The 56324-nt window shown below is 58.6% G+C and carries 59 protein-coding genes (2 of these 59 only partly in view); 21 read left to right on the top strand and 38 right to left on the bottom strand.

Annotation, left to right across the window (positions count from 1 at the left end; all coding sequences use genetic code 11):
- The 3 genes in view from B4F27_RS03450 to B4F27_RS03440 are tightly spaced (at most 4 nt apart) and all read left to right on the top strand, a layout consistent with a single transcriptional unit that may run on beyond the window.
- On the top strand, nucleotides 1–956 hold the 3' portion of the coding sequence (locus tag B4F27_RS03450; RefSeq protein ID WP_286758871.1) for a di-heme oxidoredictase family protein. Its footprint begins 541 nt before the window's first position; 956 of the gene's 1497 nt are visible here — the last part of the coding sequence; the start codon falls outside the window, past its left edge; it ends in the stop codon at nucleotides 954–956.
- A 1-nt stretch (nucleotide 957) separates the two neighbouring features.
- A complete protein-coding gene (locus B4F27_RS03445) occupies nucleotides 958–1974 on the top strand; it encodes an imelysin family protein (protein ID WP_286758870.1) in 1017 nt (338 codons plus the stop codon).
- Between the two features lie 4 nt (nucleotides 1975–1978).
- Nucleotides 1979–3028, top strand: a complete 1050-nt coding sequence (locus B4F27_RS03440) for a DUF1513 domain-containing protein (RefSeq protein ID WP_286758869.1) — start codon at nucleotides 1979–1981, stop codon at nucleotides 3026–3028.
- 301 nt (nucleotides 3029–3329) lie between these two features.
- Here the strand turns inward: B4F27_RS03440 and B4F27_RS03435 are convergent, their stop codons facing one another.
- Complete coding sequence (locus B4F27_RS03435; RefSeq protein WP_286758868.1) at nucleotides 3330–4295, bottom strand: hypothetical protein; 966 nt, start codon at nucleotides 4293–4295, stop codon at nucleotides 3330–3332.
- A gap of 458 nt (nucleotides 4296–4753) precedes the next feature.
- Between B4F27_RS03435 and B4F27_RS03430 the strand changes: the two genes are divergently transcribed.
- Nucleotides 4754–8020 (top strand): ATP-binding protein, encoded by a 3267-nt coding sequence (locus B4F27_RS03430; RefSeq protein WP_286758867.1) that lies wholly within the window; start codon nucleotides 4754–4756, stop codon nucleotides 8018–8020.
- Between the two features lie 11 nt (nucleotides 8021–8031).
- Here B4F27_RS03430 and B4F27_RS03425 read toward each other — a convergent pair whose 3' ends face one another.
- Both B4F27_RS03425 and motA read right to left on the bottom strand, forming a co-directional pair.
- The gene (locus tag B4F27_RS03425) at nucleotides 8032–8460 is read right to left on the bottom strand and encodes a flagellar motor protein (RefSeq protein WP_286758866.1); all 429 of its coding nucleotides are present in this window, start codon (nucleotides 8458–8460) and stop codon (nucleotides 8032–8034) included.
- Between the two features lie 3 nt (nucleotides 8461–8463).
- Nucleotides 8464–9333 carry a flagellar motor stator protein MotA gene (motA, locus tag B4F27_RS03420; protein ID WP_005849072.1) on the bottom strand — a complete coding sequence of 290 codons (870 nt, stop codon included), beginning with the start codon at nucleotides 9331–9333 and terminating at the stop codon, nucleotides 8464–8466.
- A 159-nt stretch (nucleotides 9334–9492) separates the two neighbouring features.
- Here motA and B4F27_RS03415 point away from each other — a divergent pair, with 159 nt between their 5' ends.
- Complete coding sequence (locus B4F27_RS03415) at nucleotides 9493–10044, top strand: flagellar motor protein (protein ID WP_286758865.1); 552 nt, start codon at nucleotides 9493–9495, stop codon at nucleotides 10042–10044.
- On the opposite strand, the gene B4F27_RS03410 is transcribed toward B4F27_RS03415, so the two are convergent.
- The 3 genes from B4F27_RS03410 to B4F27_RS03400 form a co-directional block, all read right to left on the bottom strand.
- Nucleotides 10045–11229 (bottom strand): flagellar motor protein MotB, encoded by a 1185-nt coding sequence (locus B4F27_RS03410; RefSeq protein WP_037942066.1) that lies wholly within the window; start codon nucleotides 11227–11229, stop codon nucleotides 10045–10047.
- Between the two features lie 138 nt (nucleotides 11230–11367).
- Entirely contained in the window at nucleotides 11368–11943 is a 576-nt protein-coding gene (locus tag B4F27_RS03405) for a MucR family transcriptional regulator (protein ID WP_286758864.1), read from the bottom strand.
- An 81-nt stretch (nucleotides 11944–12024) separates the two neighbouring features.
- Nucleotides 12025–12267 (bottom strand): hypothetical protein, encoded by a 243-nt coding sequence (locus B4F27_RS03400; protein ID WP_074636846.1) that lies wholly within the window; start codon nucleotides 12265–12267, stop codon nucleotides 12025–12027.
- A 297-nt stretch (nucleotides 12268–12564) separates the two neighbouring features.
- Between B4F27_RS03400 and B4F27_RS03395 the strand changes: the two genes are divergently transcribed.
- The 5 genes from B4F27_RS03395 (at nucleotide 12565) to B4F27_RS03375 (ending at nucleotide 15877) form a co-directional block, all read left to right on the top strand.
- Nucleotides 12565–13245: a winged helix-turn-helix domain-containing protein gene (locus tag B4F27_RS03395; protein WP_286758863.1), complete on the top strand. Its 681-nt coding sequence runs from the start codon at nucleotides 12565–12567 to the stop codon at nucleotides 13243–13245.
- A 352-nt stretch (nucleotides 13246–13597) separates the two neighbouring features.
- Nucleotides 13598–14053: a hypothetical protein gene (locus B4F27_RS03390; protein ID WP_286758862.1), complete on the top strand. Its 456-nt coding sequence runs from the start codon at nucleotides 13598–13600 to the stop codon at nucleotides 14051–14053.
- A 163-nt stretch (nucleotides 14054–14216) separates the two neighbouring features.
- Nucleotides 14217–14618, top strand: coding sequence for a flagellar biosynthesis regulator FlaF (flaF, locus tag B4F27_RS03385; protein ID WP_286758861.1), 402 nt, complete (start codon nucleotides 14217–14219; stop codon nucleotides 14616–14618).
- Between the two features lie 5 nt (nucleotides 14619–14623).
- Nucleotides 14624–15043, top strand: coding sequence for a flagellar biosynthesis repressor FlbT (locus B4F27_RS03380; RefSeq protein WP_286758860.1), 420 nt, complete (start codon nucleotides 14624–14626; stop codon nucleotides 15041–15043).
- Nucleotides 15044–15052: 9 nt separating this feature from the next.
- Nucleotides 15053–15877, top strand: a complete 825-nt coding sequence (locus B4F27_RS03375) for a DUF1217 domain-containing protein (protein ID WP_286758859.1) — start codon at nucleotides 15053–15055, stop codon at nucleotides 15875–15877.
- On the opposite strand, the gene B4F27_RS03370 is transcribed toward B4F27_RS03375, so the two are convergent.
- From B4F27_RS03370 to fliF, 5 genes are all read right to left on the bottom strand, one after another.
- The gene (locus B4F27_RS03370; RefSeq protein WP_286758858.1) at nucleotides 15878–16909 is read right to left on the bottom strand and encodes a flagellar motor switch protein FliG; all 1032 of its coding nucleotides are present in this window, start codon (nucleotides 16907–16909) and stop codon (nucleotides 15878–15880) included.
- Between the two features lie 90 nt (nucleotides 16910–16999).
- Complete coding sequence (gene fliP / locus B4F27_RS03365; protein ID WP_286758857.1) at nucleotides 17000–17824, bottom strand: flagellar type III secretion system pore protein FliP; 825 nt, start codon at nucleotides 17822–17824, stop codon at nucleotides 17000–17002.
- Nucleotides 17824–18168 (bottom strand): flagellar motor switch protein FliN, encoded by a 345-nt coding sequence (gene fliN / locus B4F27_RS03360; protein WP_064216629.1) that lies wholly within the window; start codon nucleotides 18166–18168, stop codon nucleotides 17824–17826. Before fliN ends, fliP begins: the two co-directional genes overlap by 1 nt.
- A complete protein-coding gene (locus B4F27_RS03355) occupies nucleotides 18168–18809 on the bottom strand; it encodes a flagellar motor switch protein FliH (RefSeq protein WP_286758856.1) in 642 nt (213 codons plus the stop codon). The genes fliN and B4F27_RS03355 overlap by 1 nt, the downstream gene beginning before the upstream one ends.
- Nucleotides 18806–20500, bottom strand: coding sequence for a flagellar basal-body MS-ring/collar protein FliF (gene fliF / locus B4F27_RS03350; RefSeq protein WP_180829511.1), 1695 nt, complete (start codon nucleotides 20498–20500; stop codon nucleotides 18806–18808). The genes B4F27_RS03355 and fliF overlap by 4 nt, the downstream gene beginning before the upstream one ends.
- 135 nt (nucleotides 20501–20635) lie before the next feature.
- Here fliF and B4F27_RS03345 point away from each other — a divergent pair, with 135 nt between their 5' ends.
- From B4F27_RS03345 to B4F27_RS03330, 4 genes are read left to right on the top strand one after another with little or no spacing between them, the layout of a single operon-like run.
- A complete protein-coding gene (locus B4F27_RS03345; protein WP_278375735.1) occupies nucleotides 20636–21274 on the top strand; it encodes a flagellar basal body-associated FliL family protein in 639 nt (212 codons plus the stop codon).
- Between the two features lie 9 nt (nucleotides 21275–21283).
- Entirely contained in the window at nucleotides 21284–22240 is a 957-nt protein-coding gene (locus B4F27_RS03340) for a flagellar motor switch protein FliM (protein ID WP_005849047.1), read from the top strand.
- On the top strand, nucleotides 22221–22595 hold the full coding sequence (locus B4F27_RS03335; RefSeq protein WP_005849045.1) for a hypothetical protein: 375 nt from the start codon (nucleotides 22221–22223) through the stop codon (nucleotides 22593–22595). Before B4F27_RS03340 ends, B4F27_RS03335 begins: the two co-directional genes overlap by 20 nt.
- Nucleotides 22596–22598: 3 nt before the next feature.
- Entirely contained in the window at nucleotides 22599–23261 is a 663-nt protein-coding gene (locus tag B4F27_RS03330) for a MotE family protein (RefSeq protein WP_005849044.1), read from the top strand.
- On the opposite strand, the gene B4F27_RS03325 is transcribed toward B4F27_RS03330, so the two are convergent.
- From B4F27_RS03325 to B4F27_RS03290, 8 genes are read right to left on the bottom strand one after another with little or no spacing between them, the layout of a single operon-like run.
- A complete protein-coding gene (locus tag B4F27_RS03325; protein ID WP_005849043.1) occupies nucleotides 23258–24385 on the bottom strand; it encodes an EscU/YscU/HrcU family type III secretion system export apparatus switch protein in 1128 nt (375 codons plus the stop codon). The two genes, B4F27_RS03330 and B4F27_RS03325, sit on opposite strands and share 4 nt — an antisense overlap.
- A 2-nt stretch (nucleotides 24386–24387) precedes the next feature.
- Entirely contained in the window at nucleotides 24388–25143 is a 756-nt protein-coding gene (locus tag B4F27_RS03320) for a flagellar biosynthetic protein FliR (RefSeq protein WP_005849041.1), read from the bottom strand.
- 6 nt (nucleotides 25144–25149) lie between these two features.
- The gene (gene flhA / locus B4F27_RS03315; RefSeq protein ID WP_286758855.1) at nucleotides 25150–27240 is read right to left on the bottom strand and encodes a flagellar biosynthesis protein FlhA; all 2091 of its coding nucleotides are present in this window, start codon (nucleotides 27238–27240) and stop codon (nucleotides 25150–25152) included.
- Nucleotides 27241–27242: 2 nt separating this feature from the next.
- A complete protein-coding gene (locus tag B4F27_RS03310; protein ID WP_286758854.1) occupies nucleotides 27243–28049 on the bottom strand; it encodes a lytic transglycosylase domain-containing protein in 807 nt (268 codons plus the stop codon).
- A 1-nt stretch (nucleotide 28050) separates the two neighbouring features.
- Entirely contained in the window at nucleotides 28051–28320 is a 270-nt protein-coding gene (locus B4F27_RS03305; RefSeq protein ID WP_005849035.1) for a flagellar biosynthetic protein FliQ, read from the bottom strand.
- Nucleotides 28321–28359: 39 nt separating this feature from the next.
- On the bottom strand, nucleotides 28360–28677 hold the full coding sequence (locus B4F27_RS03300) for a flagellar hook-basal body complex protein FliE (RefSeq protein ID WP_005849033.1): 318 nt from the start codon (nucleotides 28675–28677) through the stop codon (nucleotides 28360–28362).
- Nucleotides 28678–28686: 9 nt separating this feature from the next.
- Nucleotides 28687–29097: a flagellar basal body rod protein FlgC gene (gene flgC, locus B4F27_RS03295; RefSeq protein WP_074636865.1), complete on the bottom strand. Its 411-nt coding sequence runs from the start codon at nucleotides 29095–29097 to the stop codon at nucleotides 28687–28689.
- A gap of 14 nt (nucleotides 29098–29111) precedes the next feature.
- Entirely contained in the window at nucleotides 29112–29465 is a 354-nt protein-coding gene (locus B4F27_RS03290) for a flagellar basal body protein (protein ID WP_005849029.1), read from the bottom strand.
- A 62-nt stretch (nucleotides 29466–29527) separates the two neighbouring features.
- Between B4F27_RS03290 and B4F27_RS03285 the strand changes: the two genes are divergently transcribed.
- The gene (locus B4F27_RS03285) at nucleotides 29528–30919 is read left to right on the top strand and encodes a FliI/YscN family ATPase (RefSeq protein ID WP_286758853.1); all 1392 of its coding nucleotides are present in this window, start codon (nucleotides 29528–29530) and stop codon (nucleotides 30917–30919) included.
- Between the two features lie 99 nt (nucleotides 30920–31018).
- Here B4F27_RS03285 and B4F27_RS03280 read toward each other — a convergent pair whose 3' ends face one another.
- From B4F27_RS03280 to B4F27_RS03265, 4 genes are all read right to left on the bottom strand, one after another.
- A complete protein-coding gene (locus B4F27_RS03280; RefSeq protein ID WP_074636868.1) occupies nucleotides 31019–31864 on the bottom strand; it encodes a flagellin in 846 nt (281 codons plus the stop codon).
- 131 nt (nucleotides 31865–31995) lie between these two features.
- Nucleotides 31996–32487 carry a flagellar biosynthesis protein FlgI gene (locus tag B4F27_RS03275; RefSeq protein ID WP_286758852.1) on the bottom strand — a complete coding sequence of 164 codons (492 nt, stop codon included), beginning with the start codon at nucleotides 32485–32487 and terminating at the stop codon, nucleotides 31996–31998.
- Nucleotides 32484–32786 carry a hypothetical protein gene (locus tag B4F27_RS03270; protein WP_286758851.1) on the bottom strand — a complete coding sequence of 101 codons (303 nt, stop codon included), beginning with the start codon at nucleotides 32784–32786 and terminating at the stop codon, nucleotides 32484–32486. The genes B4F27_RS03275 and B4F27_RS03270 overlap by 4 nt, the downstream gene beginning before the upstream one ends.
- On the bottom strand, nucleotides 32786–33943 hold the full coding sequence (locus B4F27_RS03265; RefSeq protein ID WP_009824349.1) for a flagellar basal body P-ring protein FlgI: 1158 nt from the start codon (nucleotides 33941–33943) through the stop codon (nucleotides 32786–32788). The genes B4F27_RS03270 and B4F27_RS03265 overlap by 1 nt, the downstream gene beginning before the upstream one ends.
- 174 nt (nucleotides 33944–34117) lie before the next feature.
- Here B4F27_RS03265 and B4F27_RS03260 point away from each other — a divergent pair, with 174 nt between their 5' ends.
- The gene (locus B4F27_RS03260) at nucleotides 34118–34822 is read left to right on the top strand and encodes a response regulator transcription factor (RefSeq protein WP_286758850.1); all 705 of its coding nucleotides are present in this window, start codon (nucleotides 34118–34120) and stop codon (nucleotides 34820–34822) included.
- On the opposite strand, the gene B4F27_RS03255 is transcribed toward B4F27_RS03260, so the two are convergent.
- From B4F27_RS03255 to B4F27_RS03240, 4 genes are all read right to left on the bottom strand, one after another.
- Nucleotides 34823–35902: a flagellin gene (locus B4F27_RS03255; protein WP_286758849.1), complete on the bottom strand. Its 1080-nt coding sequence runs from the start codon at nucleotides 35900–35902 to the stop codon at nucleotides 34823–34825.
- A 10-nt stretch (nucleotides 35903–35912) separates the two neighbouring features.
- Nucleotides 35913–37331 carry a flagellar hook-associated protein FlgK gene (gene flgK / locus B4F27_RS03250; RefSeq protein ID WP_286758848.1) on the bottom strand — a complete coding sequence of 473 codons (1419 nt, stop codon included), beginning with the start codon at nucleotides 37329–37331 and terminating at the stop codon, nucleotides 35913–35915.
- Between the two features lie 26 nt (nucleotides 37332–37357).
- A complete protein-coding gene (locus B4F27_RS03245) occupies nucleotides 37358–38659 on the bottom strand; it encodes a flagellar hook protein FlgE (RefSeq protein WP_005849017.1) in 1302 nt (433 codons plus the stop codon).
- A 129-nt stretch (nucleotides 38660–38788) separates the two neighbouring features.
- Nucleotides 38789–40606 (bottom strand): tetratricopeptide repeat protein, encoded by a 1818-nt coding sequence (locus B4F27_RS03240; protein WP_286758847.1) that lies wholly within the window; start codon nucleotides 40604–40606, stop codon nucleotides 38789–38791.
- Between the two features lie 118 nt (nucleotides 40607–40724).
- Here B4F27_RS03240 and B4F27_RS03235 point away from each other — a divergent pair, with 118 nt between their 5' ends.
- The 5 genes from B4F27_RS03235 to B4F27_RS03215 are packed head-to-tail and all read left to right on the top strand — an operon-like array spanning nucleotide 40725 to nucleotide 44163.
- On the top strand, nucleotides 40725–41456 hold the full coding sequence (locus B4F27_RS03235) for a flagellar hook-basal body complex protein (RefSeq protein WP_240790865.1): 732 nt from the start codon (nucleotides 40725–40727) through the stop codon (nucleotides 41454–41456).
- A gap of 21 nt (nucleotides 41457–41477) precedes the next feature.
- Entirely contained in the window at nucleotides 41478–42263 is a 786-nt protein-coding gene (gene flgG, locus B4F27_RS03230; RefSeq protein WP_074636879.1) for a flagellar basal-body rod protein FlgG, read from the top strand.
- Nucleotides 42264–42275: 12 nt separating this feature from the next.
- A complete protein-coding gene (gene flgA, locus B4F27_RS03225; RefSeq protein ID WP_064216618.1) occupies nucleotides 42276–42959 on the top strand; it encodes a flagellar basal body P-ring formation chaperone FlgA in 684 nt (227 codons plus the stop codon).
- A complete protein-coding gene (locus B4F27_RS03220; protein ID WP_005849010.1) occupies nucleotides 42956–43693 on the top strand; it encodes a flagellar basal body L-ring protein FlgH in 738 nt (245 codons plus the stop codon). The genes flgA and B4F27_RS03220 overlap by 4 nt, the downstream gene beginning before the upstream one ends.
- Nucleotides 43694–43707: 14 nt before the next feature.
- Nucleotides 43708–44163: a hypothetical protein gene (locus tag B4F27_RS03215; protein ID WP_005849008.1), complete on the top strand. Its 456-nt coding sequence runs from the start codon at nucleotides 43708–43710 to the stop codon at nucleotides 44161–44163.
- A gap of 9 nt (nucleotides 44164–44172) precedes the next feature.
- On the opposite strand, the gene B4F27_RS03210 is transcribed toward B4F27_RS03215, so the two are convergent.
- The 11 genes from B4F27_RS03210 to B4F27_RS03160 all read right to left on the bottom strand — a co-directional run.
- Entirely contained in the window at nucleotides 44173–44844 is a 672-nt protein-coding gene (locus B4F27_RS03210; RefSeq protein WP_286758846.1) for a flagellar hook assembly protein FlgD, read from the bottom strand.
- A gap of 13 nt (nucleotides 44845–44857) precedes the next feature.
- Nucleotides 44858–46315, bottom strand: coding sequence for a flagellar hook-length control protein FliK (locus B4F27_RS03205; protein WP_286758845.1), 1458 nt, complete (start codon nucleotides 46313–46315; stop codon nucleotides 44858–44860).
- A 1-nt stretch (nucleotide 46316) separates the two neighbouring features.
- Nucleotides 46317–46988: a sigma-70 family RNA polymerase sigma factor gene (locus B4F27_RS03200; protein WP_005849004.1), complete on the bottom strand. Its 672-nt coding sequence runs from the start codon at nucleotides 46986–46988 to the stop codon at nucleotides 46317–46319.
- Between the two features lie 126 nt (nucleotides 46989–47114).
- Nucleotides 47115–48398, bottom strand: coding sequence for a TRAP transporter large permease (locus B4F27_RS03195; RefSeq protein WP_009824360.1), 1284 nt, complete (start codon nucleotides 48396–48398; stop codon nucleotides 47115–47117).
- The gene (locus tag B4F27_RS03190; protein WP_286758844.1) at nucleotides 48391–48912 is read right to left on the bottom strand and encodes a TRAP transporter small permease; all 522 of its coding nucleotides are present in this window, start codon (nucleotides 48910–48912) and stop codon (nucleotides 48391–48393) included. Before B4F27_RS03190 ends, B4F27_RS03195 begins: the two co-directional genes overlap by 8 nt.
- A gap of 52 nt (nucleotides 48913–48964) precedes the next feature.
- Nucleotides 48965–49945: a TRAP transporter substrate-binding protein gene (locus B4F27_RS03185; protein ID WP_286758843.1), complete on the bottom strand. Its 981-nt coding sequence runs from the start codon at nucleotides 49943–49945 to the stop codon at nucleotides 48965–48967.
- 87 nt (nucleotides 49946–50032) lie between these two features.
- On the bottom strand, nucleotides 50033–50914 hold the full coding sequence (locus B4F27_RS03180) for an NAD(P)-dependent oxidoreductase (protein ID WP_286758842.1): 882 nt from the start codon (nucleotides 50912–50914) through the stop codon (nucleotides 50033–50035).
- Between the two features lie 30 nt (nucleotides 50915–50944).
- Nucleotides 50945–52432, bottom strand: coding sequence for an aldehyde dehydrogenase family protein (locus tag B4F27_RS03175; RefSeq protein ID WP_286758841.1), 1488 nt, complete (start codon nucleotides 52430–52432; stop codon nucleotides 50945–50947).
- A gap of 220 nt (nucleotides 52433–52652) precedes the next feature.
- Nucleotides 52653–53933: a surface lipoprotein assembly modifier gene (locus B4F27_RS03170; protein ID WP_005848995.1), complete on the bottom strand. Its 1281-nt coding sequence runs from the start codon at nucleotides 53931–53933 to the stop codon at nucleotides 52653–52655.
- Nucleotides 53934–54097: 164 nt separating this feature from the next.
- Complete coding sequence (locus B4F27_RS03165) at nucleotides 54098–55090, bottom strand: transferrin-binding protein-like solute binding protein (protein ID WP_254655097.1); 993 nt, start codon at nucleotides 55088–55090, stop codon at nucleotides 54098–54100.
- A gap of 193 nt (nucleotides 55091–55283) precedes the next feature.
- Nucleotides 55284–56324 carry the 3' portion of a cytochrome P450 gene (locus tag B4F27_RS03160; RefSeq protein WP_286758840.1) on the bottom strand. It continues 3822 nt past the right edge of the window, so 1041 of the gene's 4863 nt are visible here — the last part of the coding sequence; its start codon lies off the right edge, out of view; its stop codon occupies nucleotides 55284–55286.

Genomic DNA, 56324 nt, shown 5'->3' with positions numbered 1-56324 from the left:
ATCGTGCCGAGTACCGCTTGCAGATCGATTATACCGAAGTCCCCGTGACCCTGTCGGGCGGGCAGGTCGTGTCCTTGCGGCAACCGACATACACCGCGGCTGATCTTGGCTATGGTCCGCTGCACCCCGACGCGATGCTGTCGCCCCGTGTGACGCCGCAGATGATCGGGCTTGGGCTTCTCGAAGCGATCCCTGCCGCGGATATTCTGGCGCTGGCAGACCCTAATGACGCGGATAGTGACGGTATTTCGGGCCGCGCCAATATCGTCTGGTCGCAGGAATACAACATGCCGATGCTGGGCCGTTTCGGGCTCAAGGCCGGGATGCCCACGATCCGCGAACAATCCGCGGGGGCCTTTGCGGGCGATATCGGCATCTCTAACCCGATCTTCGGCGATCCGTTTGGCGATTGTTCGATCATTCAGGATGCCTGCGTAAACGCGCCTCATGGGGCCGGTGACGTGCGCGGGTTCGAGATTGACGCCGAAGGGCTGGATCTGGTCACCTTCTACAGCCGCAACCTTGCCGTGCCCGCCCGGCGAGACGCGGACACACCCGAGGTGCTGCGCGGCAAACAGGTGTTCCATGAAACGGGCTGCGCCGACTGCCACCAGCCCAGCTTTGTCACCCATCGTCTGAAGGACCAGCCAGAGCAAAGCTTTCAGCTGATCTGGCCCTATACCGATATGCTGCTGCATGACATGGGCGAAGGTTTGGCCGATCACCGGCCCGAGGCCCGCGCCACGGGCACCGAATGGCGCACTGCGCCGCTGTGGGGGATTGGGATGACCGAAACCGTATCGGGACACACGCAATTCCTGCACGACGGGCGCGCGCGGTCACTGCTGGAAGCCGTGCTTTGGCATGGCGGAGAGGCCGAGCCCGCCAAGAACCGCGTCATTGACATGCCACCCGCAGACCGTGATGCTTTGATCCACTATCTGGAAAGTTTATAACATGAAAAAACTGGTCCTCGCCCTTGGTCTTTTATGCGCACCATTGGGTGCTGCGGCCGAGGTGACCCCTGCCATATTGCGCGATGTGGTCGATCATCACATCCTGCCCCGCTATACCACACTGGCAGAGCGTACGGACGCACTGGCCGCCGTGGCCCAGCAGAATTGCGCCCCCGATGACGCCGCGTTGCGCGATGCCTACCACGATGCCTTTGATGCGTGGATCGCGGTGAGCCATCTGCGTTTTGGCCCGTCCGAGACCGACAACCGCGCCTTTGCGCTGGCCTTCTGGCCCGACAGCCGTGGGGCCACACCCAAAACGCTCGCGGGGCTGATCACGGATGCCGATCCCGTGGGCCGTGACCCGCAGGCCTATGCCGATGTCTCCATCGCGGGGCGCGGTTTTTATGCGCTCGAATTCCTGCTGTATGACGATCAGATCAGCACGATGGGCGATGCCGGCTATCGCTGCGCTTTGGTGCAGACGGTAACTGCCGATATCGCCACGCAGTCCCAAGCCATTCTGGACGGCTGGACCTCTGGCTATGCCGAAGCCGTTGCCACCCCCGCCGAAGGAGGCCCCTACCGCAGCACCGAGGAAGCGGCGCAAGAGCTTTTCAAGGCGCTGAACCTCGGGTTGGAGTTTACCGCCGACACCCGCATCGGACGCCCCATGGGCAGCTTTGACCGCCCGCGCCCCAATCGGGCAGAGACGCGACGATCGGGGCGGTCTTTGCGCAATGTCGTGGTCGCGCTCACCTCTCTGCAGGATCTGGCGGAGCGGTTGGCGGCGGATGACGTGGCCGTGGTGGCCGCCTTTGACGACCGGTTTGACGAGGCGCTGGCAATCGCTGCCGACCTGGACGACCCTGTGTTCGCTGGAACGGCCAAGCCGCAATCCCGTCTGCGTGTAGAGGTGTTGCAGCAGTCTGTTGCCGCGATCCGCGATGTGGCCCGCCAAGATCTGGGCCCGCATTTGGGCGTCGCTTCGGGCTTTAACGCATTAGACGGAGATTGATCCCATGACCAACCGCCGCCATTTCATTGCAGGGATGCTGGCATCAGGATTGGTGCCCGCCCCTACTTGGGCCGATGCAGGTGGGCCGGCCTATCTTGCCGCTGCCGGTCTGCGCGATGGCAGCTTTGTGCTCTGCGGCATCGACGCGGCGCTTGAGGTGGTATTCGAAATCCCCCTGCCCGGTCGCGGCCACGCGGCGGCGGCGCATCCATCCAGGCCGCAAGCTGTCGCCTTTGCACGGCGCCCCGGCAATTTCGCACTGGTGATCGACTGCATGTCGGGGCGGGTCAAGGCCACGCTGCACGCGCCCGAGGGGCGGCATTTCTACGGGCACGGGGCTTTTTCCGCCGACGGGAGCCTGCTTTACACGACCGAAAATGACTATGCCAACGGCATCGGGCGCATTGGTGTCTGGGACGTGGCGCTTGGCTATGTACGCGTCGATGAATTTGCCAGCGGCGGAGTCGGCCCCCATGACATAAAACGTCTGCCCGGTGGCGACACGCTGGTCGTGGCGAACGGCGGGATTGATACGCATCCCGATTCAGGGCGCGCCAAGTTGAATATCCCCACCATGCGGCCCAACCTCACCTACATCAACGACCGTCGTATTCTAGAGCAGATAGAACTGCCCCATGACATGCACCGCAACTCGATCCGGCATCTGGCCGTAGGGTCCGACGGGCGTGTCGCTTTCGGGATGCAATGGCAAGGCGACGGCGATGCCCCCGCGCTTGTCGGGCTGCATCAGCAAGGAGAGACACCGCTCTTGCTGGACGGTGCCGAAGATATGCACGGGTACATCGGCAGTATTGCCCTGTCGGACGACGGGTCCGAGATTGCCGTAACCTCGCCCCGTGCCGGTTTGGTGCAGGTATTTGACGCGGCAACCGCGTCAAATACCCGTAGTATCGCGCTTACCGATGTCTGCGGTGTTGCAGCGGCACCGGGTGATTTTATCGTGACCAGCGGTACCGGTATCGTTCAGCGCCTCTCTGGCAGGTTGAGCCCTGAGAAACCACTGATGTGGGACAATCACCTCGTCCGGCTTTAGGCCCTGGTGGGGCGGTTTGATGTCGCCGGCTTACATCTTCGAAAACGCAAAAAGCCCCCGTGGCCGGCACCTTGGCCGGTCCACAGGGCAAAGTAGTAAGGGCCGGAGCAGGCCCGAAAATCGATTAAGCTGATGAACTCTGCCCCGCGGAAATTCGCGCGTTGAGGGTTCACGAAAAAGGGAAAGCGCCGCATTCGATGCCCGTCTGCTGTTAAATCCTTTCAAATCATATCGGGTCGAACACGGTGCTTTCTCGGGCCCTGGCAGCGGCGAGGCATGCCGCCTTGACAGGGCAAACCAGTTAACTTTGACGCATACCTCCTTTCGTTGCCGGGCTTTTGCCCCACAAAAGGGCATCTATTGTTGTGGCTCCCATGTGGTCTGCCATCGCGCCGACCACCGTCTCGTTCACGCCGCTCAGGAAGTTCACAAGTTCCGTCAGCGTCAGCTCTTCGAGCAGCAGCTTGAGCGTGCCCGCACCGACATTGTGCAGCAGCTCGTCCAGTTCTTCCGCCTCGAGCACATTCAACAGACGCGTCGCGGCAGGGGTGTCGAGGTTTGCAAGCAATACCGCAGCGCTGCCGACGCCAAAGGCGCGGTCGAATTCATCGGTGCCAAGGGCGGTCACAAAGGCGTCGATCTCGGCCGAGGTCGCGTTGTTCAGCGCGTCGGCCAGTTTGAAGGCTGTCTGCCCTTCGGCAGAAAAATCAAACACAGCGTCGATCAGATCTTCGGCCTGGACAGCGGCACCAACAAAGACCGCGCGGGCCCCGTTTTCCATCGTGATGATGACGTCACCGTCGCGCACATCGCGGGACCCGGTCAGGCACATGGCAGCGCGCAGATCGGCGCGGGAAGAAAACTGACCCAGGAAGGTGATCGCATCGCCGCGGGCGACGTCAAAATTATTGACGACGATATGCGTGTCGGAGGGTACCACGATAAAGTCAGGCGTGGCGATGGTCATTGTCTCCTGGGTCAGGTCGGGTTGTGCAGCCTGGGGCGTGGCCCAGACGTCCTGCACATGAGAGAAGCCAGCGTTGATCTGGATGGCCTGCGTCGGGTCCGCATCTGTCGGCATGACATAGCGGGCGCAGCGCATCCGGTCCGCCGCGAGTTTAAGCGCGGTGCTGTCGGCCGTGATGTCCAAGACGGTGTCGGACATGTTTCCCGAAACATGGATGCCAAGTACTGCACCCAAAACCGCCTCGCGCAGGGAGGAGTTGTTGGCGATCTGGGCCAGTTCTAGGAATGTTGCGTTTGCCATCGTCTTCACCTTGGATTTGTTGCAGCCTGTGTTTGGTGGCTGTTAAGATGAAATTAACGCTAAATCCCAAGGCCGTCGCGGGCCTAGGCGGGTAGTCCAAAACAGCTTGTGGCTATGGCGCTATCCCAAAGGATAGATACCTGCTGCTGCACTGGCACTATTCACCCTGCCCTGCAGGCAGAAACGGAGTTTACCATTGCCAAAAAAGCCCGCCCCGCCTAGCCTTTTCGCAACTGCAAAAAGCGCCCGATCAACGAGGCGCAGCAAAAAACGCAGTTAGAGCAGTAGTGAAAGGACAGCACCAGACGACATCCAAGTTGCCATGCTCCGCAGCATATGCCGCGGGGGCGCAATGGAATCGATCGCTTTGGATGCTTTTACAAGTGGTTTGACGTTGTGATGTTTGATAGCAGGAGGCGGGCTTTGACTATGCTTTCCGGTCTCCGCAAAGCGACGAGATGAACCAGAAAGAGAATATGGCGGGCGCTAAAATCGTGAAACAGGCATGGGGCAAGCTGCGTCAAACGCTTTTGGGTGCCGCTATCGCCCTGATCGGTGCATTGCAACCGGCGGCTGGTCAGCAGGCCGACACGATGGATGCGCCCCGTGACATCACCATCGGTATTCTCGCGTCCGAAGGGATCACCCGCGCGCTGGACAGCTGGTTGCCAATGGCCGCCGCGCTGAACACCGCCGCACAGGGCGCAGAACTGAACTACCGTTTCAAGATCGCGCCTTACACCGACGCCACAATGATCAATAAAATCTCGCAAGGCGCGCTGGATTTCTTCCTTGTCGATCCCGCGGCCTTTGTCGTGGCAGAGGTCGAAAGCAACGCCCGCCCGCTGCTCTCTGTCGCCCAGATGTGGGAGGGACAGGTCTATGATAAAACCAGCGTCGTCGTCTTCACCACCGCTAACAGCGATATTCGCGCCATCCCGGATATCGCGGGTCGCAGCATCATGGGGGTGTCGGCCGATGAAATGACCGGCTGGAAGCTCGCGCTGCAAGAGTTTCGCAAGTACCGGCTGGATATCGACGATATCGCGTCCCGCGCGCTGTTCTCGGGCGGGAACCAACGCGAGGTCGTCTATGCCGTGCAAGCCGGTCTGGTGGATGTCGGCGTCGTGCGCGCCGGTGTGCTCGAAGCGCTGGCCCGCGACGGCGTGATCGATATGAACGATTTCCGCCCCGTGTCCCCTGTCGATCATCCAGGCTATCCGTTCTGGGCCAGTACCATGTTGTATCCCGATTGGGTGCTGGGGACGATCCCCGGTGTGCCGCAGGCGGCGTTAACCATTCTTGTCGACACCCTGCTGGGTCAGGATACCGGCAGCCCAGAGGCGATTGCCGCCGGTGGCACCGTCTGGCTGCCCCCGCAAAATTATCAATCGGTGCACGAGCTGCTGATCTCTTTGCGCGCACGCCCCTACGAGAATTACCTGCAGCGTTCCGCCTTGCGCATTGCATCAACCTACAAGTGGCTGGTGTTGGGCACGCTGCTGCTGATCGTGTTTTCGCTGTTGTTCCTGATTTTCCAACTGCGCGAAAACGCGCGACAGGCCCATGCCCGCAAGGATGTGCTGAAGTCGGAAGTTCGGTCCAAGCAATTTTATCGCAACGCGGTAGAGGCCCATACCGTGTTCTGCATGCTGAACCAGAACGGCGCGATCACCCATGTGAACGACCAGTTTGTCCAGGCCAGCGGCCGGTCCCGCGAGGCGCTGATCAGCACGCCGTTGGTTGATGTCATGGATGCCGGCAATCGCGGTGTGCTGACGGGCGATGTCTTGCCCGCCATGATGTCGGGCACCCCGTGGAAAGGCACCATCGTTCTGCATAAAACCGACGGCAAGGCGGTCTGGCTGCAATGTAGCTTTATTCCGATCACCGACGGCGAAAAACAGCTGCGCGAGATCGCGATTGTCGCTTCGGATATGACCAAGACCCGCGAAGGCGTGTCAGAGGCGCGGTTCAACAACACATTGGAACTGTTGCAGGACCATGTTGTTGTCTTCCAGCCGCAAACCTATGCGGTGATGTATGCCAATGCATCGGTCGCACGACACCTGATGCGACATGATGAAAGCGACGACTGGCGCGGCAAGAGCCTGTCCGACCTGATTGGCAAACGGGATTATGACAGTCTGCGCGAACGCTGCGCCGGCCTTATCAAAGGGCCAGAGCGGCGCGTCACCTGGGAGGTCGAGGCGAAATCAGGCATCACCTACGACATCAGCCTTGAATATGTCTGCCCCGCCCAGGACGAACCGCGGTTCATCGCGATTTACCGCGATGTGTCGCAGCGCAAGGTGGCCGAAAAAGCAAAGACCGAATTCCTGTCCACCGTCAGCCATGAATTGCGCACGCCGCTAACCTCTATCAAAGGGGCCTTGGGGCTTGTGCTGTCAGGTGCCACGGGGCAGTTGCCTGACAAGATGAAGGGGCTCATCACCATCGCCGCCTCAAGCTGTGACCGGCTGATCCTGCTGATCAACAGTATTCTGGATATGGAGAAAATCGAAACCGGCACGCTTGATTTCCGGATGAAGACGCTGAACCTGTCCGAGACGCTGAATACGGCGCTGGTGCCGAACCAGCTTTATGCCGAACGCGCAGGCGTATCACTGCGCCGTGTCGATACGCCCGATGACGATGTATTGCTTACCTATGGCGACTCCAAACGCTTGGTGCAGGTGCTGGATAACCTCTTGTCCAACGCGGTGAAGTTTTCGGAACACGGCGGGGAGATCCTGATCGCCCTGCACGCGGTCGGGGATCAGCTGCGCATTTCGATCCGCGACTTCGGCACCGGCATTCAGGCTGCCGCGCAGGCGTCGGTGTTTGAAAAATTCACCCAAGGCGACAGTTCTGACAGCCGGTCCAAGGGGGGCACGGGGCTGGGGTTGACCATCGCCAAAGTCATCATCGATCACCATCAGGGGCAGATTACATTCTTCAGCCGCGAAGACGTGGGGACAGAAATTATCATCTCCCTCCCCCGTCTCGCGCAGGAGGACGCGCCAGCACCCGATACGCCCGTGCAAGTCGCCCCGCCAACGGCCTTTTCTGCCGCATTGGAGCAACAGGCCCGCAAGACGCCGTCTGTCATCAAAAAGACCGCCGCGGAACATCTGGTGCAACAGATCACGCGTGCGGGATACGGGCCGGAGTTCGAGCTTGGCAAAGCCGACGTCGGACGTCTGGCCGCAGGTGTCGAAATCGTCGGCGCGCCGTTGCTGAATAAATGGATCACCCAGAACGAACGCGACACGCTTTCGCAGTTGATCGGCGCGGGCGCGATTGCGGATGCGGCGGTCTGTGTGATCGAAGCTGCCTCGGACACGGATCACAGCGCGGCGGGCAGCGCATCCACCGCTGTGGCTCAGCTGCGGGCATGGTTCGCCACCTGTGCCGAACCCATCGGCAATCCCGCACAACCGCTGACCATCGCGGCGGTCGATCACCCGGATGTTGCCAGCTGGCTTGAAACCGAAAGTATCGTGACCTTTGACGATACTGTGGATCTCGCAAAATCAGTCGCGACATCTCAGGCGGATGTCGTGCTGACCTTTGCCATCAACGACGGGTCGGCCAGCGTCATGGCGGTGCCAACCTCGCAAGGTTTGATGCCCTCAGGCTGGCCGGTCTGCGTGCTTGTCATCCGGAATGTAGAGAACAAGAATTCGCTGGGTGTGGTATCAAAATTCAGCAGTGGGCGCTAAGGCAAAGAGCGTTACCGACGCTGCAATGCAAACAGCGCGCGGGACGCATCGTCTAGTGCGGCCTGTTCTGCCCTGTCGGCATCGGCTTTCGCCTCGGTTTGCGCTTTCGACAGCACAGTTTGCGTGGTCTTAAGCGCGCGGAACTGCGCAAAAAGCGCATCCTCTAGCGTGTCGATCTGCCCTGACAGCGCATCCCCCTCCGCCGCCAAGCCACGTTGTTGCCGGTCAACCGAGGATAGGTAGGCGGGCAAATAGGCTTGGGTTTCCAAGGTGCTGCCCGTATGTTCAGCAATCGCCCGCTGGGTCAGCGCCGCACTTTGTTCCGTCAGCGATGTTTGCTGTGCCCGCAGACCCGAAAGCTGTGCCCCGATCGCATCCAGCTCGTGTTGCCGGATGGTGTTGATCAGCTTAAGCGCAGCGATCTGACGGCGTCCGGCCATGGGTTATGCGGCCTCTGGCATCTGTTTGCGGGCCTCTTCCATCTCGTAAAAGCTGGGCTGCAGGCTGGTCGGAATGTTACCGCGCCCGATCTCGGTGCAGATCGCGGGCGAATGGCCATGCAGGATCGCGATAAAGATGTCGCGGATCACGGCGTAATAAATGCCGTCTTGCTCTTCGATGGCTTGCAGACGGTTGGCGACCGGAGAGACGAAAAGATAGGCAAGGAAAACCCCAAGGAATGTCCCGACCAACGCGCCGCCGATCATCGCCCCCAGAACCGCAGGCGGCTTGTCGATCGACGACATCGTCTTGATCACACCCAAAACCGCCGCAACAATCCCGATGGCGGGTAGCGCGTCGGAGACAGTGGTCAGCCCGTGGGGGGCCACCAAAGCTTCGTGGTGGTGCTTTTTCAGCTTGCGGTTAATGACATCTTCCGCCTGATACGGGTCATCGAACTGCATCGCCAGCATACGGAAACTATCGGTGATCAGATCAATGGCAAAGTGGTCTTTCTGCAACTTGGGATACTGCGAAAAGATCGAACTTTCTTGCGGGTTTTCAATATGTTCATCCAGCGCGAGCATGCCATTTTGCTGGTACTTGCGGGCCAACGTATACATGAGATTCAGCAGGTCCACATAGTCGCCCGAATTCCACTTGGGGCCCTTGAATGCCTTGACCAGCGCGCGCCCTGCCCCCGCGATATTGGCAAAGGAGTTCGCCGCAATAAACGAGCCAAGCGCGGCACCGCCGATCATCATACCTTCGAACGGTAGCGCGTGGGTGATGATGCCCATGTCGCCGCCAGAGAGCATATACCCCCCAAAGACCATGCCCATCACGACCACGAAGCCCAGAATAATCGTCATTTGTTTTCCACTTGCAAGTTTCCAAGCACTTTAGGCATTTTCATTGAAATCTCAAGAACAGTTCATCTTCTTCCAAGTTTAAAAATTTCTCGTTCAAGACCAATTGCTATCTTTCCATGGTGTGACTAAGGTAAACCTCAGAATAAGCTGGAGAGTGCCGTGATCTCGGATGTTGAAACCACAATGATTGTCCTGATTGATGCGGACGATGTGAAATTCGCATTCTCGGGCTGGCCGGATCACATTTGCCTCGCGGCGTGCCTGTCCAGCTTTGGGACCTGCAGCATGATCGTGTTTCGCCGCGATGAACGCCACTTGATGCCGGATCGTTTGGTCAAGCTGCTGAAGCTGCGCCGCGAAAACACCTGCTTTGTCCCCGAGGTCGACGGCTTCAAGACCAAGCAATTCCTATATTCCGACGAACGCCGCTTGATGGCGCTGGTCGCATCGGACCCGGTGGTGCTGGAAGAAGCGGTCGATTACGCCGTGAACTACAACTACGCGCTGGAAGAAGGGCTGGACCCTGCCAAGATGCTCGGCCTCGATATCCCGACTTCCGACCCCGTGGTCGCTGCACCGCGCGGCACGATGGTGAATGAAGAAGCAAACCCCATACTGCCAGAGTTCCTGCGCCGCTCGGTCGAACGATCCCGCCGGCCGATCTTTGCCAGCCGACGGGTCCCCACCTTGGGCGAATTGATCAGAGCCTGATCACCGCAGCGCGTTGCGCAGGTTCAAGAATACATCATCCTTCAAAGGTGCCGCCACAGGCTCGACGTTCTGTGCGACCCGTTGCACCTCGCCGCTGTTTTGTGGTGCTACGGGCGCAGGGATCGACGCCTTATATAGCTTCTCGCCGGTCTCGGCTGGCGGTGTCGCCGCATCAATCTGCGTCGGGGCTACGTCATCGCCGGCATAGTCCTCGACCTTCTGATATTGAACCGACACCGTGATCCGACGGTTAGACGCGTCGGTCGGATTTTCGGGCACCAGCGGCGCGGTATCGGCAAGGCCCGACACGCGGATGATACGATCACGTGCGACGCCCGAGGCTTCGAAAACACGGCGCGTGGCGTTGGCACGGTCCGAGGACAGATCCCAGTTGTCGTATTTCTGGCTATTGGCAAAGCGGACAGCATCGGTGTGCCCTGACAGCGTGATTTTATTCGGCAGGCGCGCCAAAGACTTACCCAAATTCGCGAGCAGCTGATCTGTAGCACCCTGCATTTCGGCGCGGCCACTATAGAACATCGGTTGCCCTTCCTGATCGATGATCTGGATCTGCAAGCCTTCGGGTGTTTGCTGGAAAATCAGGTTTTTCTTCAGCGGATCAAGGTCGGGATTCTCCTGCATCGCCTGCAAGATATCCTGCTCCAGCTTTTTGAACTTTTCATTGTCCAATGCGTGCACATTATCAATGGTCGCATCGCCAGCCGATTTTGACCCGTCGGATGCGGTTTGCGACGCGCTGGCAACATTGGCCGCGGCGGGGTTTTCATGGGCACCGTCTTCGGAGCCGATCTGCGTCTCATCTGGCACCGACGTCGCGGTTTCGTCGCGGATTTCCCACTTGGCCGAGGCCGGATCGTCGATTTTCCCAAGCTCGCTGCCACGGGCCACAATTGCCCCATTCGAGGCGGTCAATGTACCGGGTGGCCCCAAGGTCGCGCCGTCCAACACACCACTGCCGCCGGGCAGGGTCGCATTGGTAAAGTATTCGGCAATCCCGCGTAGCTTTTGCTCGTCCGCGCTCGAGAGAATCCACATCAGCAGAAAGAACGCCATCATCGCGGTCATGAAATCAGCATAGGCGACCTTCCAGCCGCCACCGTGATGTCCACCGCCTTCGATAACTTCTACTTTTTTAAATACGCGCGGCTGTGTCGTCGCTGCCATATGTCCTGCCTCTATTCTCGCGACCACGGGGGCCGGTTCGGCAGACGTGCTTCTGCACCGACTGCCTCAGAGACATGTATCGAGGGGGATTAGGTGCTCCGCAGGACAAAACGGTGGCAAAGGAAAGGCATTTGAACTTTACAGCTGCGACCCAAGATTTGCCTGCACCGCCTCGTCGCGGGCATAGCGACCAAGGCCGGCTTTCTTTGCATAATCCGCTTTGCGCAAAGAATAGTTCGGTGCGACGAGGGGATGATCGTCATCAAGATTGAACTTGATCCGGTATTCGCTCTCGCTCAACCCGTGCTCTGCGCGCAGGTGACGCTTGAGCATGGTAAAGGATCGGCCGCAGCACAGGCAGGTGACGGAATCATCGGTAAAAGACTCGGCAACCGGCACCGCGGGAATGGCGGTTTCAGTCGTAAACTGCGCTGCTACCTTGCTGATTTCAGCCTTGGCGGCTGCGGGCTGGAGCCCGGCGAGTGCGGCGGGAAGCGCCTGCGACAACGCCAGAATGTCTTGCACGGTTGCGGATTCACGGCCAGCGAATGCGGTAATCACGCGAATTGCGGCCTCGGAAACGGGGGGATCTGTAAACTCTGTCACTTTCGTATGCGCCTTTACTACGTCGGTGCGGGATGAAGCCTCGTGAACAAATCTTGGAAACTCTACTAGAATACCAAGATTGTCCGCCAACCTCACAAAAATTGTCAATGTCTCTTAAGTATAGGTTGGCCCGCCGCAAGGAATGGCGAAAGGACAACAGCTTATGAACTCAAGATAAACTGCGGTGGATTAATTCAACCGGTGGCGGGCGGGATGCAAGCTCGGCAGGTCAGATGTGGCAAAACCTTGCCGTTTCTGACCACTCTCAGCGACTGCGGACAGAACACCCGACTTGGCCACAATTTCTGCCGCGTGAAGGATCACCGCGCGCATGTTTTCATCCTGCACCGCCTCGTCGCGCAAATGGACCAGCCGTTTGGCCGCCGCGAGCGCACGCCGTTTTGGCGCAACAATTTCAAGTATGTCTGCCATTTTCTAGCGCCTATTCTTGAGGTTCTCTCAGACGCGTTCTGCAGTCTGCAAGGATATACATAGCGTGGAAGGTTAAAGAATAGTGAACGTATGGCTTTTTCATGACAAACAGGCCCAATTATTGCCGCATAACTCTGACTTTGATTTCGCCCACGGGTTCGTGCAACAAAGGGATAATCCAATTCATCGCTCCCTTTCCTAGTATATGGCCGTTTTCATCGTGTCCTTTCCGCGTCTCGCCGCAATGCTATCCTTTTCCGAACATCCATCGGTCAACCCATTGGGGCAGCGCGATAAATGACCAAGATCCTACTCGTCTCTACGTCACCTTCGGTGCGCAACGCCCTGAACTATTTATTTACGGTTATCCTAAAATTTGACTTTGAATGTATAGACTTTGACGCCTGCGAACATTGGCTACACAACAGCGAAAGCGTTAACGCCATTTTCGTCGATATGACCGAAGCGAACAGCAACCCGGCCCCGCTGATCAGCACGCTCACCACCCACGCGCAGCCCGGAGTCGTGCTCGCGATACAAGAGCTGAAAGGGGTATGGGGTGCCGATGCGTTTGAAGCGGGTGCGATCGATGTCCTCACATGGCCCTGCAATCTGCGCGAGCTGTCTTTACGACTGAACCGACGCCTACCAACCCCTACGCCGTCAGTTGAACAACCTCACGATGTGAGCTGGGATGTCGAAGCGTATATCGCTCTGCGCGCCGGATTAACGACGGCGGAAGCTCAGATCATGCGGGTATTATTCGCGCAGGACGGGCAAATCGTGACCCGCGATGCGCTTAGTCTCGCCGTAGAATCTCGGCCGTGGCGATATGGTGATCGGAAATTTGATGTCCATGTCGCGAAAATCCGTAAGAAATTTGCGGACACATTCGATGAACGTATTTCCGTCGAAACGGTACGGTCCAGTGGCTACATGCTGCGCACGGGCGGGCTGAATGCATTCGATCCGACGTAACGGGGCCTGTACCTGCATCGTGAGAGAATCGCACCTTTCCGCACTCACACTTACCGCACATTCTCAACACATTTATTGTAAATTCGCATACAGGTGAACATGCAGCCATATTTTGCCCCGCCCACCAATACTTGTGCTGTGGATAACATTTCGCCCCATATTTGGTTCCCAAAAATATGGGTGATCGGGGGAATTTTGCCGAAATTACCGCAAGTGTCAGCGCAAAACCGCTGCGCTGATCGTTGTTGAAATTCAAGATCCGCTTGCGAAGTTTAACAAATCCGGAATTCAAAAAACCGTGTTGGGAAGATACCTTGGGGTTGCACACGCGACACTTGGGGAAGTTTTAACTATGCGTTCTGATTTGATGGGGCACATCTGGGGCGGTCGGCTGGAATTTTGCGCCGATCCTTGCAACACGCCCTTGGGCCGCATCCTGTCGTCACTGCTGGCGTCGCCGATCACCCGTTTCACCGTCGCCGTAGAGGACGTTGATCTGACCCCCTTCGCAATCTACGCCGGAGAAGAGATCATTTCCGGCGCTTCCTTGGCCGATGTTCTAGATCAAGAGTTTGGCCTTGATCTAGAAGATGACGCCATCGTTTTGATCGAACCCTGCGCACAACCAGCCCTGGCACCTGCGTGCCCCGTTCAACTTGGCCACCACATCGGCCATATCATCGTTTCCCTCGCCCAGTCCGAGCGTGACGGCACCGCCCCTGACGGCTTGCTTTCCGCTGATAATATCGCCCACAGCTTTCACCGTGAAATGCTGCGTGCGGTCATTCCGGGCCAGCACATTCATTAACACTGCGGCCCCCCGAAAACCCCGCTACAGTGTGACATGCAAAGCATGATTTAACAACAACTGCTGAAAATTATCCTTGCTTTCAAGAAATTGAGGATTTTTTAATTCTCCCTTAACTCTGCCACCCTATAGTTGAACCGAGGCAGAATAAAAAGGCAGTGAAATGAGTGTAACCGCGTATAAGCGGACCATCTCGCACACCGAAGATCCGCGCCAGATTGAGCGTCGGATTTTGGCGAGCGTGACATCCAAACTTGAAAACAAATTCGAAGCATTTGACGGTGCGTCGGAAAAATCTCAAAAGCTTCAGATGCTTGCAGATGGCCTGCGAGACACCCTATGGGAGAACCAGCGCGTTTGGCTCACGTTCAAGGCCGATTTGGCCGAGAAGGATAACGGGCTGACGGCCGATTTGCGCGCTGCGCTGATCTCGCTTTCCCTCTGGGTGGAAAACCACACCAAAGCGGTCCTGTCCGGGTCTAAAAATGTGAAGCCTTTGATTGATATTAACCGCAGTATTATAGACGGTCTGAGCGGACGAGCTGCAAAAGTCGCGGCGGAGTAAGCTTTATGGCGCTGCGATTAACCCTGAAACCGAACGAGCGGATCCTGATAAACGGCTGTGTCGTGCGCAACACCGATCGCCGTCAGATGATTGTGATCGAGAATCAGGCTGATATCGTGCGTGAAGCCGATCTGTTAAAAGAGGATGAAGAGCGCACCCCTGTGAAAGAAGTTTATTTCTTCATCCAGACCGCCCTGCTTGAACCGTCGACCCGCACAAAACTGGTGTCGATCATTCAAAGAAAACTCGGTGCCCTTGCGCCGGTTTTCCACGACGAGATGGCCAGCCACATCTTTGATGCCGCAGCGCATGTGTCTGCCGCGGATTTTTACAAAGCGATGCGCACCCTACGCCCCCTGATCGAATACGAAGAGAAACTGTTTAAAATGATCCGGGAAAAGAACACCGCTACGGCGGCGGAATAGGGTGACCCAATGATCAGCATCTCAGGTTTAGGCAGTTCTACCGCGCTCAAGCTGATAGATGCGACACGCGACAAGCAACTTGATCTTTTGCGCGATACCGCTGCCAACAAGCGTGCCGAAGAAGCTTTTCGCGACAGGATCGGCGATATTTCCACCCCGGAAGAGCTCGTCGCTGATTATGAAGTCTATAGTTTTGTGATGCGCGCCTTTGACCTGGAAGATCAAATTTTCGGCAAAGGTCTGATCCGAAAAATGCTGGAATCTGATCCGGTTGAGCCTTCGTCACTGCTGAACCGGTTAACCGACAGTCGGTTTCGCGAAATGCATTTGGCCCTTGGATTTACAACGGAAGCTGGGCCTCAAACCCCGGATTTGACCGACCCATCGTTCCTTGATGAAGTCACAAACCGCTTTTACAATCGGCAGTACATCAACGAAAATGATGCTCAGAACGAGACCGTCGGGACCGTTTTGGAATTTCGTGACCAATTTAGCGAAATCGACAACTGGTTTGAAGTTCTCGCCAGTGAAAAGCTGACCAACTTCTTTCAGGTCGCGCTATCCTTGCCCGAAGAGATGTCCTCGCTTGATCTCGACAAACAAAAAGAGCTGCTAGAGGACAAATTCGATCTTGAGAAGCTTGCTGATCCCGCAGAACGTGAAAGGCTGACCGCACGTTATATTGCCATTTCGGACGTCGTTAACCCACAGGGATTTCAAGCAAATTCCATCGCCTTGGATCTTTTGCAGTCGTATAATCTGGGCGGCCAGTTCGTGCCGATCACAATCGATGTGACGGCTGTCACATTCTCTGCTTCGCGCCTGTATCGCTGATCAGCTCGGCATATCAGACATCATATCGTCGTCGTTTTCGGGCAAGGATACCTCTCCTTCCGACATCAAACGCAATGCGGCTTCGACCAACTGAGCCTGCGCACCTTTAACATCTTTGGACCGGACAGGGCCCATTGAAGACATTTCATCCTGCAGCATTCCGCGTGATCGCGAGGGCAAGGACGCCAAGAAATGTTCACGCACTTCTTTCTTGGCACCACGCAGCGCCATCGGCAGGGTATTCCCGCTCACTTCGCGCATGATTTTACCCAACATCATTTCGTTGAATTTAACCAAATCATCGAAAACAAACATTTTTTGCTTGATCGACAAGAGCTTATCAGGCTGACGCTCTTCCAGGTTGCGGGTGAGATTAACCAACATATCTTCGTCGAGTTTGTTGAAAATCGACACCAACTGGCTCTCGATCCGGGCTTCAGCGCTGTTCCCGGCCCTGGCCAACACATCTTCACGCAATGTGTTTTCGATATTCTGAATCGTATCGATCGGCAGCTTGTCCATGCCCATGATGCGCTCAATCAGATCGGCGGCGCGTTCGGCCCCCAACAGCGGCAATACCTTCGCTGCGACGTCAGGCCGGATTCGCGTCAGGATGACCGCGATCGTTTGGTTGTGTTCCTTCTGGAGAAAGGCGACCAACTCCTTCTCGTCCAGATCCGACAGGTCTTTCCAAACGTTATCGATCTTTTTGCCGTCAATTTCCTGCAAAATTTCAGCAACACGATCTTCGGGGAGGAATTCTTTCAGCAATCCGCGCGCAGCATCAATCGAGCCGACCACACTGCCGCTGTGATTCACTTTTTCATCAAATTCCGAGATGATTTCTTCGACAATACCGGCGTCGACTTCGCCCATCGTCGAGATAGCGGTGGTGATCTGGCGAATCTCATCAACATCAAGCTGCTGCATGATCGCGCCGCCCCTCTCCTCGCCCAAACACAGGAAAAGGATCGCCGATTTCTGCGCGCCGGACATGTGGCGATGTTTGCGAAGGGGTACAAACTGGTTCATGAGATCGTCGATTCCCGCAGGCTGGATATTATCGCACAAGGATAGCCGAAACTATTCTTGTTTGACATGGCTATTTATGACCGCGGCGGTTTATCCGGAAACGTAGGATTGAATCAGCGATCCAGCCAGCATGTACCACCCATCGATCAGTACGAAAAAGATGACCTTGAAGGGCAGCGAAACCAACACGGGCGGCAGCATCATCATGCCTGCGCTCATCAAAACCGATGCCACGATCAGGTCGATCGCGATGAATGGAAGGTAAATCAGGAAGCCGATGGTAAACGCGCGACGCAGCTCCGAAATCATGAAGGAGGGCACCAGCACCCGCCAGCTTGGCAGCGCAGCAGGCCCGTCCGAGGGCGGCGACGCTTCATCCGCAATATCGGTGAAAAGCTGGAGATCCTTGTCGCGCGTATTCACCAACATGAAGTTGTAAAACGGCTCGGATATATTGCGCACGGCTTGTTCTTCGATGATGGCGTTTTCCATCAAAGGGACCAGCCCGCCCTCCCACGCATCCTCGAACACCGGCTGCATCACAAAGAAGGTCATGAACAGCGCCATAGCGTTCAACACGATGTTCGGTGGCGTTTGGTTCAGACCAAGCGCAAGCCGTAACATCGAGAAAACAATGACGAATCTGGTGAAGCTCGTGACCATCACCAAAAGCCCCGGTGCCACGCTCAGGACCGTAATGATCGCGAACAGCTGGATCAGACGGCCCGACAGGCTGGCCCCCTCGTCCGTGCCCGGCGTTACGTCACCGAAAGCCGAAGAGAGGTCCCGCACCATGCTGCCAAGGTCTGCCTCTTGTGCCCATCCAGTCGATGCGGACGCGATGACACCGGCCAAAACCAAGGCCAGACCACACATCACGCGCGGTGCAAACAGGGGCAGCAAACGGGGGGACATCAGATTTCTGAGACGAAGTCTTTGACGATCTCACGCAGCGCAACTCCAAGGGAATCCCCTTGCACGCGCACCAGATCACCGCGCGCGACCATGCGATCGTTAATCATGATGTCGACGGGTTCACCCACGCGGCGGTCAAGCTCGATCACCGACCCTTTGGTCAGGTTCAGCAGTTCCGAGATCGGCATACGGCTGCGCCCCAGAACGACACGGACGTCCAGTTTGACACCAAAGATCGCATCGAGGCTTTTGCCATCCAGACCCGCCGGCGCTTTGGTTTCTGCATCCTGAGCGTTGCTGTCGGTCAGGTCTGCTTGGGTTTTATCCTGGTCATTATGTAGCATTATTCAGCAATCCTTGTGGTTGCGGTCAGTTCAACGGCGGCGGTTTGCAAGGCGCTGCGCACGGCCGTGGTTGCCTCTTCGAGATCGTATTCCAGCTTCCCGCCCTGCCAGACGACCCGCGCCGCACCACGGGGAAGATCGCTATCCGCGACAATCTTGATCGACGCGGTGTCTGTTGATGCAGGTAGCCAAACCGGCGGCTCGGCTTTCAGCCGCGCGGCGACTTCGGGGCAGGCGGTGATGGACAGAACCGGTGTACTGCGGCTTAGGGCGACGCTTTCACGGATGCGACCAATGGCCAGATCGACGCCGTAGTTTTGCAGCAACTCTGGGACAAGCCGGTCGCCGATGCCGAGGAAGAGTTCCACGATATCAGTCTCTGTTGCGCGGCATTGTCTCGTATCTTGCGCGATCAGCGCGTCAAGCTGCGCACGGATTTCAGCGCTCTCCGCCTCTAGTCGTGCATCCTCTTGCGCGTCAAACTCCGCCTTTGCATCTTGTTGCCCGACGGCGCGCCCGGCATCAAAGCCCTGCTTGCGCGCTTCGGCGAGACGCAGGTTCAGCTCTTCCTCGTCGATTGTAGTGACGGGCGCTGCGGGCGCATTGTCGCTGTCGAAATTTCGGGCGAAAAGATCGATCATGCGCCCGCCTCGGCAGGAAGCCACGACCGGATCACGCGCAGAACCTCTTGGGGTTTCTCATCTGCAAGCTGTTGGATCGTCTCGATCTTTTTCTTGTGCAGATTCCCACGGATGCCCTCCTTGCGCACGTATTCAGCCACTTCCGCAGCTTCGATATCATCATCCGTGACAGTCAGCGGGTCGTCATCCTCGGCAATATCCGCGACGGCTGGCGTGGTGCCAGGCAGCTTGGGGCGCTGGCCTTCCGCTGTCAGTGCGGCGGGTTCGGCGGCCTTTTCTGCGGTCAGGGCGGGATCTTCGTAACTGTTGAGCTGATCGCCTTCGCTGAACTTGCGCAGCATGGGCCGCACGCCAAAGACAAGGATCAGGCCGACAACCAGCAGGGCCAGAACACCGCGCACAATAGACACAACATTCTCGGTCAGCTCATCCCCGATAGATTTGTCGATCGGATCGCCAAGATCCATCGAATAATCCATGAACCGCATACTATCGACAGAGACACTATCCCCGCGTGTAGTGTCGAATCCGACGGCAGTTTTGACCAGTTCGCCAAGCCGCGCGAGCTCTTCCGGCGTGCGTTCAGCGTAGATCACATCTGACCCGTCAACGTTGTAGATCCCGTTCACCAGAACCGCGACCGACATGCGCCGCACGTCGCCGGCTTCGCGCACGATCTCGCGGCGCGTGTTGCCGATCTCATATTGCACGATCTCGTCAGCCTCTGACCGGCGGGTCGAGGTCCCTGCCCCATTGCCATCGGCCAAAGCGGCAGGGATGTTGTTTTCCACACCGACGTTGCCAGCCTCTTTCGTGCCGGTCTGGTCTTCGGACTTCGTCTCGGTCGACCGCACGACCTGCTGGTCGGGGTCGTATGTCTGCTCGACAATGACTTCGCGCTGCGTGGTCAATTCGACGTTCACATGAACGCGCGCGTTCCCCGCGCCGACCCGCGCTGTCAGGATGTTCTGGATCTCTTGCGACAGGCGGTCTTCAATGCCTGCTTTGGCGGATTGGACGCCGCCTTGGCTGCTGCCGTCCGGCCCTTCCGCCAGGATCGTCTCGCCACTGGCCGACAGAACGGTGACGCGCGAAATATCCAGGTCTGCAACGGCAGAGGCGACCAGATTGCTGACCGCCACGGCTTGCTTGCGGGTCACCGCACGGCCGGATTCGGGGCGCAGGATGATAGAGGCACGCGGCGCTGGCGCATCGCGGGAGAAAGGCTCGCGGTCGGGCAACACCAGATGAACCCGCGCAGACGAGATCCCGTCAAGCGTCTGGATGGAGCGGGCGAGCTCCCCCTCCATCGCGCGCATCTTATTGATCTTCTGCAGGAAGGAGTTCATCGCCAGCCCGCTGCTTTCGTCGAACAGCTCCCATCCCGGATCTCCATCGATGGGCATGCCGGTTTCGGCCAAAACCATACGCGCCCGCACCGCGTCCCCGCGGGGAACCGAGATGCTGGTGCCGTCTTCAGAGACCATCGCGTTGAAGCCGGCGTTTGCCAGCGTCGCCTCGATCGAATTGGCGGAGGTGATCGACAGATTCGAATAGAGCGGCGCGTAGTCCGGACGGGTCACGGCACCAATGCCGAGAATCATCAACAGCACCACACCAATGCCTGCCCCACCAAGCATCATGAGCTTGTTTTTACCGAGCGACTTGAGATTGTCGATTAATCCTTGCATGGGGCCCCTCAGCATCGATTTGTTGTGAATATATTGATCAATTCATGCCTCAAGGCAAGTATTAAACAATTTTTAACCTTGTGTTTTTGCCCTTAAAAGGGGAATGTGGCATTAACACCAAGTTAAGGTTTCCACATGGCCGACAAAGCGAAAAAAAAGCCAGCTGCGGCAAAGCAGGCCGCCTCTGCTGACGCAGCGGACCGGCCACGCGGGTCGCGCAAAATGCTGATCGCGGCCGCACTCATGTGCGTGGTATCCTTGGGCGGCGGCTTTTTCCTTGCCCGTGCGGCCTACGTCAAAGACGCCGAAGCCTTCGAGCCCGAGTATAAAAGCGAAGAAGCCGACCAGACGGACACCAAGGATGATCACGCCGACGCGGAAGATCATGGTAAAAACGATCACGCCAAGGACGAGGGTGATGCCGAAGACCACGCCGATGACACCAAGGCCGCAAGTACAGGGCTGATCGATCTGGGCGAGATGTTGACCAACATCCAAGGTTTCGATCAGAACGGCACCCCGACATCGGCGTTTCTTAAGGTGAACCTGATGGTCGCCTACCGGCCCGATGCGGGCGCGGACAAGCTGATGGTCGAACGTCAGCCCTTCATGCGCGATCTTTTCAACGGCTACCTGCGGGGGCTGACCGAAAACGACGTGCGCGGCATGGCGGGCATTCTTTATATCAAGGCCGAACTGCTGAAACGGGCGCGCGCCGCCGTGGGCAGCGATTTGCCGCAGGAAATCCTGATCAAAGACCTGATCGTGCAGTAGGAGGCGGCGATGAGCGAGAGCGACACAACAGCACGGCGACCCGACGAAGCAGGCAGCACCCTGATCGACGAAATCATCCGCATGTCGGATTTCACCTTTGATCGCCTGCCCATGCTCGACATCATTGGCGATCGCATGGTCGAAAACCTGTCGGTTGCCCTGCCCGACCTGATGCGCGCCATGTGCGAAGCCTCACTGGCCTCGCTTGACTATATCCCCATGGGCAAAGTGATCGAAGGGCTGCCCAAGCCCACGTTTCTGGCCGTTGGCACGGGTCACCCCTTTGTCGGTGAAATCCTTGTGGTGATGGATCAAGCGGTGCTTATGACCGCGGTTGAACTGATGCTGGGCGGGAACGCCAAGAACGTCGATCTCGACAACACCGATCCCTTTACCGCGATCGAGCTCGGCTTTGGCGAACGGCTTGCCTCTGCCGTCTTTGCCGAGTTGGAGCGGTCTTTGTCGGTTGTGGGGGCTGCGAACCTCGAACTCGATCGCATCGAAACCGAGGCCGAAGGTGCCGCGATTGCCAAAAACACAAGCCTTTGCGCGCGGTTACGGCTGTCGTTGACCCTTGCCGGAAATACCGGAAACCTTGATCTTGTCATCCCCTATGACGCACTTGAACAGATCTTGCCCGACTTGGGCAAAGTCTATTTCGGCGACCGTATGGTGTCGCAAGACCAATGGCGCGGGTTGATCGGGGCGCAGATCGAACGCGCGAACGTCGATCTGGATGTTGTCCTGTCCGAAAACGTCTTTCCGCTACAAAAAATCATGTCATGGCGGCCCGGTGACACGATTGATTTCGGCATCGAGGAAGGCCGCGATGCTACTGTGACCTGCGCCGACACCCCGATGTTCAACGTGTCGTTGGGCAAACGTAACAACGGCTATGTGGCTGTGCAAATTACCGAAAAGCTGGAAATTCTGGAGGACCACGAAGATGATGGCAACGATAATTGACAGCCTGATCGTCGTATTGCTGATCGGCAGCATCGGCTATGGCTACGTGGTTTCGATGAAATTGCGCAAGCTGACGGCGACGTTGAAACAGCTTGAACCGCTGGTCGAACAATTCTCCTCTGCGGTCGATAAATCCGAACAATCTGTGCACCACATGCGCGAAAGCATCGAAACCGCGCAACGTGCGCCGGCCCCCGTCGAAGCGCCTCCCCCGCCCGAAGAAACAGCCGCCTCTTTCGCCAGCCGCCGCGCGACCAAGCAAGCGCCGGCAGAACGCAATGGCGTGCGCGTGGTACGGGATAAAAAAGAGATGGTGCGCGCGTTTTTCGAAAATTCTTCTGCGGCAAAGGGCTGATAGATGTTTGGACCAGGTATGTTGAACGGGAAAATTATCCTTGGGGGGCTGGCCCTGACGCTCTGCGCCAAAGCCGCGCTATCCTTTCCTGAATTGCCCTTGTTCAAGGATAGTGCGCTGCCACAGCAGCCGATGGTCGTTCTTGCCGCTGAAACCAAAGAGGAAACGGGCCTGCAGCCGGTTCAGGATGCCCCGCCGCTGGTGGGCAACCTGCCCGAACTTTCAAACGGCTGCGAAGCGCCCGAAGACGTTTTGATCTCGCTCACGAAAGAGCGCGAATTGGTGCGGTTGCAGCAGGAAGAGCTGGAAAACCAACGTGCTGAATTTGCGCTGGCCCGCGAACGGCTTAACATCGAAAAAGCATCTCTGACCGAGCTCAAGACCTCTATCGAGGATCTGCTGGGTCGCGTTGATGCCGCGCAGACCGAAGACCTTGATCGTCTGATCCAGCTTTACACGAATATGAAGCCGACCGATGCGGCGCGTATCATGGATGATCTGGACATCGAGACGACGATTATGATTCTTGGTACCATGAAGCCAAGAACAGCCGCGCCTATCCTTGCAAAGATCCCGCCTGTACGGGCGCGCGCCGTCTCCAAAATCATTCTGGAACGTTCGCAGCTTCCGGCGGATCAAGATCTTACAGGTATCAAGCTTCGTTAATATGGATCGGTCCGCAGGGTAGACCCCTGCGGTGCCGCCCGCTTTTTATTGTTGCGTAGGTCAAAGACGAAGCTGATGATTTCGGCGACAATTTCCCAATGGGCGACGGGAATGACCTGATCGACGTCGATCTCGTCATACAGCATTCGCGTTAACGGTTTATTCTCGATCATCGGAATATCGTGCTCCGCAGCCACTTCGCGGATGCGCCGCGCCAGATGATCCGCACCTTTGGCGATACAGACCGGGGCCATATCCTGCGCCGGGTCGTATTTCAGCGCGATTGAATAATGGGTCGGGTTGGTCAGAATGACATCCGCCAAAGGCACAGCAGTGATTGTACGCTGTTGTGACAGCTCGCGCCGGCGACGCGCCCGTTTCTGCCGGATTTCGGGGGAGCCTTCGGATTCCTTATGTTCGTCCTTGATGTCTTTCTGGCTCATCCTTTGCTTGCGCCGCCAATCAAAACGACGCCACAGAATATCGGCAATCGCGATTGGTACAAGCAGAATTGCAGCCGCAATCAACAGCTTAACAGCAGCGGCGGTCAGATAGCCGGGCAGATGCTCGGGGATAAAGCCCGACGAGGTCCAGATGCGCCGCACCGCTTCATTCGTGAACCACACGGCAAGCCCACCGATTGCCAAGACTTTGACGATACTTTTCGCGAATTCGACCAGTGCATTGGCCGAAAAAAGACGCTTCAACCCCTCCAGCGGTGACAATTTGGAAAGCTTTGGTTTGATACGCTCTGCCGCGACGACGGTTTCACCCTGAATCACAGCGCCAATCGCGCCGCCCAAAAACAAAACGCCAAAGATAGGAAGGACTGCCCACACGATCATATAAAAAAATTCGCTCATGATCTGCCCCAGCCGGATCACCCCCGGCTCTCCCGTGGCGACCATTAGATTTGGGGAATGGTCCAGCAGAACCGACAGCGCGACGACGATTTGCGGGGCCTGATAGGGCAAGACCAAGGCGGCGATCCCCAACATTGCCACGACAACGACCATGTTTCCCGTCTCCTTTGAAGACGGGACATCCCCTTTCTTGCGCGCGTCCTTAAGCTTCTTTTCAGTCGGCTCTAGGGTCTTTTCCGTGCTGTCGCTATTCTCGGCCATGATTAGATCCTAAAGCCCATGATCCACTCCTGGAATCGCACTAGGAAGTAATCAAGCATGGCCGGCAGGGCGATAGCAAGGATCAGCAGCCCTGCCCCGATCAACAGCGATGCCGCCACGAAAAACACGGGCAGTTGTGGCATCATCCGGTTTGCCAGCCCCATGCCAAGGTTCAAGATCACACCCATCACAAAGAAGGGGGCCGCAATTGCCGTCCCGATGTAAAGGCTCGCACTCGCGACACGGAGTATTTGATCAGCAAGATCGGCAAGCACGAACTGTCCGGGCGGGAACACCTGATAACTGGCAAGCAATGCGCGGATGATCAGATGATGGGTGTCTGTGACAAAGATCATGGTCACCGCGCTCATCAACAGCAAGGTCGCCACCATCGTCGCGCCTTCAAACGACCCGAACGACGGGCCAAAAGCGTTTGCCAAACCAGACACCTGCCCGACCTGGAACCCCGCAAACTGCAATGCTGACAATAGGATACGCGCGCAAAGACCAATCCACAGCCCGATCAGCACCTCGGCGCCCAATAGGAACACCGCGGTCACCGCGCTATCAGGCAGCGCGCTTGCAATGGGCGTCAGCGGAAGCAGGGAAAGACTGATCAGCACCGCCAAGGACAGCCGCGGGCGCACCGGAATCTGGACCTCCCCAAACCCGGGCATAAACATCAGCGCCGTGCCAATGCGGGCAAACACCACGAAAAAAGAGAAAAATAGCGTCGAGATGAAGGGTTCGATTGCCACGATCGGTTAACCGACGGTGCCAACAGTACGTAGCGACGCTTTGCGGTGGACTTCGTTGTGCGAAATCACTTGGGTCATGGGGCTCACCCGTTCGAGGATAGACCGGACGTAGGGCCGCGCTTGCGGGCTGACCAAAATGGCCGGCCATTCATCTGCGCTCGAAAACTTCTGGATTTCCTTGCGTACTGCAAGAACAAATTCCTGCACCCGCGACGGCGACATCAGGAAAGTTTCTTCCCCGTTCGCTTTAGAGATCGAACTCGCAAGCTCGCGCTCCCAATCTCCACCCAGATTTATGACCGGCACATATCCTTGAGAATCCTTCAAGGATTGGCAAATTTGTTTAGCCAGTTTGCTACGGGCGTGCTCGATCACTGTGCGGATATTCTTGGACGTGGCGCTTGCCTCCGCGACCGCTTCGATGATCATCGACAGATTTCGGATCGACACCCGCTCTGCTAGCAACGCCTGCAAGACATGCTGCAACATAACAGCCGAGCTGCTGTCCGAGCCGCTTGAAAGCAGTTTCTGATATTCCTTGCCCTGCCCCTCGATCAATTCCTGCGTCGCTGCATAGGTTAGGATCTCGGGCATATGCTCCTTGATCACCTCGGTCAGATGCGTGGTGATCACGCTTTCCGGATCAACGACAGTCATCCCCAAAAGCTCGGCTTCGGATGCGCGCGTTTCGTCAACCCAGATCGCTTCCAACCCGAAGGTCGGTTCGCGCGTGCGTTTGCCGGGAAGGTTAATTTCTTGCCCCGACGGGTTGATCACCATCATCATCATCGGGTCCACTTCCCCACGCGCGGCCTCCACCCCTTGCAGGGAAATGGCGTAGGTATAGGCGGGAAGCTCCGCATCGTCCTTGATCCGAACCAACGGCAAGACAAACCCGAAGTCCTTTATAAACAACGACCTCAGGCTTTTAACCTTACCCGGCAGCGCCGCATTGACCGAGGTAATCATCGGCACGAGACCAGAGCCGAGATCCAGCCGGACATCATCAACGCGCAGCATATCCGACAGCTTGTCTTCAGCACTCTCAACAGGTGCCGCGTCGCGCGCGGCGGCGAGTTTCTCGGCCTTTTCCCGCTCTACAAAGGACTTCTGCATGATATAGCCAAAGCCCGCCATCCCGGTAGAGAGCGCGAGAAAGATCATCAACGGAAAGCCGGGCAGCCAACCGATACAGAATGTCAGCCCCGCCGCGACATACAAAGCCTTGGGGAAATTGCTGAGCTGACCCAAGACGGCTTCGTTCGCCGCACCCAGTGTTCCGCCTTTGGTCACCAACAAACCAGCGGCAAGAGACACGACCAACGCCGGGATTTGCGTGACCAAACCGTCACCGATCGTTAGCACTGTATAGCGGCTCATCGCGTCGCCCACGCTCAGTCCGTGGCTGATCATACCGATCATAATGCCGCCAAAAACGTTGATCAGCGTGATGATCAACCCTGCAACAGCATCCCCGCGAACGAACTTGGACGCACCGTCCATCGCCCCGAAGAACGAGCTTTCTTCCTCGACCGTTTTACGCCGTAGTTTCGCCTCCTCCTCCGTAATAGCACCGGCGCCGAGGTCAGCATCGATCGCCATTTGTTTACCCGGCATCGCATCCAGCGAGAATCGCGCCGCAACCTCCGCGATTCGAGTAGAGCCCTTAGTGATGACGATAAAGTTAATGATCACCAGAATTGTGAAAACAATAATGCCGATGATGAAGTCGCCGCCCAGAATGAACTGCGAAAATCCTTCGATGACATTCCCCGCAGCGCCCGGCCCATTATGACCTTCACTCAAAATTAATCTGGTGGAGGATACGTTGAGTGCCAGACGCAGCATCGTGACGACCAGCAAAAGCGTCGGAAAGGAGTTAAATTCCAAGGGGGTACCGATCCACAGGGCCACCATGAGAATCAGAACGGACAATGCGAGGGAAATCGCCAAACCCAGATCCAGAAAGAAGGGAGGCAACGGAATAAACAACATCGCCAGGATGAGAACCATCCCCACGGCGAACCCGATGTCGCGATTGGCACCGCTAAGCTTGGCAAAGCTGAAGGGCTGCGGATTTGTGTCTGGTGTCGCCACGCTCAGTTGACCTCTGCGTAATGGGGCAGGATGGGGGCCAACGCCTGCGTAGAATAGATTGACAGCGCGCCGCCCGCTTTGCCGGAGTTTGCACCGCTCAGATCGGCGCTCCAGTTGAAATCGGGCATCTCGCGGGTGACTGCAACCTGCTGCGGGGTGCTATTGACCGGGCTAACATCGCTTGCAAAGCGGGTCAGGAATGCCTGGGCGATGCGCTGGTTCTGCTGCAACTTCTGCAGATAAACAGCTTTGTAGCTGGGGTTAGACGAATGGTACCGGCCAGCGGCCTGCCACCAATCGCCTGTCTCGTGATACAGCGCGGTCAGAAAACGTGCGGCATAATCGACGTTATGCGCTGGTGTCGTCGCCTCTTCTAGCGAGGAGAACTGGTCCCCATGCCACCGTTGGTTAATCTGCATGCATCCCACATCCGTGGACCGGATGCCGCGGCCCTCTGTCTCGCGCACATGCGCTTCTAATGCGAGCTTGCTGCCAAAGAACGTGCCGGTACCGTTTGTGTTTGCGGTCCACGGCCATACCACCAGCTTGTTGTTCACCTGACGTCCAGCTTCCTGAATCCCGATCGCCAACAACAGGTTACCGGGAATGTTATACCGCTGTTCAGCCGAAAGGATCTCGTCCACGCAGACGCGCATCGGGTTTGACGTGGCGTTTTGCCGACCCAACTTCACGGCAGGAGCGGATGACGTGTAAAACCCCGTCCAATCGCCTTTGTCCGCCCAACCGCCTTTGTCCGCCAAGGCAGAGACGGGCAGCAAGAGAACCATGAACAAGACGGTGAGCCGCACCCTAGAGCCCCCCGTTAGAGACAAGATCAAACACCCGGTCCGAGAGCCCGACAAGTGTCGAAAAAATAAAAGGAATGCTGATGGCGAGCGTCACAAAAATCGCCGCGATCTTGGGCACGAACGTTAGCGTCATTTCCTGAATCTGTGTCAAAGCCTGGAAAAACGCGATGGCAAGCCCGACGCCAAGCGCCACAACAAGCACAGGTGCCGACCCGATCAATGTCACGGTTAACGTCTGCCGGATGATTTCGTAGATAGTGACAGAATCCACAGGGGACCTCCGAAAAACATGGCGCGTGTTAACCTGACGTTAAACCGGCATACGCATAACTTCTTGGTACGCTTCCACCAGTTTGTCACGCAGCGCGACCGAAACCTGAACTGTCTGCTCCATCGCCATGGTGGCCTGAACAACCTCTTGCAGGCTGGCTTGCCCTGTCAGCCCCTTGATCGCCATCTGGTCGCCTTCGCGCACCGAATCCACCGCCTGCGACGCGGCATCGCCGACCATCTGGGCAAAATCTTTTGGGGCGGGGCCAGCGGGTTTTGCACCCCGCGTTTCACCCTGCACCGTCTTTGCATAGGCGGCTTCAACATAGGACGATCGGATGGCGGAAAAATCTGTCATTCTGGCACCTTACTTCAACAGCTCGACCAACTGACGGCGCATGTCACGCGCCTTGTCCAGCATCGAAAGGTTTGCTTCATAGCTGCGCGCGGCTTCACGCATATTGCTCATTTCGATCAGCGGGTTCACGTTCGGCATCTTGATATAGCCGTTCTGATCCGCCGCGGGGTGCGATGGTTCATACCGCAGTGTGAAATCGGCATCATCCCGCAGCACGCCTGCAGATTGCACAATCGCTGCCCCCGTTGACGGATCCGTGGCGCTTTCAAAAGAAATCGTCTTGCGCTGGTACGGGTCGCCCCCCGCCGTTTGCGCGGTCGAACTGGCATTTGCAAGGTTTTCAGAGACGATGCGCAACCGGTCACCCTGCGCCCGCATCCCGCTGGCTGCTGTTGCCGAAATTCTGGAAAGGGAATCCATCGCGCGTCTCTCCGTTATTTCCGGCCAGCGACAGCGTAAACCATCTCGTGCGCTTTGCGGTACAGGCTCGCGGCCATTTGGAACTGACCCGAAGCGCTGTTCGCCTCGACCAACTGCTCTTCCAGATTCACGTTATTCCCGGTTGCCGTAGCGCCACCCAGAACACGCGCCTCAACCACCTCTGCCTCCTGCAAACGTTGCGACCGACCTGCGTCTTCCAAATAGCTGGCAAAGCTTTGCACATCCTGCGCACGGTATCCCGCGACGTCAGAATTCGCGATATTCTCGGACACGACATTCTGCCGCGTGGCAAGCCACTGCAAACGCTTGGGTGCAAGGCTGAACAAGGATGTGGGATCTGTATTCATACTAGACTCATTATTTATCCTTGTTATATAGCAAGGATAGAATATTTCCGAAAGAGTATATTTTGACTTCTGCCTTCGCAAACCTGCAAAAGTCCATCTATTCATGCGCCAGCGCAAAGATCTCGGGCACCGTCAGGTCCATCACCGGCATGACCCTCACCGTCAGCGGGCTAGAGGCGATGGCAGCGATCGGCAGCCAATGCCGGGTGCACACCCCCGCAGGACACATAGATGGCGAAGTCGTCAGCGCACAGGGCAGTGATCTTTGCGTTCTGCCGTTCGGCACATGGGAGGGCGTGTCCGTCGGGAATACCGTCGAATTGATCGAGCATGACGATATGGTGTCCCCCGACGACAGCTGGATCGGCACGGTGGTTGATGCGCTTGGCCGCCCGCTCACGCGATACACCCGCGCGCGCCGCCCGCGCCGCAAAACCCGCTTTCGCGCCAACCCACCCGGTGCATTCGACCGCAAGAAGGTGGGCGAGAAGCTGGAAACACAGATCAAATGCATTGATATCTTCACCCCGATTTGCCGCGGCCAGAGGATGGGTGTTTTCGCGGGTTCCGGTGTCGGTAAATCGACCATGATGGCCATGCTGGCCCGCAATACGGATGCCGATGTGATTGTCATCGGGCTGATTGGCGAACGCGGCCGCGAGGTGCAACAGTTCATCCAAGAGGATCTGGGCGAAGAAGGCATGGCGCGCGCCGTTGTCGTCGTCTCTACCGGGGACGAGGCACCGCTGCTGCGCAAACAGGCCGCATTAACCACGACCGCGATTGCCGAATACTTCAAATCGACGGGAAAGCAGGTGCTGCTGCTGCTGGATAGCGTCACCCGTTTTGCGATGGCGCAGCGTGAAATCGGCCTCGCCCGTGGCGAGCCGCCAACCCTACGGGGCTATCCGCCGTCGGTGTTCAGCGAACTGCCCCATTTGTTGGAACGTGCGGGCCCCGGTATGGCGGCAGAAGGTGATATTACCGGTCTTTATACGGTGCTGGTGGACGGGGACGATATGAACGAACCCATCGCGGATGCGGTGCGCGGGATCGTGGACGGGCATCTGGTGCTCGACCGGCGCATCGCCGAACAGGGGCGTTTCCCCGCGATCGATCTGCAAAAATCGCTGTCACGGATGCTGCCGGGCTGCCACTCTCCCGAAGAATACGAGATCACCAAAGTCGCGCGCAAGGCCTTGGGCCGCTACGCCGATATGGAAGATCTGATCCGATTGGGGGCGTATAAAGCCGGGTCCGACCCGGAAACGGACCAAGCCATCACATTTTTCCGCGCGGCCAGCCCATTTCTGTCACAAAGCCGCGGCGACAAGACCTCAGCCGCCGAAGGCTTTGCCGACACCTACCGGATGATCCTTGAATCCGGCATCGATGACCCGCTGCGTAGTTTTTTCGAGGAACGCGCCCGCGCCGAAGCGACGCCAGCGCAATAAAAAACCGGCGGGACGTCTGTCCAAGCCGGTGTTTTGTGTCGTCAGGGCCCCTCCCCACCAGTGGCGGAGAGGGGTTTTTCATATAACGCCTGAACCGAATTAACGGAACAAGCTCAGGATGTTCTGAGGCGCCTGGTTTGCAATCGACAAGGACTGCGTCGCCAGCTGCTGCTGAACCTGATAGGCCTGCAAACGCGCCGCTTCTTCTTCCATATCCGCATCAACCATCGAGCTCACGCCGGAATCCAGCGTGTCTGTCAGGCTGTCGATGAACTCCATCTGACCTTCCAAAGCGTTTTCGGTGATGCCGAGAGACGTAGCTGCAGTAATGGAGTTCGCAAGCTCACCTTCGGCTGTAGCAAGATCAGCTGCAAGATCAGTTGAGGTTTCGACGTTGATAGCTTCCATCGCTGTCTTGATCGCACCAAGATCAACACCATCGAAAGTATAGGTTGTAGTGCCAAAGCCGCTTGAGTCTCGCTTTACACCGTTCACCAAAGTAACTGCATTAGGTGTAGCCGAGGTGGCCATTCTGGTACCATCGACCAGATTGTCCCCATTGAAGGTTGCTTGCTCAATCGCGGTGCCCATGTTTTCAACAAGCGCATCGATTTCGAGCTGAACATCCGCGCGGTTAACACCATCGGTTTGAGCGAAAGCAACACGCTCGACGATCTGCTGTGCGATGTCGGAAACTGTTTCGGCACCCAGACGGGCTGTCGCGACGGAGTTCTTGGTCGCGGTCATGCCTTCGTTGATGGCTTTGAACATGCCGCTGTCGCCTTTCATCGTCTCGGAGACGGCGAAATAGGCAGCGTTGTCTTTGCCAGACGCCACTTTCAGGCCTGTGGAAACACGGCTTTGGGTATCGTTGAGCCCGCGGTTCACGTCTTTCAACGTGGCCAGAGCGTTCATTGCGGAGCTATTGGTGAGAATGGACGACATTTAATGTTCTCCTTGCTTCTCGTATTGATCCAGTCTTCTGACTGAGGTCAGCCGTAAAGGCTAACCTGAACTACATAGCAGTTCAGGTTAAAGCAGGGTTAACAAATTGGGTAAAATCGGCGGAACGCGCTTTAGAATTTCTGATCGACGTGCATGTTCTTATCCGCAACGCCGCTCACACGCTGGCCCATCTTGCCATAATTTCCGTCTAGCGCATTGCGATTGCTGATCTTTTTGACTTCGCGCAGAATGGTGCGGGCGGCGACGGCCATGCGCGACAAAATTGCGCTATCCTCTTCAATCGCACCCTTTAACTGCTTGAGGTGTGCCTTCACCTCCAGCTCAACCATAATCGGGTGATCCATAAAGGGTTCGACCAGCGGGGTTTGCAGCTCCAGCCACTTCAAAGCACGGGATTTTTCTTCGAAGATCGCGCTAACGACATCCAGATTGCCGGCTTTGATCGCCTCGACCTCGCGGTTCAGCACGTCGATTGTGTCGTGGATTTTCGCGACATAGGCGTGAATGTTTTCCTCGTCCTGCGGGGTCAGCACCAGCTGGTCAGGGGCCTCGCCCTCGGGCGCGGCGCCGCGTTGACCGAAACGGAAGGTGCGCGGGGTCATTCGCCCTGCTCCGCAACTTTGGCTTTGCCCTGCCCGTAGGCGTCCAGCATTTGCGACACGCTACCGGAAAAACCCAAGCCGCCCTGCTCTACCAACTGGCCGGCGACGGCTTCGGACATGAAGGACCGCCACATATCCGCCTGCTGTTCCCCGCCGAAAGCAGAGGCGCCGGCGGTTTTCATCATCTCGTCGACGAACTGGGTTAAGAACACCTTTTCGAATTCTTTACCTGTCTGCACCGCGCGGTCGGGTTTGGCGATATCGAAACTAGGCAGTGACGGGGGGATCGAACCAGTCATCAGATAATCTCCAGATCGGCGTGAAGCGCCCCTGCGGCCTTGATGGCCTGCAAAATCGCAATCGTTTGACGTGCGCCGACGCCGATGGCGTTCAGCCCGTCGACAAGCTCTTGCAGGCTCACGTCACCGTTGAGAATGGTAAAGCTGCCGTCAGTTTCTTCGATATCAATCTCGGTTTCCGGCACGATCACGGTCGTCCCCCCGATAGAGATAGGTTCCTCGCTGATCACGGCCGTATTCCCGCCAAGGCTGATCGGACCGGGCTGGCTGACGCCGAAATTCTCGCGCACGCGCACGGTCAGGCCACCCTGGCTGATCGCGACCTGAGCGATCCGCACGTCCGAGCCCATGACGATGGTGCCCGATTTCTCGTCAATCACGACCCGCGCCACGGCGTCCGGCGTGACCAGCAGGTTTTCCACCGCCATGATCGTCTCGGGCGCGTTGCGTTTGTCACCGACCCAGACCTCGATCGTGCCGGAATCCAGCACCTCGACCTGACTGGAGCCAAGGTGTTTCGCAATGGCTTCGCGCACGCGATCCGCCGTGGTAAAATCGGGGTTATTCAGCGCAATCCGGATACTGTCGAGCTGAAAGAGGCTGAATTCGATCTCGCGTTCGACGATGGCCCCGTTTTCGATCCGCGCGATGGTCGGCACGCCATCCACAACGCTCGCGGCATTGCCATCCACCCGGTAGCCCGAGGCCGCAACCGCGCCCTGCCCCACGGCATAAACCTCACCATCCGCGCCCGTCAGCGGGGTGATCAACAAGGTGCCGCCCCGCAAACTCGTCGCATCTCCAAGCGAAGAGACCGTGATATCGATGGGAGAGCCGCGCCGCGCAAAAGGGGGCAGCTTGGCCGTCACCATCACGGCGGCGGTGTTCTTGGTTTTCAGCGCCTCGCCATCAAGGTTCGCAACGCCAAGCCGTTCAAGCATCCCACGAATGGATTCACGGGTGAACGGGCTGGAGTTCAGCTTATCCCCCGTCCCCAGAAGCCCGACAACGAGGCCATATCCGATCAGATGGTTTTCCCGCACACCTTCAAAATGCGCAATATCCTTGATCCGGACCTCGGCCCAGGACGGCATCGCGGGCACAACCAACAGTGCTGCGGCGGCAAGGGCCTGCAGACAGCGCAGCAGGCGGGTCATGGGGCGTCGCTGGCCGTGCGCCATTGCGAAATCTCCGGTACAAGAACAGTTCAACTATCCTTGGCATAATCACGTAATAACCGGATTTATACAAGTTAAATCATCTATTAATTGTTGCTACCGCAGAATATACTTGCTACCGATAGGAATAGTCAGGGTTTAGGGCACACAAACATGCGCATGTATATTTTCGAACAGCGGAAAGAACGATGCGCCGGCCTTACGGCAGAGCTGCGCAGCGCAGGTATCGAGCTTCAGTTCGTCACCGCCGAGTTTTTCACGACGGGCCTTGGCCCATTGCTGCAACCGGGCCATCAGACCAATGCGGTTCTGATCGGTGAATGCGACGATACGCGCGACTATATCCGCGCGATGCGTACCGCGGGCTGCGTTAACCCTGTCATCGTGCTCAAGGATTTCCGCAACGCCAAGGATACGTCGGACCTGCTGAACCTTGGCGCGGATGATGTGATCGTCAGCCCGATCCGTGGGGCCGAAGTGCTGTCGCGGACCAATTCGATCATCCGGCGTCACTATGGCCATGCCTCTGAAAGCGTGATCGTCGGAGAGCTGACCGCCTATTTCGACGGGCGCGATCCGATTGTATCGGGCAGCCGCATCAAACTGTCGAAACGCGAATATTCGGTGTTCCAGCATCTTGCGCTGAACTCGAACAAAGTCATCTCTAAAGACGCGATTTATGACGCAATCTACGGCAGCAGCATCGATCAGCCCTTCGATAAGGTCATCGACGTCTACATCTGCAAACTGCGCAAAAAGCTCGCTTCCGCGTCGAAGTCAGGCTGGCAGTATATCGAAACCGTGCATGGCCGCGGCTACAAGTTAAGCTCGCCCGAAGTGACGTCGAAAGCCGGTTGATCAGCGCAGGTAATTCAGGATCGACAGGCTCGAAAGCCGCGAGGAAACCTGGTAGCTCGCCTGCAACTGCGTCTCGAGGCTATTCATGCGCGTGATCGCCTCGTAGGGATCAACACTTTCGTAGTTCGAGATTTGCGTACGCTGCACAAGCGACAGATCGTTCAGCTGCGTTTGGGTCTTTTCAACGATCTGCTGGTTGAACCCGATCCGCGCCGAGATATCCAACATACCCTCTTGCGACGCCGACAGGCTATCGACCACCTCTGACATCCAGGTGCTATAGGCCGCTTCGTCCATCTGGCTCACGTCGGTCACGGCCAGCATCGCCAACCCTTTGTAGGCATCGCGGAAAGACTGGTCATTGGCGCGCACGCCGTAGACGACCTCTTGGCCGGTATTCACCCAGGCGCTGATCTGCTTTGTCTCGGCCCCACTGGCATCACGTTCGGGCGAGCCTTGATAGAAGGTGCCCTGAAAATTCCGGCTGGCGTCGGCGTCTTGCGAGTTGAACACGGTCTCTAGCTGATCCGCGATGGCTTGGGCGCTGGCAGGGTCGGTCGGACCGGTGCCAAAAATCTCTTCGACCACCGACTGCGGCGAACGGCCTGTGTCGGCGCTGGTTTCGGGCCAGCGGGTCAGCGAGGTCTTGTTAGACTCCAGCCCCGAAAACAGGTTCTCGCCATTATACGACGTGTTCATCGTCGACACGAGGCTTTCCAGCGCGGCGCGGGCCTGCATCTGCAACACCTCGGCCCCGTTGCCATTGCGTGTGGCATTGACCAGCGCACTTTCCAGCACTGATTGCACCTGCGTGCGTGCCGCATCGACGGAGGCAAGCATCGCGTCAAGCTTGCTCGCCAGCACGTCGTTCGACGTCATGAAGGTCTGGGTATTCGCCTCGCGCCCGTGCAGCTTCATCACCGAGGCCGCGCGCGGGCCCAGATCGGCGTAGATATCGGCTTTTTTTCCGGTAGAGACTTCTTCGCTCACCCGTTGCAATTCCAGCGTCGTGCGCTGCACGTTCTGACGGTTGAACAGGTTAAACTGGAACGACGAAAAACTGCTGATACCTAGAACCATTGTCCCTGCCTCATACCGCTGCGATCAGCGTGTCGATCATCTCTGACACTGCTGTAAGCACTCTGGAGTTTGCCGCATAGCTTTGTTCGATCAACAGCAGTTGCTGCATCTCGTCATCAATATTCACACCCTCGGAATTGCGCCGCGCCGACATCACGACCTCGGCCGCAGAGGCCGCGGCGTTAAAGTCATTCTCTGCCCGTGCGCGCGTGGCCGCTTGGCTGGTGATCATCTCTGCCGAAAAATCGCGCAAAGTGACCTCGGCGGGAATACCCGTGCCCGTCGCCGCATTCATCGCCGTGTCGAGCCCTGCCAGAAATGCGTTGATCTGCACCGTTTCAGACCCTGCACCGGGGGACGTGGCCCCAAGACCATCGCGGATACGCCAAACCTCCGCATCGCCGGTAGAAGAGATCTTGCTGTTTATTTGCAAACGGCTTGCCAGACCGGTCATATTTGCCGGATCAAACGCGATCCCATTATCGGTGAACAGCCCCGCCTCGCCCGGCGCAAGGCTGGCATCGGCCTCTTCAAAGGTCTGGATCAGCCCCCGCGCGTATTCGTCCAACTGTTGACTAAACTGCGGAATAGTCTCTCTCTTCAGCTCGGAAAGCCCCGCAAGACTGCCGTGCTGAATACCACGCACACCGTCTTTGAACGGGGTGATGTCCTGATTACCCGCCATCAATGTGCCGTCGCTGGGGTTAAAGGTCACATCCTGTACGACGCGCCCCTCCAGCAATGCGGCCCCGCTGACCGTATAAAGGCTGATCGACCCGTTCGAAGACCGATGTATCCGCGTGTCAACGATCCCGGAAATCTGATCAAGGATCGTGTCGACCTTTTCATCAAACTGCGCGGCCTCCAGCGAACCGGGGGTAAAGCCGCTGCCCGAGGCATTCAGATCACGCAACTGGTATAGGGCCGTGTTCAGGTCCGCGACTTCATAGCGGATTTCCATATTCACGTCGTTCAACGTCGTCGATAGCGTTGTCGCCGCCCCTTTGACCGACCGCACCAGATCCTCTGCCGCCAGCGCAACCGATGTCTGCGCCCCGTTCGACGACGGCATATTGACCAGCGTTGTCAGGCTGTTCTGGAAATCGTTAAACCGGTCTGCGGGCGATGTGCCGTCACCGGGTTGTCCCAGATAGGCGGTATAGGTGGTCAGCCCTTCCTGAATAGACTGATACTGCGTCATCCGACTGTTTTCGAGCCGCGACATCCGTTGCAGCGTCGCATCGACCTCGCGGCGGACCTCGCTGATGACGGCACCGCCCTGCCCGCCGCTGGCCGTGACCAACACCGCCTCGCGCCGGACATAACCGGGGGTCATCGCATTCGACACGTTATCCGCCGCGATCCGCGACTGACCCTGTGTCGTATGCAAACCGGCTGTGGCCGAATTCAGCGCGCCCGAAAGGCTCATGTCATGCTCCGGTCAGACCGTCTGGCTTATCGTTTCAGACGGGTGGTTTCATCCATCATATCGTCGACGGTGGTGATCACTTTGGCATTGGTCGAAAACGCCCGCTGCGCCTTGATCAGGTCGGTCATCTCTTGCGCAATGTCCACGTTAGACCCTTCAAGGGCACCGGCGTTGATCGACCCCACGGTCGAAGAATTAGCCTGCAAAGCAGAGAACGACCCTGTTTCACCCGACAGGCGATAGGCGTTGCCCTTCACTTCGACCAGCCCGTTGGGGTTGGCGACGACAGCGACAGGAATGTCATAAAGCGCGCGGCGCATGCCATTGTCAAAAACGCCGAACAATGTGCCGTCTTCGGTAATCTCGGTGCGCACCAGCTCGCCCGCGCTGGACCCGTCCCGATCAAACGCGAGGCTGAAATCCCCCGCGAACTGGCTAATCCCGTCAAATGCGCCGGGCTTGCCAAGGGTGATGTCGATCTCTTGCGGGACAACCCCGTTATCAAGGGTGATCGTCGCCACGCCTGTCGCAGGGTCCACGGTAAAGGCGGCAGGTGCCGTCGCGGTGGAATTGATGTTGCTATAGCTCAGCGGAGACCCCGCCGCTGGTCCGGCGTTGTTGAACTCGATCGTGACACTGCCCAGCCCATTGCCGTTCTGATCCGCAATCGCCAGATCCCATGTGTTCGCCGTGGTGCCGGGTGCCCAGGAAAAGCTCACGCGCTGGCTTTCACCCAAAGCGGTGAACACCTCGGACGAGGTGACAAAAGGTGCGCCCGGATCGGCTTGGCCAGTGTCCTGCGATGGCAGGTTGCCAAAGGCGGTGATGGTCGACGTCACGCCGGCAGAGATGTTCAGGTTGCCGATGTTAACCGTTTCCATATCCTTGAAGGACGTCCGGTCGACCGACCCGATGTCCCCTTCCAGCCCGTAGGGGTAGCCCGCAAGATAATATCCCGCCGCGTTCTTCAGGTTGCCCTGCTCATCCGGCAGGAACGACCCCGCGCGGGTCAGCATGTAGTTGGTCTGCACTGTCTCGTTCGGGTTCATCGACACCGCGAAGAAACCGTTCCCGCCAATCGCCAGATCGGTAGAGGAGTTGGTCGAGATCAGGCCGCCTGCTGTCGCGATGTCCAGCTCTTCAACGGCGTTGACCGACAGGACCCCGTCGCCATTCCCGCCCGAGGCAGTGGTCGTGACCATATGCGCGAACCCGCGGCGGTACCCCACCGTGTTCGAGTTTGCGATGTTCTCGGAGATGCTGCCAACCGCCTTGGAGTTGGCGCGCAGCCCGCTGACACCCGTCTGAAGCGCACTTGAAATGCTCATTTTCCTACCTCGTTGTCGTTCTTGGTATTCTTGCCTAACAGGACAAATAATCGAATTGGTTTAAAGAAGGTTAAATTTTCGCGATTTATTTTTGTCTAACCTTGGTTTAGCTGAAATTTGCAGCCGAGTTCATGGAGATATCCCTGAATTCGCGATGCTTTCAAAGGCATTCTCTAGCTGCTCCAGCCGCTTCGCCGCCCCGCCCGCGCTCAGCGGCAGCACGTTATCGCGCACCTCGGATATGCTATTCGCCAGTGAAATCAGATCCTTGGACGGCGTGAGACTGGGAAACGAACGCGTCACCTGCTGTAGCGTCTCTTGATCTTCGGACCGATAGGCCGCGATCAACAGGCGTGTGGCATCCTGCAAGGAAAAATCCTGCGGATATGTCCGCCAAAGCTGCGAAAGAACGTCCGCCGCCTGCGGCCAGCGCTCTTCTTCTGACAGCGCGAGCCCCACATCTCGCAAATGCTGCGCCGTTGGTGCATCGACGGACGCCTTCAGTAACGCAGGCTTATCCCCCAGTTTAGAGAGGGTTTGCGCCAACAAACTCTGATGCGCCTCCTCCATCTCGGGGGCGACGCTTACGTCCATCAGTTCCAACGTCAGCCGTGCATCGGCGAATTGCCCCCCCTGCACCTGTGCCTGCGCAAGCTTCATGTTCAGGCGGAAAATCTCGGCCACGCGGGAGGTGCCCTGTTCTTCCTGCTTTTCTTGCAAGATACGCACGGCACGACGGTATTCCTTGGCCGCCAGATCGGTCGACCCCAGTTTCAGGACGTAGTCACCCAGTGTTTCAATCTGCGCCGTGAACCCTTCGGTATAGCGGAAATAGGGCAGCAAACGCAGATGCAGCGCGACCCAAGCCGACAGCGGATACTGCCCCTCGCCCCCCGCCTTATAGATATCTGCCAGCAATTCTTGCGCCTGCGCCTCAATCGGGGCGGCTTCGGCACGTTCGGGGAACCGCAGCAGAATACGGCCAAGGGTCAACACGGCTTCGGGATCATTGCCCAATGCGTGGTACACCCGTTCAAGCCGGCGCAATACTTCCAGCTCGTACCGCCCGCCGCGCCACGCCTCTGATCCGCCCTCTAGGGTCGATTGTGCTGCCAGCAGCGCGCCTCTTCCGCCATCGGCAAGCGCCATATCCGCAACCGCCAAACGGGCGCGCACGGCGTATTGGTCCCAGCCCTCTGCCGCTTCCAGATAGATCTTGAGCGCGGTCGCCGCGTCGCCCCGCTTTTGCGCGGCCCGTGCGCGCAGGAATGTACCGGATTCGGCCCCGGCCAGCTCTGGCATTTCATCTAGCAGGCGCAGGGTCGCGTCGACATATTCGCGCTTATCTAGCTCAATCGCCGCTTCAAGCAACACAGGCAGAACGGCCCGCACGACGGACTCCGGCTGCGTGCTCAGCCCGCCAAAGCTTGGCTCGATATTATCCGACAAGCGCCGAACGTCGGAGGTGGCTATCGCGTCCAGACTGGCCCAAAAGGCGCGATCCGGTCGGTTGCCTGCCAGCGGAGACGTGTTGAAAGGTGGCGTTACCGCGGTCGGTGCTTCCCCTGCCAGCAGACGCACCGCGTCGGACAGCGCACGGTGACGGCGTTTATGGACCGGCGTATCAGGGGTCACTTCGGCAAGGATAGAGCCCGCCTCGAACAGCAGCATATGGGCCATATAGAGTTCGGCCACATCCATCATCACCCGCGTCTGGTCACTGCCCCGCTGGCTGCCGAGCTTGGCAATGTTGTGCCGCAAATCATCGCGCAACCCGTCCGGAGACCAGCGCCGCAAATCCAGATCCCGCCGCCATGTCTGCCCTGCGTCCAACGCGCTGTGATCCAGCGTATCAACCGCATCAGAGGGCGCGGCCACAAGCACACCCGCCGGAACCGCAAGAACCAGCAACGCCTTAACCACCGATATGCAAATATACTGGCGCACACCTATCCTTGAGAGTGTAAATAGAACTTGCCTTATCCTTGTATTCATGAAAATTTGTATTTGCAATGACATGTACAATGCGTTTTTTCGTGATGCTTCAGCACCGCCGGAGGATGAGATGAGCAATATCAGTTATGTGGCGCTTTCTCAGGCAACCGCGCTGACCCGCAGCATGGACACGACGGCGCATAACCTCGCCAACGCCACGACCTCGGGCTACAAGGCGATCCACCCCGTGCTTGAATCCATACCCGATGGCAGCGGCGACAACGCGATAAACTATGTACGCGAAAGCGGGACGTACCTTGAACTTGCCGACGGCCCGTTGATGCAGACCGGCAACCCGATGGACATCGCCGTGGCCGGTGACGGCTGGCTCAGCTTCCAGCTCCCCGGCGGCGAAACCGGTTACAGCCGTCACGGGCGTCTTGTTGTGGATGTCGACGGCCAGTTGAAAACCGCAGGCGGTATGCCCTTGCTTGGCGTGGGCGGCGGGCCTGTCGTGCTGCCCGATGATGTGGGGGACGAGGTGGTGATCACCACCAGCGGCACCGTGACCAACCCCCAAGGCGCGGTGCTTGGCGCGGTCAGCGTTGTCGCGATCAACGAGGCGGCGCAGATGCTGCCCATGGGCGCGGGCATGTACCAGTTGCCCCCGAACGCAGGTCAGCCACAGCAGATGGAGAACCCGCAGGTCAAGCAGGGCTTTATCGAGGGCAGCAACGTGAACGCCGTCCTCGAAATGACCCGTCTGATCGACATCCAGCGGGCCTACGAGAATTCGGTCAAACTGATGGGGTCAGACGATGATCTGACCCGCACGGCCATCCAGAAACTTGGGCGCGTATAACGCCGCCGGAAGGAGCATAAGATGAAAGCACTCGGGATCGCGGCCACGGGCATGTTGGCGCAACAGACCAACGTTGACGTCATCGCCAACAACATCGCCAACGCCAATACCACCGGCTTTAAAAGCGGCCGCGCCGCGTTTCAGGATCTGGTCTATCAAAGCTTTGCGAGCGCCGGATCGCTGACCTCCGAAGAAGGCACTGCGCGGCCTGTAGGCACTGATATCGGCTTGGGCGTGCAGGCGGCGGGCGTGATCCGTCACAACATCCAGGGCGGCTTGGTGCAAACCGAAAACCAGCTGGACCTCGCCATCGAGGGGCGCGGCTATTTCACCGTGAACCGTCCCGATGGCACACAGGCCTTTACCCGTGACGGGAACTTCCAGCTCAGCGCCGAAGGCCAGTTGGTCACCCTGAACGGCTATGAGGTAGAGCCCGCGATCATCGTGCCCGAACTGACCCGTCAGGTTGAAATCAACCAGGAAGGCGTGGTCATGGCCTATGTTGAAAACGACCCTGAACCGGTGGAACTGGGCCAGTTGAACTTTGCGACCTTCCTGAACGAAGCGGGCCTGAAACCCGTCGGTGACAACTTGATGGAGCAGACCGCCGCATCGGGTGAGCCTGTACAGAACGTCCCCGGCACCCCCGGCGTCGGCATCACGCGGCAGGGATATCTTGAACAGTCGAACGTCAATATCATCCAGCAGATCACCGACCTGATTTCGGCACAGCGCGCCTACGAGATGAACTCCAAGGCGATCGAGACCGCCGATCAGATCATGACCACGACGAACCAGATCAAGTAACGGGTTGAACCGATGAAACGTGTTGCCATTGCCCTTTTCGTGTTGTTCCAGCTTGCCGCCGCTCTTGTGGTGGCGGGCCCTGTGCTTGCACAAGCCGTGCCCGTGACCGACCTGATCGAGGAACGCGCCGTCGCCGAACTGGGGGCTACTTTGCCCGCGAAAGCCAAGCTGGATATCCGCATGGCCGAGGGGATGATCAAGAAGGGCAACTTCGTGCAGGAGTTCTGGATCGACCCTGACTCGGGCCAATTCATCGCAAATGTGGTAACCGACAGCGGTGTCCCGCAACGCGTATGGGGTCTGGCGATGGTGACATTGACCGTGCCTGTTCCCAACCGGCGCATCGTGCCCGATGAAATCGTCCGCGCCCAAGACGTGTCGCTGGTCGAAATGCCGATGCAGCGGGTCGGCAGCTATGCGATCAATGAATATGATCAACTCGTCGGCCAGCAGGTGCGTCGTATGCTGGTCACCGGCCGCCCCGTCCCGCGCAATTCGGTCATGCCGCCCCGTATCATCAGCCGCGGTGAAAAGGTCAAAATCCGCCTGACTCACGGCGGGTTGCAGCTAACGGCCAAAGGACGTGCCCTGGATGATGCCCATAAGGGTCAGGAATTGCGCGTCGTCAATCTTTCCAGCAACAAGGCCCTGTCGACCATCGCGATGGCAGCAGGCGTCGTCGAGGTCGTACAATGACATCCCTTCGTTTTCCCGCTCGGCTCGGCTGCCTGCTTGCAGCTTCGGCGCTTTTTCTGGCGGCCTGTGGTGATTTTCAGGAAACCCACAACCCCACAGTCAGTGATCTGACGCTCAGCCCCGACCACATGGGCGAGGTCAACCGCGTGAGCATCCCGATGCCTCTGCCCAAAGCGCCCGAACAGCCCAAACGCGCGGATCAGGCCAGCCTCTGGAGCAATTCGACACCGCGTCTGTTCCAAGACCGTCGCGCCGGCGACGTGGGCGATCTGGTCACCGTTCTGATCGATATCGATGACCGCGCGCAGTTGCAAAATGCCACAGGGCGCAGCCGGTCCTCCTCCACGGGGGTGGACGACCCCGATATCCTGAACTTCGACACCTCGACCGACAGCGGGCAGCTGATTGGCCTGTCGAGCAGTTCGTCCAGCGAGGGAGAAGGGTCGATCCGCCGGAACGAGACCATACGTCTGCGGGTGGCCGCCCTTGTGATCCAGACCCTACCCAACGGGAATTTCGTGATCGCCGGACGGCAAGAGGTCAAGGTGAACAACGAACTGCGCGAGCTGCGCATCGCCGGCATCATCCGCCAGTCCGATATCAACGTCGGGAACACCATCGACTACGATAAAATCGCCGAGGCGCGGATCACCTATGGTGGGCGCGGGCAGATTTCGACGGTGCAAACCGCGCGCTACGGTCAGGACGCGCTTGAAGTGTTCCTGCCCTACTAAGGCGGGACGAAGGCGTGATCAAATACATCATCATCGCCGTTTGCGTGATTGGTGCGGGGGCCATGGGCTATGTCGGGGAACGCTTTATGCGGCCAACGACATCGGCCCCCTCGGATCAGGCGGCCACGCAAGAGCTGATGTTCAAGATGCCCTTGGGCAAATTCACCATGCAAATCATCCAGAGCCGCAAAATCCTGCATCTGGTGTTTGATATGGATGTCTATGTCATGGGGGCTTCGTCGTTTCACGAGATCAACGGTGCCGTCGGGCGCGCCCGTTTGCGCGACGCCACCGTGTCAGCGATCGCCGAGCTTGCGGAAACCGACCTGAGCCTCGCCCAACCGATCGAAGAAGAAGCCCGCAAAGCAGAGCTTGCGGCGCAAATCGTGCGCAAGCTCTACGTTAATTTCCCGGCGGTACGTACGGCGCGGCTGAACAGCTTTTACGCCAATACCAGCCTGCGCAACTGACAGACCCGATCAGCTCGCCGATTTCACGGTGATCGACGACGCGGTTTCGCCGCCGTCCAGACCAAAGATGATCTCTCCCTCGCGGAAACGTACATCCTCGACGCGGGCACTGCGCGACGGCTGGATCGCGATATTGTTGCCAGCGGCATCTTTCGCCGTCAGCACCACGGTGTATTTCCCCGCCAACTGCGCGTTGCCGTAATCGTCCTTGCCATCCCACCCCAGCGGGTTCGCAGTGCCGGATACTGTGGACAGACCGTTGATCGTACGCACATTGCGCCCCAGCGGATCATAGATTTTCGCGCTGACCTCGGCTGCGCCGGACCCCACCTCGTAGGAGGTCGATGTCGTGCCATCTTCCAGCATCACCACATCGGATTGCACCGTAACATCGCGCCCCAAAAGATCGGTGCCCCCCAAATTCAGCAAGCCGCTGATCTGGCTGGTCAAGGTCTCTAGCTGGGTATTGGTCTGCACCGCTTGTTCCACCTGCGACAACTGCGCAAGCTGTGCGACAAACTGCGTGCTATCGACCGGCTCAAGCGGATCCTGATTCTGGATCTGCGCGGTCAGCAGGGTCAGGAACTTGGTATAATCCTCGCCCAACTGGCCCAGTGAATCCTGCGCCGAACTTTGGTTCGTGCTTGTGAAATTGTTCAACAGTGTCTGGCTTGTCAGCATGGATCACACCCCCTTAGGTGAGAATATCAAGTTGTCCGTCATCCACCACATTTTTGTGTTGAACGCCAGCGGTCACAGGGCCTGCGCCGTCATCAATGCCCCCACCGAACCCCGCGGTAGAGCGTTGTTGATCGCGCGCACCATCGTCCGAGAACCCCTGCTGGAATTCAAAGCTGCCCGCGTCGGTAAACCCAAGCCCCTGCGCCAAAAGCTGGCGTTCATCGCGCAGCGTTTGCAGCACGGCGGGGTTTTCGACACGGACCACAACGCGGGTGCCGCTATCCTTGTCGGTGACGACCTCGATCTCGATTTGCCCCAACCCGCGCGGATGCAAGCTGACCGAGGTGCGGCCTTCTTTCGCCTCGACAGCCTTCACTTGCGAAATCAGCGCATCGGCAAAGGGTTTCGGCGCAGGTTTGGCCTGCGTGTCTGCACTTGGCGCGGCGGCTTTCAGATCGCTCGCTTGGTCGGCAAGGATCAGCGCGTTGCTTTCGACGGGCTGCGCCTGAACCACCTCAGCGGGCCGGAAGGTCGCGGTGACATCAACGGGCGCTTTGCCCTGTGCGGCTGCGCCATTCTGACCTGCGTTCAAGAAGGTCGGCTGCTCTGCCCCGAAAGCGGCCTGTCGCAACGGCGCGACGGGCGTATCCGCGTCGATCGATGGTTCTGGCGGGGCGGTTCCCTCAACAGCGGCTGCGGCTTGGGGGGCTGCACGCGGCGGGGTCGAAATCTTGTCACTAACCTGCGGTTTAGGGACGGGTTGCACCCCCGCAACCACCTGCGTTTGCGCAACGCTTTGAACCTCTGCCGTGGCAGCGATCGGTTGCTGGGACGCTACTGGTGTCGCGGGGGCAGCAACGGGCTGCGGCACAACAGAGGTTTGCGGTGCGGCTGCCGCGATTTTGACATCGGTTTTCGCCTCGACAGGGGATCGCGCCGCAGGTGCAGCCGTTTCGGGTGTGACCTTAACAGTGGGCTGCGTCACATTTTCCGCTACTGTGTCAGCGACCAACGGCGCAGCTGTTGGCGTTGTCAGCGGCAGCTGGGGGTCTGCTTCGCCCGCGACACCTTGCCCGAACGCCTGTGGCACAGCGACCGCCGGAACGCTGACCGTGGGTGTGGTGGCCACCGCCCCCGTTGCTTGAACGGTCGCCCCCTCGCCTATCGGTTGGGCGGCCGTCATCAGACCGGTGAAGGACGTCTCCATCGACAAGGCCGTCGGATCGCCCGCTTGCTCTGTGGTCAGGGAAAGCCCCAGCACATCTGCCATCCCTTCGGAGGTGGTATCGTCACTACCTAGCAGAATAGGCTCACCATCGGGGTCGAGGGTGAAGGGCGGTACCGCAGCACCTGCCTCGCCAATTGCGACGGTCCCCATCAGCGCGGCGAACCCTTCGGGCACGGCGCTGGAGCCCTTGCCGGTTTTAACGCCGGCCTGCCCCGTCATCAATGCGGATAAAGCGACATTCATCTCAGTGCATCTTGCTTGTCATGACGCCACGCGCTGCGAGCTCATACTTCAACCGCGACATCGCGCGGCGTTCGATCTGGCGCAGCTTGGCGGGGGTGACCTCCATCCGCGTGGCAAGATCCTGAATACTTTCGGGGGGCTGCTGCAAGGTCCGTGCCCGCAGCACCTCGCGGTCCATCGGTTGAAGCCGTTCCATCGCCTCAAGCAATCGCGCGCGGATCAGGGTTTGCGACGACTGCGCGATCACGGCCTCTTCGGGGTTGGGGTCTTCCGACGCAAGCAGCGCAAAACTGTCATCGTCGTCAATGGAATGCTGCACCGTTTTCTGCACGCCCGCCGGAGTCTCGACAATGGCGCGCAGGTGGTTGCGGGCGGTCATCGTAGCGTTCTTGACCCACCATTTCGCATAGGTCGAAAACCGTACGTCCCGATCCAGATCAAACAGATCGGCGGCGTGGATCAGCCCCAGTATCCCTTCGGAAATCAGGTCTTCGCGTTCGGCCTGATCATCGCTGAGCTTGCGCGCCCAGTAGAACACGATACGCGCATGGGACAGCACCAAGGATTCAAGTGCGAACTTATCTTTGCTGACCTGCCAATCCTTTAACAGGACACGTTCATCTTCCAACGCCAACATCGGCGCATTGCGCGCTGCTGCATAAGTTATTGTCATTGCCTGCCCAACTTTTTCCCCAACATGACCACACTTCACGAATCTGGGAAAGTTTATTTTGCTTAAGGCACGGTTAAATTGGGTTTTATCCTTGGCGAACAACCCGATATCAAAGGACAGTTAGCCCTAGAACCCGCTGAGCGTCGGCAACCACGTGGACAGCGCAGGGATAAAGGTGATCAACAGCAACGCCCCCATCAATGCGATAAAGAACGGCGGCATTTCCTTGATCAGGGCCGATGGCTTGATGTTCACCGCCGACGAGACGACAAAAATCAGGCTTCCCACCGGCGGTGTGGTCAGACCAAGGGTCAGGTTCACAATCACGATAATCGCGAAATGATCCGGGTCGATCCCAAGCGCAAAGCTGATCGGCGCAAGGATCGGCACAAGGATCATCACCCCGGGCAGCGGGTCCATGAACAGGCCAAAGACCAGCAACAGCGCATTCACCGCCAGCAAAAAGACAATCGGCGACAGATCCCAGGCAATGATCGTCTCTGCCAGAAACTGCGGCACGCCTTCGATGATCAACACCCAGGCAAAGGCCCGCGCCGCGCCAAGGATCAACAGCACCGCCCCCGACACCAAGGCCGCGCGCAGGATGATCGCGGGCAGATCCGCGACCCGCAGCGACCGGTAGACGAACATGCCGACGAACAGCGCATAGAAGACCGCGATCACCGACGCCTCGGTCGGGGTGAACACACCAAAACGGATACCGCCGACGATCAGCACCACCAACATCAGCGCGGGCAGCGCGTATAGCGCGATCCGCGCGATCTCGGCCAAGGGGGGCATCGGCGCGCCGCTGGCATAGCCGCGTTTGTGGCTGACCCGCGCGTTGGCCAGCAGCACCGCTGCGGTGATCAGGATACCCGGCAGCACACCCGCCATGAACAGCGACCCGACCGATACCTGTTGGTCCTGCATGGCGTAGATAATCATCGTGATCGACGGCGGGATAATCGGCCCCACGACCGAGCTCGAGATGGTGAGCGCTCCGGCATAGGCACGGCCATAGCCGCCCTTCTCCATCATGCGGATCATCATCGTCCCCGGCCCCGCCGCATCGGCCAGCGCCGAGCCGGAGATCCCCGCGAACATGGCAGAGCTGACGACATTCGCATGACCCAAGCCCCCTTTCAGATGCCCCACCAGCGATTGCGCCAAGCGCAGCATCGCAAGGGTCACCGCCCCGCCGGTCATGATCTCCGCCGCGAGGATAAAGAACGGCACCGCCAGCAGCGGGAAACTATCAAGGCCCGAGAACATCTCTTTCACCACAACGAGGTTGGGGTAGGACGACCCGAAGCTCAGCGCGACAAAGACGGATATCGCCATGGCAAAGGCCACGGGCAGACCAAGGGCGAGAAGTACGAAAAGCGCGGGAAAAAGGATCTCAGCCATTTGCGCCTCCGGGCAGTGGGTCGGCGGTGGCCCCATCCATACGTTTATAATCCCCCGCCATGATGAACGGGCGCGCAATCAGCAGCAGGTGGGCGATCAGCAGCGCAAACCCGACCGGCATCGCGGCGTAGACATACAGGAAGGGCATCCGCAGTGCCGGCGTCACCTGATACTGCATGCGCTGCGCATACTGGATGCCGACGTAGACCATGAATCCGAAAAAGACCAAAAGCCCCAAGGCAATTCCCGCCCGCAGCAGCTTTTGCCCCAAGCTGGGCAGCGCATCCTGTAGGTTGGTGATCGCGACATGCCCGCCGGTGCGCAGCACAAGTCCCGCGCCGCCAAAGGTCATCCAGATCATCAGATAGCGCGCCGCCTCATCCGCCCAAGGCAGCGAATGGGCAGTCACATAGCGCAGGGTGATATTGGCACCGACGACCAGCGTCATTGCCGAAAGTATGAGGATCAGCGCCCAACCGTTCAACGCCACGAAAATGGTTTCCAGTCTCTTCACGGCTTCCCCTCGCCCGATGTCGCCGGCACCCGTTGGATGCCGGCGGTATTGCTCACTCGAAGTTTACGATCGAGTCGACCAGCTCTTGGCCGTAGGTGTCATAGTAGCCTTCATAGGCCGATTTGATCGACGCCTGAAACGCGGCTTTCTCTTCGGCGGACAGGGCGTTTACTTCCATGCCACGCTCTTTCAGCGTTTCCACACCCGAGGTTTCCACGTTGTCGACATAGTCCCGCATCGCGGCAGCCGCTTCAGTTGCGGCTTTTTCCATCGCGGCCTTCTGATCATCGTCCAGCCCGTCCCAGAAAGGTTTGGACACCAGCAGCATCGCGGGCGAGTAGACGTGGCCCGACAGGGTCAGATATTTCTGAACTTCGTTCAGCTTGACCGAAACGATCACCGACAGCGGGTTTTCCTGACCGTCGATCACACCTTGCTGCAACGACGAAATCACCTCGGGCCATGCCATCGGCGTGGGGGCCGCCCCCATGGCGTCGAACGCCGCGAGGTGCACGGGGTTTTCCATCGTGCGGATCTTCAGCCTTTCGACATCGGCAGGCGTGTGGATCGCATTGCGGTTGTTGGTGATATGGCGAAAGCCCTGTTCGCCCCAGGCCAGACCGTGCAGGCCGACGTTGTCGAACTCGCCCAGAATTTCCTGACCGATGGGCCCGTCCAGCACGGCACGGGCGTGGTCCAACCCGCTGAACAGGAACGGAATGTCAAAAACACCGGTAGAGGGGACGAAGTTCGCCAGCGTGCCCGAGGACACGATTGTTGCCTCGATGGTGCCCAGTTGCAGCCCCTCGATCACTTCGCGTTCACCGCCCAGACCCGAAGACGGGAAGTGTTTGAACGTGAACTGGTCGCCGGTCTCTGCCAGCACGACCTCTTCGAATTTCTGCGCCGCGACGCCGTAGTGGCTGTCGGGGGCCAGAGCATAGCCGATCTTGATCTCGGTCTGCGCGGCGGCAGCACCCGCCAGCGCGACAAAGGCGCTTGCGGCCGCAAAATGTGTCAGATTGAATTTCATGGTAACCTCCCAGTAATCTTGTGGATGTGCTATCTAAACCCACCAAAGCTGACAAGATGCAGCCCTCGTGGCACCCGCAACGCTGGCTTAGCCCTGCGCGGATTTCCGGAACAACTTTACCAGCTCGGGCACATAGGCCTGACCATGCCCCGCCTCGACCGTTCGGGCGAGCGCGGCAGAGACGTTATCGGCGACGGTCTGTTGCGCCCCCGATGCGGTCGACATGGCACGGTAATAGTCGATGTCTTTTTGTGCATTGCTGACGAAAAAGGGCAGCCCTTCGCGGTCGCCTTGCGTGATATAGGGGGCAAGGCGGTCCAGCGCGACACTGGCCCCGCCCCCGCCAGCCAGAACATCCACAAAGACCTGCGGATCGATCTGCGCATCAGCGGCCTGCGCTGCGGCCTCGGCCAGCAGGGTCATGAACCCGACCGACACATAATTATGCAGCAGCTTCAACCGGTGCCCGTGGCCAAGCGCACCGACGTGGTCGACCGTATCGGTAAAGCTTGCCAGCACGGGCCGGACCTTTTCCAGCACCGCGGCGTCACCCCCCACCAACAGGTTCAACGCCCCGTCATGGGCGTGTTTCGCCGTGCGCGTCATCGGCGCATCCAGATAGGCTCCGCCCGCGGCCTGCACCGCGTCGCCCATACGCAGGGTGCTGTCGGGCAGCGCGGTCGAACAATCGACAACCACCGCGCCGGGTTTCAACGCCGACACCAGCCCGTGATCGCCCGTGACAATCGCCTCCACCTGAGGCGATCCGGTGACGCAAACGATGATCACATCACTCACCGCCGCCAGCGCGGCAGGCGTGTCATACGCCACAGCGCCAAGGCCCGTAATCTCGTCTACCGGCTGGTTGCCGGGGTGATCCAGAAAGCCCAAATCGAACTTGCCCTTGCGCAAGACGTTCCGCGCAATGCCGTGGCCCATCAGACCGACACCGATAATGCCAACTTTCATCGCGTTCCTCCCTTTGTCCCGCAGCGCGGTTTAATCCGCGTTGATCCAGATCGCTTTGGTGTCCAGATATTCTTCCAGATGCTCGGTCCCGCCTTCGCGGCCATAACCCGACATCTTGACCCCGCCAAAGGGCACCGCTGGATCAATCGCGTGATACATATTCACCCAGACGGACCCTGCTTTCAGCCGATGTGCCAGCTTGTGCGCCGTCCCCAGATTGGTCGAGAATACACCAGCAGCCAGCCCATAGGGCGTGTCATTGGCGCGGGCCACGACCTCGTCCAGATCATCAAACGGCAGCGCAGAAATCACGGGGCCGAAGATCTCTTCGCGGGCGATGCGCATGTCGTCGGTGACGCCGCCAAAAACGGTGGGCTGGATGAAGTGCCCACCCTCCAGCGCCGCCCCTTCGGCGCGTTGCCCGCCGGTCAGAACCGTTGCGCCCTCGGCCGGACCGTCCGACAGGAAGCCGGCGATCCGTTCGGCCTGACGGGCCGAGATGATGGGCCCGATATCCGTACCCTTGTCAATCCCCTGCCCGATCTTCAGCCCTGCGGCAAACTCCGCCACGCGGCGGGTGAATTCATCATGGATCTCGCGCGCCACAAACAGCCGCGATCCGGCGATGCAGATCTGACCCGAATTGGCAAAGACCGACATGGCCGCGACCGGCACCGCCTTGTCGATATCCGCATCCTTGCAGACGATGACCGGCGATTTCCCCCCCAGCTCAAGCGAGACGCGTTTCAACGTGCCCGTTGCCGCGCGGGCAATCGCCTGACCCGTGGCGGTTGATCCGGTGAACACGATCTTGTCCACATCCGGATGCGCCGCCAGCGCGGCACCGGCATCGGCCCCCAATCCGGTCACCACATTCAGCACCCCGTCGGGCAGCCCCGCTTCTTGCATCAACCGCGCGATCATCAGCACGGTCAGCGACGCCTCCTCGGACGGTTTCAACACCACGGTGCAGCCGGTCGCCAGCGCGGGCGCGATCTTCCAGACGGAACCGGCGATTGGCGCGTTCCACGGGATGATCGCCCCGACCACGCCCACGGGTTCACGCACGGTGGATGAATAGATCTCGCCGGGGAAGGAGTTCGGGATCGTCTGGCCGTGGATCATCACCGCCTGCCCCGCATAGAACCGCAACATCCCCAACACGCGACGGCTGTTGGCCAGCGTGCGCTGGATCGGCATCCCCATATCCAACGTGTCCGACAGGCACAGGCGTTCCCATTCTGCCTCGAACTTGTCGGCGATGCGCAGCAGCAGCGCCTGACGCTCGAACGGGGTAAACTTGGCCCAAGGCCCCTCGAACGCCGCGCGGGCGGCTTTCACCGCGGCATCAATATCCGCCGCGCCCCCCCGCGGTACGGTCGCCAGCAAAGATCCGTTCGCCGGATTGCGCGCATCCATCTCTGCGCCCGATTGGGCCGAACACCATTTACCGTTGATGAACATGGGCCGAAAGCTGCCGTCATACAGCGCGCTCGCCAAAGCGTTCCAGTCTTTCATACGTGTCTCCCTTGCTTTGCAGACCACCGCGTAGATGGCGTCTTTCTGCACCTCGGATCGAGGCGCCGCAAGGTAAGGCAGGCGAATTAATCCAACTTTTTGAAAGTTTTACGGCAAGGGCATGCCCGAATGGCCCGCAAACCTGTGTTTTGTCAGGAGATTCGGGCCGTCTCTTTGGTGTTTGCAGGAACGGGCACCCCATCAGGCTACCCGCCCCGCGTCAGAACTTGAGCGAGAGACTCGCCCCGATGTCGTGGCTGTCATAGTCGAACAACGCCACATTCGATTTCGCCCGCGTGTAGGTATAGGTGATGCGCGGCACATATTTCCCGATCTGCACCTTATTGTGCTGCACCGTGAAGGTGAGGCTGGTGGTGTCATCCTCGCGCGGGGTCGTGGTGCCGGGGAAGATGCCGTCGTATCTGTCCTGTTCGTATGCCAGTATCACGCCGGTCGACAGGCCCGATTTCCACTGTTTGTCGATCCCCATCGACACGCCGGTTTCATGGTGGTCCAGATGCGCACGCTGTGTCGTTTCGCGCAGCTGCGACAGGCCGAAGGATAGCCCCAGCGTCGGCGTCAGCCGATGTTGGTACGAGACCGAGGCCCGCATCCGGTGCCCGTCCCGAAACGGGCTTTGGTCATAGGTCTGCCGGTCAAACCGCAGCGCACCCGACACCAGATCACGCGGACGCAGCTGATAGGCGCCGCGCAGCTCCGCCCCCCACCGTCGTCGCACGATGTCTGAATCAGAAAAGCTCAGCTCGGCAATCGGCCCGAAAGAGAACCGCCCCCGCTGCCCGCCACGAATGACATCGAACCGTGCAACGGCCGTGGTTTCCGTGTTCAGCGCGGAATCGTAGAATTTCGCATCCAGACTGGCCGTGCCCACGCCGGACCATCTTTCATTCCACTGCCAGCGCCGCCACGCGGTGCCACCAATCGCCAGCCCCACCCCGGAAGACGCCCGCGACGCAGGGTTCAGCGTGAACGGCACCCCGCCAATCAGAATCTCCTGCTCGGCACTGCCGCGGGTCTGGTTCGACGACGGCAACAGCGCGAACCGCAGGGCAAAGCCGCCGGGCTTGCGCGAGCTATTGTTCAGGATAAAGGTCTGCAATCCGGCGCGCAGCTGTTCGTCGGCGGTTTCCGCGACCAACCGTTCCGCATGATAGCGCGCAGCGGTCACATCACCGCGATAGGCCAGCAGCAGGGTCAGCTCTCGTCTTGCGGGTTCATAATCGGGCGCGATGCGTACCAGATCGCGAAACAGATCAACCGCCGCGGCAGGCTGGTTCTGGCGCATCAGGATTTGACCTTCCAGATAGGCCTGATGCAGCGGCCCGTTCGGATCCCCCTTGACCAACTGCGCCAGACTGGCCCGCGCGGCGTCATAGTTTCCCTGTTCCAGATAGTCCTGTGGTGTCGCGGCCTGCGCCTGTCCGGGCGATTGGCACGCCAAAAGAACGCCCATCAGGGCGGCAAAAAGAAGATGTTTCATGGATTAACCCTCAAGCAGTTAAATCGGCGTGAACCCTGAACTCTGCACTGCGTCTCCCACATGAAATAATGGGGAGACGCAGGCATGGCTTGAGGTCATGCCCACGCCCAGAGAAGCGGGACCCGTAATTTGATCGACGCTTCTCTATCCCGTTGTCGTCGACCTTAGTCGACTTTGTCGGCCGAGAAGTAGCCGTTCCCGTTCAGCGACCCGTCGTCAGCGCCGATACCAAATGTCAGCGCACCGGCAACCTGTTCGGCATTTGGCCCATAGAACGCACCGGAGTACGTCCCTTCGGCACTATTGACGTCGATATCGCTGATGAAATCCGCATCTGCCGTCAACGTCCCGGCAAAACCATTGTTGTCGAACGTGGTTTTATCCATCGCGATGGTCCCTTCAACGGCATCACGTACACCGTCTTCGGGATCTTCGATGGTGGTGTTCCCGATGGTGCCCCAGATCTCGCCCGCGCCAAAGTCTGCCGTCATCGCGATCTCGCTGCGCACCTTGTACCGGCTTTCGCTGTTCGATTCGAAGCCGCTGTTTGGCACAACATTGATCCGCGACCGGCCCGTATATTCGGCTTTTGGCAGATCTTTCAGATCTTCATCCGCCGTCTCGGTACCAAAGATCGCAAAGGTACTGTCGCCGGACACATGACCTTCGGCGTTCTCGGACGACCGGAAAATCTGCACCACCTGGGCAAAGCCGTTGCCCGCCGTCAGCAGATCTTCAACCGGACCATTATAGTTGTAGACGCCCGCGAATTTCCCATCCACTTCGACCTCGTAGCCGTCACCGTCGCCATTCACATCGGCAGGGGTGAACGACAGCTCTTCGCCGTCGATGGTCACGGTCAACGCGCCGTCATCATTGCGCTTGATCGATGCAGTGACGTTATTGGTCGTGCTGGTTTCCCCGGTGTGATAGTTCAGGTTCTGCAAGGCGACGCCCACGGCGCGCGCGGTCAGCGTCTTGCCTGACGCAATCGCAGCACCGGCATCGACCGGATCACCGTCCTCGTCTGTTGCAAAGGTCCGTTTGGCCTGCGCCTCTTCGGTGATGTCTGTCACATCAATCACCTTGTCGACCCCGTTCGATGACCCGCAGGCCGCGACGCTCAGCGCCAGCGCGGTCGTTGTCATCAATTGCATGTAAAGTTTCATTTCAATGCCCTTTCTAAATAGCCCCAAGCGGGCGGGTGCCTGCCGAAATCGCAGCAGGTTAAGAAAGGTTAAAAATCGACCGTAAACGTACCGTAAATTTTTGCGCGGCGCTCCGTGAAAAAATCGTGAAAAAAGAATGCATCAGGCGGTTTTTCATCGCTAAACGCTCAGAGGGCCTAACCTATAGTTGCGACAGATATGCCAGCGCCTGTTTGCTTGGCATAAAGAAGTACCCCCCCGCCACCGTTCGGGTGAAATCCACCGGCGCAGGCTGTGCGACCCCCACCCCTTCCGCGCGGGACATCGGGCACATATCCAGCGCCAGCGACTCCTCCGACCCCGGAATAATGAACGTATCACCCTTCTGTTTCGGCGTGATCAAAGGGTCCGGCCCATGCCGCCCGCCGTGGAACCCGTCGGCGTTGATCCAGGTCTGCTGCACGAACTCGAACTGCCGTTCGATATTGGCGTTAAAGCACATAAAGAAGGTGCCTTCCTCTTTCTCAACCGGCGGTACGGTCTCGGTATCGCGCCGCACCCAGCCCGCGTCGATCAAGCCTGCGTCCTGCGGCGTGTCAAACGCGCTGCTATAGGTGCGGCCCCGTCGCAACAGCCGATGGCGGTTGTTGATCTGCAATGTGATCTCGTGACCGGGGCGGAAACTGTCGCGCGGGTTGGCGCGGCGGATATGCGACCCGATCGGGCAATACAGCCCCAAGGGGTCGTCCTCGCCATGGCGGAAATCATTGTCGGGAATCACCGGCCGCAGCAGATCGCGCGGTATGCCAAGGGGGCCGACCTCATGCTCCAGCTCTGACAAGGCATCGTTGAACGCGGCCCAGCCCTGCGTCGTCCAGATCGTCTCATCCATGCTCAGACCGCCATGCACGCCCAAACGGCCGCTGCCCCTTGGCGTGCGTGTCCGGTCAAGGAACTGCTGCAGCGCAACAAGATGGCCGTCGGTCGCAGGGCGCTGGTCCGTGGCGGCCTGCAATGCCTTGAGGCGCAGCCCGACATAGCGACGCACGACCGCGTAATAGCGCGCGCGGTTGCGCAGGCTGCGCGACACCGACGGGTTGCGCGCAAGTGAACTGCCGTCCGCCCACCGACCGATGATCTTGGCGGTGATCCATTGCTCCATCCAGATTTGCCGTGCATCCAGCCCCATCGGCACATCGCCATAGGGCGACTGATCCATCTGCCCACGCTGCATATCCCCCAG

Source organism: Sulfitobacter sp. UBA1132 (assembly GCF_002311545.1).
Classification (GTDB): domain Bacteria; phylum Pseudomonadota; class Alphaproteobacteria; order Rhodobacterales; family Rhodobacteraceae; genus Sulfitobacter; species Sulfitobacter pontiacus.
Note: the sequence above shows the minus strand (reverse complement) of the source record. Positions and strands in the feature narration are given on the sequence as shown.

Excerpts from the sequence above, each read along its gene's own strand:
- B4F27_RS03445 (WP_286758870.1), top strand. The coding sequence starts at position 958 with ATGAAAAAACTGGTCCTCGCCCTTGGTCTTTTATGCGCACCATTGGGT.
- B4F27_RS03440 (WP_286758869.1), top strand. The coding sequence starts at position 1,979 with ATGACCAACCGCCGCCATTTCATTGCAGGGATGCTGGCATCAGGATTG.
- B4F27_RS03435 (WP_286758868.1), bottom strand. The coding sequence starts at position 4,295 with ATGGCAAACGCAACATTCCTAGAACTGGCCCAGATCGCCAACAACTCC.
- B4F27_RS03430 (WP_286758867.1), top strand. The coding sequence starts at position 4,754 with ATGAACCAGAAAGAGAATATGGCGGGCGCTAAAATCGTGAAACAGGCA.
- B4F27_RS03425 (WP_286758866.1), bottom strand. The coding sequence starts at position 8,460 with ATGGCCGGACGCCGTCAGATCGCTGCGCTTAAGCTGATCAACACCATC.
- motA (WP_005849072.1), bottom strand. The coding sequence starts at position 9,333 with ATGACGATTATTCTGGGCTTCGTGGTCGTGATGGGCATGGTCTTTGGG.
- B4F27_RS03410 (WP_037942066.1), bottom strand. The coding sequence starts at position 11,229 with ATGGCAGCGACGACACAGCCGCGCGTATTTAAAAAAGTAGAAGTTATC.
- B4F27_RS03400 (WP_074636846.1), bottom strand. The coding sequence starts at position 12,267 with ATGGCAGACATACTTGAAATTGTTGCGCCAAAACGGCGTGCGCTCGCG.
- B4F27_RS03395 (WP_286758863.1), top strand. The coding sequence starts at position 12,565 with ATGACCAAGATCCTACTCGTCTCTACGTCACCTTCGGTGCGCAACGCC.
- B4F27_RS03390 (WP_286758862.1), top strand. The coding sequence starts at position 13,598 with ATGCGTTCTGATTTGATGGGGCACATCTGGGGCGGTCGGCTGGAATTT.
- flaF (WP_286758861.1), top strand. The coding sequence starts at position 14,217 with ATGAGTGTAACCGCGTATAAGCGGACCATCTCGCACACCGAAGATCCG.
- B4F27_RS03380 (WP_286758860.1), top strand. The coding sequence starts at position 14,624 with ATGGCGCTGCGATTAACCCTGAAACCGAACGAGCGGATCCTGATAAAC.
- B4F27_RS03375 (WP_286758859.1), top strand. The coding sequence starts at position 15,053 with ATGATCAGCATCTCAGGTTTAGGCAGTTCTACCGCGCTCAAGCTGATA.
- B4F27_RS03370 (WP_286758858.1), bottom strand. The coding sequence starts at position 16,909 with ATGAACCAGTTTGTACCCCTTCGCAAACATCGCCACATGTCCGGCGCG.
- fliP (WP_286758857.1), bottom strand. The coding sequence starts at position 17,824 with ATGTCCCCCCGTTTGCTGCCCCTGTTTGCACCGCGCGTGATGTGTGGT.
- fliN (WP_064216629.1), bottom strand. The coding sequence starts at position 18,168 with ATGCTACATAATGACCAGGATAAAACCCAAGCAGACCTGACCGACAGC.
- B4F27_RS03355 (WP_286758856.1), bottom strand. The coding sequence starts at position 18,809 with ATGATCGATCTTTTCGCCCGAAATTTCGACAGCGACAATGCGCCCGCA.
- fliF (WP_180829511.1), bottom strand. The coding sequence starts at position 20,500 with ATGCAAGGATTAATCGACAATCTCAAGTCGCTCGGTAAAAACAAGCTC.
- B4F27_RS03345 (WP_278375735.1), top strand. The coding sequence starts at position 20,636 with ATGGCCGACAAAGCGAAAAAAAAGCCAGCTGCGGCAAAGCAGGCCGCC.
- B4F27_RS03340 (WP_005849047.1), top strand. The coding sequence starts at position 21,284 with ATGAGCGAGAGCGACACAACAGCACGGCGACCCGACGAAGCAGGCAGC.
- B4F27_RS03335 (WP_005849045.1), top strand. The coding sequence starts at position 22,221 with ATGATGGCAACGATAATTGACAGCCTGATCGTCGTATTGCTGATCGGC.
- B4F27_RS03330 (WP_005849044.1), top strand. The coding sequence starts at position 22,599 with ATGTTTGGACCAGGTATGTTGAACGGGAAAATTATCCTTGGGGGGCTG.
- B4F27_RS03325 (WP_005849043.1), bottom strand. The coding sequence starts at position 24,385 with ATGGCCGAGAATAGCGACAGCACGGAAAAGACCCTAGAGCCGACTGAA.
- B4F27_RS03300 (WP_005849033.1), bottom strand. The coding sequence starts at position 28,677 with ATGACAGATTTTTCCGCCATCCGATCGTCCTATGTTGAAGCCGCCTAT.
- flgC (WP_074636865.1), bottom strand. The coding sequence starts at position 29,097 with ATGGATTCCCTTTCCAGAATTTCGGCAACAGCAGCCAGCGGGATGCGG.
- B4F27_RS03290 (WP_005849029.1), bottom strand. The coding sequence starts at position 29,465 with ATGAATACAGATCCCACATCCTTGTTCAGCCTTGCACCCAAGCGTTTG.
- B4F27_RS03280 (WP_074636868.1), bottom strand. The coding sequence starts at position 31,864 with ATGTCGTCCATTCTCACCAATAGCTCCGCAATGAACGCTCTGGCCACG.
- B4F27_RS03275 (WP_286758852.1), bottom strand. The coding sequence starts at position 32,487 with ATGACCCCGCGCACCTTCCGTTTCGGTCAACGCGGCGCCGCGCCCGAG.
- B4F27_RS03270 (WP_286758851.1), bottom strand. The coding sequence starts at position 32,786 with ATGACTGGTTCGATCCCCCCGTCACTGCCTAGTTTCGATATCGCCAAA.
- B4F27_RS03265 (WP_009824349.1), bottom strand. The coding sequence starts at position 33,943 with ATGACCCGCCTGCTGCGCTGTCTGCAGGCCCTTGCCGCCGCAGCACTG.
- B4F27_RS03260 (WP_286758850.1), top strand. The coding sequence starts at position 34,118 with ATGCGCATGTATATTTTCGAACAGCGGAAAGAACGATGCGCCGGCCTT.
- B4F27_RS03255 (WP_286758849.1), bottom strand. The coding sequence starts at position 35,902 with ATGGTTCTAGGTATCAGCAGTTTTTCGTCGTTCCAGTTTAACCTGTTC.
- flgK (WP_286758848.1), bottom strand. The coding sequence starts at position 37,331 with ATGAGCCTTTCGGGCGCGCTGAATTCGGCCACAGCCGGTTTGCATACG.
- B4F27_RS03245 (WP_005849017.1), bottom strand. The coding sequence starts at position 38,659 with ATGAGCATTTCAAGTGCGCTTCAGACGGGTGTCAGCGGGCTGCGCGCC.
- B4F27_RS03235 (WP_240790865.1), top strand. The coding sequence starts at position 40,725 with ATGAGCAATATCAGTTATGTGGCGCTTTCTCAGGCAACCGCGCTGACC.
- flgG (WP_074636879.1), top strand. The coding sequence starts at position 41,478 with ATGAAAGCACTCGGGATCGCGGCCACGGGCATGTTGGCGCAACAGACC.
- flgA (WP_064216618.1), top strand. The coding sequence starts at position 42,276 with ATGAAACGTGTTGCCATTGCCCTTTTCGTGTTGTTCCAGCTTGCCGCC.
- B4F27_RS03220 (WP_005849010.1), top strand. The coding sequence starts at position 42,956 with ATGACATCCCTTCGTTTTCCCGCTCGGCTCGGCTGCCTGCTTGCAGCT.
- B4F27_RS03210 (WP_286758846.1), bottom strand. The coding sequence starts at position 44,844 with ATGCTGACAAGCCAGACACTGTTGAACAATTTCACAAGCACGAACCAA.
- B4F27_RS03205 (WP_286758845.1), bottom strand. The coding sequence starts at position 46,315 with ATGAATGTCGCTTTATCCGCATTGATGACGGGGCAGGCCGGCGTTAAA.
- B4F27_RS03200 (WP_005849004.1), bottom strand. The coding sequence starts at position 46,988 with ATGACAATAACTTATGCAGCAGCGCGCAATGCGCCGATGTTGGCGTTG.
- B4F27_RS03195 (WP_009824360.1), bottom strand. The coding sequence starts at position 48,398 with ATGGCTGAGATCCTTTTTCCCGCGCTTTTCGTACTTCTCGCCCTTGGT.
- B4F27_RS03185 (WP_286758843.1), bottom strand. The coding sequence starts at position 49,945 with ATGAAATTCAATCTGACACATTTTGCGGCCGCAAGCGCCTTTGTCGCG.
- B4F27_RS03180 (WP_286758842.1), bottom strand. The coding sequence starts at position 50,914 with ATGAAAGTTGGCATTATCGGTGTCGGTCTGATGGGCCACGGCATTGCG.
- B4F27_RS03175 (WP_286758841.1), bottom strand. The coding sequence starts at position 52,432 with ATGAAAGACTGGAACGCTTTGGCGAGCGCGCTGTATGACGGCAGCTTT.
- B4F27_RS03170 (WP_005848995.1), bottom strand. The coding sequence starts at position 53,933 with ATGAAACATCTTCTTTTTGCCGCCCTGATGGGCGTTCTTTTGGCGTGC.
- B4F27_RS03165 (WP_254655097.1), bottom strand. The coding sequence starts at position 55,090 with ATGCAATTGATGACAACGACCGCGCTGGCGCTGAGCGTCGCGGCCTGC.